The 55,145-nt window shown below is 72.2% G+C and carries 56 protein-coding genes, 2 tRNA genes and 1 pseudogene (1 of these 59 running past the window's edge); 25 read left to right on the forward strand and 34 right to left on the reverse strand.

The genetic code is table 11. The annotated features are described in order from the left end of the window. Positions 1-282 precede the first annotated feature (282 nt). The 10 genes and pseudogenes from AC162C_RS13895 to AC162C_RS13940 form a co-directional block, all read right to left on the reverse strand. The gene (locus AC162C_RS13895) at positions 283-1,254 is read right to left on the reverse strand and encodes a ribose-phosphate diphosphokinase (RefSeq protein ID WP_484098142.1); all 972 of its coding nucleotides are present in this window, start codon (positions 1,252-1,254) and stop codon (positions 283-285) included. Between the two features lie 67 nt (positions 1,255-1,321). Beyond that, positions 1,322-2,641 (reverse strand): bifunctional UDP-N-acetylglucosamine diphosphorylase/glucosamine-1-phosphate N-acetyltransferase GlmU, encoded by a 1,320-nt coding sequence (gene glmU, locus AC162C_RS13900; protein ID WP_484098057.1) that lies wholly within the window; start codon positions 2,639-2,641, stop codon positions 1,322-1,324. Positions 2,642-2,651: 10 nt separating this feature from the next. Beyond that, positions 2,652-2,725, reverse strand: a tRNA-Gln gene (locus AC162C_RS13905). A 62-nt stretch (positions 2,726-2,787) separates the two neighbouring features. Further along, positions 2,788-3,609 (reverse strand): 4-(cytidine 5'-diphospho)-2-C-methyl-D-erythritol kinase, encoded by an 822-nt coding sequence (locus AC162C_RS13910; protein ID WP_484098058.1) that lies wholly within the window; start codon positions 3,607-3,609, stop codon positions 2,788-2,790. Continuing rightward, entirely contained in the window at positions 3,606-4,388 is a 783-nt protein-coding gene (rsmA, locus tag AC162C_RS13915; RefSeq protein ID WP_484098059.1) for a 16S rRNA (adenine(1518)-N(6)/adenine(1519)-N(6))-dimethyltransferase RsmA, read from the reverse strand. Before rsmA ends, AC162C_RS13910 begins: the two co-directional genes overlap by 4 nt. Positions 4,389-4,393: 5 nt before the next feature. Beyond that, the gene (locus AC162C_RS13920) at positions 4,394-5,137 is read right to left on the reverse strand and encodes a TatD family hydrolase (protein WP_462972544.1); all 744 of its coding nucleotides are present in this window, start codon (positions 5,135-5,137) and stop codon (positions 4,394-4,396) included. Further along, positions 5,134-6,660 carry a methionine--tRNA ligase gene (gene metG / locus AC162C_RS13925; protein ID WP_484098060.1) on the reverse strand — a complete coding sequence of 509 codons (1,527 nt, stop codon included), beginning with the start codon at positions 6,658-6,660 and terminating at the stop codon, positions 5,134-5,136. Before metG ends, AC162C_RS13920 begins: the two co-directional genes overlap by 4 nt. Before the next feature lie 847 nt (positions 6,661-7,507). Next, a pseudogene (locus AC162C_RS13930) lies at positions 7,508-7,933 on the reverse strand (murein hydrolase activator EnvC family protein); the annotation flags it as partial. A gap of 53 nt (positions 7,934-7,986) precedes the next feature. After that, the gene (gene rsmI, locus AC162C_RS13935) at positions 7,987-8,796 is read right to left on the reverse strand and encodes a 16S rRNA (cytidine(1402)-2'-O)-methyltransferase (RefSeq protein ID WP_484098061.1); all 810 of its coding nucleotides are present in this window, start codon (positions 8,794-8,796) and stop codon (positions 7,987-7,989) included. A 6-nt stretch (positions 8,797-8,802) separates the two neighbouring features. Continuing rightward, positions 8,803-9,708 (reverse strand): ROK family protein, encoded by a 906-nt coding sequence (locus AC162C_RS13940; protein ID WP_484098062.1) that lies wholly within the window; start codon positions 9,706-9,708, stop codon positions 8,803-8,805. Between the two features lie 24 nt (positions 9,709-9,732). Here AC162C_RS13940 and AC162C_RS13945 point away from each other — a divergent pair, with 24 nt between their 5' ends. After that, positions 9,733-10,908, forward strand: coding sequence for an LCP family protein (locus AC162C_RS13945; RefSeq protein ID WP_484098063.1), 1,176 nt, complete (start codon positions 9,733-9,735; stop codon positions 10,906-10,908). A gap of 21 nt (positions 10,909-10,929) precedes the next feature. Here the strand turns inward: AC162C_RS13945 and AC162C_RS13950 are convergent, their stop codons facing one another. Together AC162C_RS13950 and AC162C_RS13955 are read right to left on the reverse strand one after the other, a co-directional pair. Further along, positions 10,930-11,235, reverse strand: a complete 306-nt coding sequence (locus AC162C_RS13950) for an FmdB family zinc ribbon protein (protein WP_462972549.1) — start codon at positions 11,233-11,235, stop codon at positions 10,930-10,932. A gap of 199 nt (positions 11,236-11,434) precedes the next feature. After that, positions 11,435-11,632: a hypothetical protein gene (locus AC162C_RS13955; RefSeq protein ID WP_462972550.1), complete on the reverse strand. Its 198-nt coding sequence runs from the start codon at positions 11,630-11,632 to the stop codon at positions 11,435-11,437. Positions 11,633-11,650: 18 nt separating this feature from the next. On the opposite strand from AC162C_RS13955, the gene AC162C_RS13960 reads away from it, so the two are divergent. The 3 genes from AC162C_RS13960 to AC162C_RS13970 all read left to right on the forward strand — a co-directional run bounded on the left by AC162C_RS13960 (position 11,651) and on the right by AC162C_RS13970 (position 14,672). After that, positions 11,651-12,475, forward strand: coding sequence for a carbohydrate kinase family protein (locus AC162C_RS13960; RefSeq protein ID WP_462972551.1), 825 nt, complete (start codon positions 11,651-11,653; stop codon positions 12,473-12,475). A gap of 117 nt (positions 12,476-12,592) precedes the next feature. Further along, on the forward strand, positions 12,593-13,480 hold the full coding sequence (locus AC162C_RS13965) for a pseudouridine-5'-phosphate glycosidase (protein WP_484098064.1): 888 nt from the start codon (positions 12,593-12,595) through the stop codon (positions 13,478-13,480). 139 nt (positions 13,481-13,619) lie between these two features. Then, positions 13,620-14,672, forward strand: coding sequence for a hypothetical protein (locus AC162C_RS13970; protein ID WP_484098065.1), 1,053 nt, complete (start codon positions 13,620-13,622; stop codon positions 14,670-14,672). A gap of 2 nt (positions 14,673-14,674) precedes the next feature. Here AC162C_RS13970 and AC162C_RS13975 read toward each other — a convergent pair whose 3' ends face one another. Genes AC162C_RS13975 through AC162C_RS13985 form a run of 3 tightly spaced genes read right to left on the reverse strand, consistent with a single transcriptional unit; the run spans position 14,675 to position 16,276 of the window. Then, positions 14,675-14,959, reverse strand: a complete 285-nt coding sequence (locus tag AC162C_RS13975) for a GYD domain-containing protein (protein WP_462972554.1) — start codon at positions 14,957-14,959, stop codon at positions 14,675-14,677. Positions 14,960-14,995: 36 nt separating this feature from the next. Continuing rightward, positions 14,996-15,718 (reverse strand): hypothetical protein, encoded by a 723-nt coding sequence (locus AC162C_RS13980; protein WP_484098066.1) that lies wholly within the window; start codon positions 15,716-15,718, stop codon positions 14,996-14,998. A 9-nt stretch (positions 15,719-15,727) separates the two neighbouring features. Further along, positions 15,728-16,276: a phosphorylase family protein gene (locus tag AC162C_RS13985; RefSeq protein WP_484098067.1), complete on the reverse strand. Its 549-nt coding sequence runs from the start codon at positions 16,274-16,276 to the stop codon at positions 15,728-15,730. Between the two features lie 54 nt (positions 16,277-16,330). Between AC162C_RS13985 and AC162C_RS13990 the strand changes: the two genes are divergently transcribed. Together AC162C_RS13990 and AC162C_RS13995 are read left to right on the forward strand one after the other, a co-directional pair. Then, the gene (locus AC162C_RS13990; RefSeq protein WP_484098068.1) at positions 16,331-17,356 is read left to right on the forward strand and encodes a zinc-binding dehydrogenase; all 1,026 of its coding nucleotides are present in this window, start codon (positions 16,331-16,333) and stop codon (positions 17,354-17,356) included. Continuing rightward, on the forward strand, positions 17,353-17,760 hold the full coding sequence (locus tag AC162C_RS13995; RefSeq protein WP_484098069.1) for a VOC family protein: 408 nt from the start codon (positions 17,353-17,355) through the stop codon (positions 17,758-17,760). The genes AC162C_RS13990 and AC162C_RS13995 overlap by 4 nt, the downstream gene beginning before the upstream one ends. A gap of 61 nt (positions 17,761-17,821) precedes the next feature. Here AC162C_RS13995 and AC162C_RS14000 read toward each other — a convergent pair whose 3' ends face one another. The 7 genes from AC162C_RS14000 to AC162C_RS14030 form a co-directional block, all read right to left on the reverse strand. Beyond that, positions 17,822-20,308, reverse strand: coding sequence for an ATP-dependent Clp protease ATP-binding subunit (locus AC162C_RS14000; protein WP_484098070.1), 2,487 nt, complete (start codon positions 20,306-20,308; stop codon positions 17,822-17,824). A 49-nt stretch (positions 20,309-20,357) separates the two neighbouring features. Beyond that, positions 20,358-20,726, reverse strand: coding sequence for a heat shock protein transcriptional repressor HspR (locus tag AC162C_RS14005; protein WP_484098071.1), 369 nt, complete (start codon positions 20,724-20,726; stop codon positions 20,358-20,360). Further along, complete coding sequence (gene dnaJ, locus AC162C_RS14010; RefSeq protein WP_484098072.1) at positions 20,723-21,829, reverse strand: molecular chaperone DnaJ; 1,107 nt, start codon at positions 21,827-21,829, stop codon at positions 20,723-20,725. The genes AC162C_RS14005 and dnaJ overlap by 4 nt, the downstream gene beginning before the upstream one ends. A gap of 5 nt (positions 21,830-21,834) precedes the next feature. Further along, entirely contained in the window at positions 21,835-22,374 is a 540-nt protein-coding gene (locus tag AC162C_RS14015; RefSeq protein ID WP_484098073.1) for a nucleotide exchange factor GrpE, read from the reverse strand. Beyond that, positions 22,371-24,290 carry a molecular chaperone DnaK gene (gene dnaK / locus AC162C_RS14020; protein ID WP_484098074.1) on the reverse strand — a complete coding sequence of 640 codons (1,920 nt, stop codon included), beginning with the start codon at positions 24,288-24,290 and terminating at the stop codon, positions 22,371-22,373. The genes AC162C_RS14015 and dnaK overlap by 4 nt, the downstream gene beginning before the upstream one ends. A gap of 119 nt (positions 24,291-24,409) precedes the next feature. After that, entirely contained in the window at positions 24,410-25,255 is an 846-nt protein-coding gene (locus tag AC162C_RS14025; RefSeq protein ID WP_484098075.1) for a DMT family transporter, read from the reverse strand. Then, positions 25,255-26,142, reverse strand: coding sequence for a DMT family transporter (locus AC162C_RS14030; RefSeq protein ID WP_462972565.1), 888 nt, complete (start codon positions 26,140-26,142; stop codon positions 25,255-25,257). The genes AC162C_RS14025 and AC162C_RS14030 overlap by 1 nt, the downstream gene beginning before the upstream one ends. Before the next feature lie 160 nt (positions 26,143-26,302). Here AC162C_RS14030 and moaA point away from each other — a divergent pair, with 160 nt between their 5' ends. Further along, the gene (gene moaA / locus AC162C_RS14035; RefSeq protein ID WP_484098076.1) at positions 26,303-27,304 is read left to right on the forward strand and encodes a GTP 3',8-cyclase MoaA; all 1,002 of its coding nucleotides are present in this window, start codon (positions 26,303-26,305) and stop codon (positions 27,302-27,304) included. 55 nt (positions 27,305-27,359) lie between these two features. Here moaA and AC162C_RS14040 read toward each other — a convergent pair whose 3' ends face one another. Further along, positions 27,360-27,719, reverse strand: coding sequence for a cupin domain-containing protein (locus AC162C_RS14040; protein WP_484098077.1), 360 nt, complete (start codon positions 27,717-27,719; stop codon positions 27,360-27,362). 141 nt (positions 27,720-27,860) lie between these two features. Here AC162C_RS14040 and nifJ point away from each other — a divergent pair, with 141 nt between their 5' ends. From nifJ to AC162C_RS14065, 5 genes are all read left to right on the forward strand, one after another. After that, on the forward strand, positions 27,861-31,412 hold the full coding sequence (gene nifJ / locus AC162C_RS14045; RefSeq protein WP_484098078.1) for a pyruvate:ferredoxin (flavodoxin) oxidoreductase: 3,552 nt from the start codon (positions 27,861-27,863) through the stop codon (positions 31,410-31,412). A gap of 2 nt (positions 31,413-31,414) precedes the next feature. Next, positions 31,415-32,428 carry a dihydroorotate dehydrogenase-like protein gene (locus tag AC162C_RS14050; protein WP_484098079.1) on the forward strand — a complete coding sequence of 338 codons (1,014 nt, stop codon included), beginning with the start codon at positions 31,415-31,417 and terminating at the stop codon, positions 32,426-32,428. 34 nt (positions 32,429-32,462) lie between these two features. Next, positions 32,463-33,218 (forward strand): phosphatase PAP2 family protein, encoded by a 756-nt coding sequence (locus tag AC162C_RS14055; RefSeq protein WP_484098080.1) that lies wholly within the window; start codon positions 32,463-32,465, stop codon positions 33,216-33,218. Beyond that, positions 33,215-33,883, forward strand: coding sequence for a CDP-alcohol phosphatidyltransferase family protein (locus AC162C_RS14060; RefSeq protein ID WP_484098081.1), 669 nt, complete (start codon positions 33,215-33,217; stop codon positions 33,881-33,883). Before AC162C_RS14055 ends, AC162C_RS14060 begins: the two co-directional genes overlap by 4 nt. 540 nt (positions 33,884-34,423) lie before the next feature. Beyond that, entirely contained in the window at positions 34,424-35,566 is a 1,143-nt protein-coding gene (locus AC162C_RS14065; protein WP_462972648.1) for an inositol-3-phosphate synthase, read from the forward strand. A 136-nt stretch (positions 35,567-35,702) separates the two neighbouring features. Here AC162C_RS14065 and AC162C_RS14070 read toward each other — a convergent pair whose 3' ends face one another. Continuing rightward, on the reverse strand, positions 35,703-36,842 hold the full coding sequence (locus tag AC162C_RS14070) for a TIGR04053 family radical SAM/SPASM domain-containing protein (protein WP_484098082.1): 1,140 nt from the start codon (positions 36,840-36,842) through the stop codon (positions 35,703-35,705). A gap of 77 nt (positions 36,843-36,919) precedes the next feature. Then, the gene (locus AC162C_RS14075; RefSeq protein WP_462972573.1) at positions 36,920-37,135 is read right to left on the reverse strand and encodes a CDGSH iron-sulfur domain-containing protein; all 216 of its coding nucleotides are present in this window, start codon (positions 37,133-37,135) and stop codon (positions 36,920-36,922) included. Between the two features lie 26 nt (positions 37,136-37,161). Here AC162C_RS14075 and AC162C_RS14080 point away from each other — a divergent pair, with 26 nt between their 5' ends. From AC162C_RS14080 to AC162C_RS14090, 3 genes are all read left to right on the forward strand, one after another. Further along, positions 37,162-38,886 (forward strand): glycosyltransferase, encoded by a 1,725-nt coding sequence (locus tag AC162C_RS14080; protein WP_484098083.1) that lies wholly within the window; start codon positions 37,162-37,164, stop codon positions 38,884-38,886. A 21-nt stretch (positions 38,887-38,907) separates the two neighbouring features. Next, a complete protein-coding gene (locus AC162C_RS14085) occupies positions 38,908-39,498 on the forward strand; it encodes a uracil-DNA glycosylase family protein (RefSeq protein WP_484098084.1) in 591 nt (196 codons plus the stop codon). A gap of 124 nt (positions 39,499-39,622) precedes the next feature. Further along, positions 39,623-40,393 carry a hypothetical protein gene (locus tag AC162C_RS14090; protein WP_484098085.1) on the forward strand — a complete coding sequence of 257 codons (771 nt, stop codon included), beginning with the start codon at positions 39,623-39,625 and terminating at the stop codon, positions 40,391-40,393. 115 nt (positions 40,394-40,508) lie between these two features. Here the strand turns inward: AC162C_RS14090 and AC162C_RS14095 are convergent, their stop codons facing one another. Further along, a complete protein-coding gene (locus AC162C_RS14095; protein WP_484098086.1) occupies positions 40,509-41,036 on the reverse strand; it encodes a hypothetical protein in 528 nt (175 codons plus the stop codon). 76 nt (positions 41,037-41,112) lie between these two features. Then, positions 41,113-42,483 carry a 23S rRNA (uracil(1939)-C(5))-methyltransferase RlmD gene (gene rlmD / locus AC162C_RS14100; RefSeq protein WP_484098087.1) on the reverse strand — a complete coding sequence of 457 codons (1,371 nt, stop codon included), beginning with the start codon at positions 42,481-42,483 and terminating at the stop codon, positions 41,113-41,115. A gap of 192 nt (positions 42,484-42,675) precedes the next feature. Here rlmD and AC162C_RS14105 point away from each other — a divergent pair, with 192 nt between their 5' ends. After that, positions 42,676-43,581, forward strand: a complete 906-nt coding sequence (locus AC162C_RS14105; RefSeq protein WP_484098088.1) for an ABC transporter ATP-binding protein — start codon at positions 42,676-42,678, stop codon at positions 43,579-43,581. After that, on the forward strand, positions 43,571-44,374 hold the full coding sequence (locus AC162C_RS14110; RefSeq protein WP_484098089.1) for an ABC transporter permease subunit: 804 nt from the start codon (positions 43,571-43,573) through the stop codon (positions 44,372-44,374). Before AC162C_RS14105 ends, AC162C_RS14110 begins: the two co-directional genes overlap by 11 nt. Positions 44,375-44,377: 3 nt before the next feature. Here AC162C_RS14110 and AC162C_RS14115 read toward each other — a convergent pair whose 3' ends face one another. Beyond that, positions 44,378-44,785, reverse strand: coding sequence for a secondary thiamine-phosphate synthase enzyme YjbQ (locus AC162C_RS14115; RefSeq protein WP_484098090.1), 408 nt, complete (start codon positions 44,783-44,785; stop codon positions 44,378-44,380). Between the two features lie 37 nt (positions 44,786-44,822). On the opposite strand from AC162C_RS14115, the gene AC162C_RS14120 reads away from it, so the two are divergent. Then, entirely contained in the window at positions 44,823-46,172 is a 1,350-nt protein-coding gene (locus tag AC162C_RS14120; RefSeq protein WP_484098091.1) for an adenylate/guanylate cyclase domain-containing protein, read from the forward strand. An 18-nt stretch (positions 46,173-46,190) separates the two neighbouring features. Here the strand turns inward: AC162C_RS14120 and AC162C_RS14125 are convergent, their stop codons facing one another. After that, entirely contained in the window at positions 46,191-46,718 is a 528-nt protein-coding gene (locus AC162C_RS14125) for a ferritin (protein WP_484098092.1), read from the reverse strand. A 141-nt stretch (positions 46,719-46,859) separates the two neighbouring features. Next, positions 46,860-47,327 carry an Hsp20/alpha crystallin family protein gene (locus AC162C_RS14130; RefSeq protein WP_484098093.1) on the reverse strand — a complete coding sequence of 156 codons (468 nt, stop codon included), beginning with the start codon at positions 47,325-47,327 and terminating at the stop codon, positions 46,860-46,862. A 109-nt stretch (positions 47,328-47,436) separates the two neighbouring features. On the opposite strand from AC162C_RS14130, the gene argF reads away from it, so the two are divergent. The 5 genes from argF to AC162C_RS14155 all read left to right on the forward strand — a co-directional run bounded on the left by argF (position 47,437) and on the right by AC162C_RS14155 (position 50,070). Further along, on the forward strand, positions 47,437-48,372 hold the full coding sequence (gene argF / locus AC162C_RS14135; protein WP_484098143.1) for an ornithine carbamoyltransferase: 936 nt from the start codon (positions 47,437-47,439) through the stop codon (positions 48,370-48,372). After that, positions 48,369-48,695, forward strand: coding sequence for a metallopeptidase family protein (locus tag AC162C_RS14140; protein WP_462972585.1), 327 nt, complete (start codon positions 48,369-48,371; stop codon positions 48,693-48,695). The genes argF and AC162C_RS14140 overlap by 4 nt, the downstream gene beginning before the upstream one ends. 125 nt (positions 48,696-48,820) lie before the next feature. Next, positions 48,821-49,063 carry a hypothetical protein gene (locus AC162C_RS14145; RefSeq protein ID WP_462972586.1) on the forward strand — a complete coding sequence of 81 codons (243 nt, stop codon included), beginning with the start codon at positions 48,821-48,823 and terminating at the stop codon, positions 49,061-49,063. Between the two features lie 70 nt (positions 49,064-49,133). Next, complete coding sequence (locus tag AC162C_RS14150) at positions 49,134-49,934, forward strand: hypothetical protein (RefSeq protein ID WP_484098094.1); 801 nt, start codon at positions 49,134-49,136, stop codon at positions 49,932-49,934. A 63-nt stretch (positions 49,935-49,997) separates the two neighbouring features. Further along, positions 49,998-50,070 (forward strand) — tRNA-Ala (locus tag AC162C_RS14155). Positions 50,071-50,162: 92 nt separating this feature from the next. Here the strand turns inward: AC162C_RS14155 and AC162C_RS14160 are convergent. Both AC162C_RS14160 and AC162C_RS14165 read right to left on the reverse strand, forming a co-directional pair. Continuing rightward, on the reverse strand, positions 50,163-50,456 hold the full coding sequence (locus AC162C_RS14160; RefSeq protein ID WP_484098095.1) for a GYD domain-containing protein: 294 nt from the start codon (positions 50,454-50,456) through the stop codon (positions 50,163-50,165). Between the two features lie 108 nt (positions 50,457-50,564). Further along, positions 50,565-51,278, reverse strand: coding sequence for an MBL fold metallo-hydrolase (locus AC162C_RS14165; RefSeq protein ID WP_484098096.1), 714 nt, complete (start codon positions 51,276-51,278; stop codon positions 50,565-50,567). Between the two features lie 81 nt (positions 51,279-51,359). Here AC162C_RS14165 and AC162C_RS14170 point away from each other — a divergent pair, with 81 nt between their 5' ends. Further along, positions 51,360-52,544: a M20/M25/M40 family metallo-hydrolase gene (locus tag AC162C_RS14170; RefSeq protein WP_484098097.1), complete on the forward strand. Its 1,185-nt coding sequence runs from the start codon at positions 51,360-51,362 to the stop codon at positions 52,542-52,544. 9 nt (positions 52,545-52,553) lie between these two features. Here AC162C_RS14170 and AC162C_RS14175 read toward each other — a convergent pair whose 3' ends face one another. Further along, on the reverse strand, positions 52,554-52,985 hold the full coding sequence (locus AC162C_RS14175; RefSeq protein WP_462972591.1) for a DUF6941 family protein: 432 nt from the start codon (positions 52,983-52,985) through the stop codon (positions 52,554-52,556). Positions 52,986-53,087: 102 nt separating this feature from the next. Here AC162C_RS14175 and AC162C_RS14180 point away from each other — a divergent pair, with 102 nt between their 5' ends. Next, on the forward strand, positions 53,088-53,870 hold the full coding sequence (locus tag AC162C_RS14180; protein WP_484098098.1) for a hypothetical protein: 783 nt from the start codon (positions 53,088-53,090) through the stop codon (positions 53,868-53,870). A 49-nt stretch (positions 53,871-53,919) separates the two neighbouring features. Here the strand turns inward: AC162C_RS14180 and AC162C_RS14185 are convergent, their stop codons facing one another. Next, positions 53,920-55,145: the 3' portion of a CoA-acylating methylmalonate-semialdehyde dehydrogenase gene (locus AC162C_RS14185; RefSeq protein WP_484098099.1), read on the reverse strand. Its footprint extends 307 nt past the window's final position; 1,226 of the gene's 1,533 nt are visible here — the last part of the coding sequence; its start codon lies off the right edge, out of view; the stop codon is at positions 53,920-53,922.

A 55,145-nucleotide genomic window follows, 5' to 3' on the forward strand; every position in this document is an offset into this window, starting at 1 on the left:
TCCCGCCGAGCCGGAACGCCGTGTGAAGATCTCGCGAGCCATGATCGTGTCCTCCACGCTCTCGCGTCTTCGCGCAGGACGAACAGACTTCGTAGCGCTCCCCGCGCTCGACCCGGGCTTCCCACGAGTGACGTCCCAGAGTGCATGAGAGTTTCTTCGCCGTCGCGCCTCCTCGACCGCTCGGGACACGACTCCCGTGTCAGGAAGCGCACAAGACAACGTTTCGGGGTAGAAGGAACGCGCAGATAGAACCGCCCAACCCTCATGGTTGAGCGGTTCCTGTTAGAAGAGCTGGTTCTCGCCGGCGAAGATCGCCGAGACGGAGTCGTCGGCGAAGACGTTCTGGATCGTCTCGGCGAGGATGCCCGCCACGGAGAGGACCTCGACGTTGTCGGGCTTCGTCAACGGGTCGACGGGCACGGTGTCGGTGACGACGAGCCGGTCGATCTGGCTCTCGGCGATCCGCTCCAGCGCAGGCCCGTTGAAGAGCCCGTGCGTCGCGCAGGCGTACACCTTGAGCGCTCCCGCCTCCTTGAGCGCGGCGGCGCCCGCGACGAGCGTCCCCGCCGTGTCGACGATGTCGTCGCTCATGATCGCGACTCGGCCCTCGACGTCACCGATCACGGTCGTCACCTTGGCCTCGTTGTGACCCGGGCGCACCTTGTTGAGGATCACGAGCTCGCCCCCGATCATCTCCGCGAACTTCCCGGCGAGCTTCGCCCGCCCGGTGTCGGGAGAGACCGCGGCGAGAGGCTCCTCGAGGTTGAGGTCGCCGACGTACTGTGCGAAGAGCGGCACTGCGGTCATGTGGTCGACCGGGATATTGAAGAACCCCTGGGCCTGCCCCGCGTGGAGGTCCATCGTGAGCACGCGGTCGGCGCCCGCCGTCTGCAGGATGTCGGCCACGAGCCGCGCGGCGATCGCCTCCCGCGGCCGCGACTTCTTGTCCTGGCGCGCGTAGAAGTACCAGGGAACGACCGCGGTGATGCGCTTCGCGGACGCGAGACGCGCCGCGTCGATCATGATCAGCAGCTCCATCAGGTGCGTGTCGACGGGGTCGCAGGCGGTCTGCACGATGAACACGTCGTCGCCGCGGATGGACGACTCGTAGCGGCAGTACGTCTCGCCGTTCGCGAACCGCTTGAGCGTCACGCCTCCGAGCTCGCAGCCGAGGTGATCGGCGATCCGCTGCGCGAGCCCGGGGTTCGAGCTCCCCGAGACGAGCGTGAGCCGCTTCTGCGGCGCGAGGCCGATCACGGAGCCGGCCGGCGCCGCCTCGAGCCCGTTCGACGGCTTGCGCTCGAGGCCGGGGAGCGACTGCTCAATCGTCCCGCTTTCCACCCCGCCCCTCCTTGATCTGCTGTCGTGGGGGAAACCCGACGAGCGCGTTGTCGGGGACGTCGTCGGTGACGACGGCCCCCGCAGCCGTCCAAACGTCGTCGCCAAGCGTGACCGGAGCAACGAGCATAGTGTCGACCCCGACCCTGACGTTGCGGCCGATCCGCGTCTGCGCCTTCGGCTTCTCGGGTGCGTGCGGCAGGTTGGCGGTGATCGAGCCCGCGCCCACGTTCGTGCCCTCGCCGATGTAGGCGTCGCCCATGTAGGCGAGGTGCGGGACCTTCGCGCGGTCTCCGACGCGGGTGTTCTTGAGCTCCACGAACGTGCCTGCCTTGGCAGAGGTGCCGAGCACGGTACCCGGCCGAACGTAACAGAACGGGCCGACGATCGCGTCGGGGCCGATCTCGGAGTCGACGACGACGGCGTGAGGCCCGACGACGGCGCCCCGGCGAACGACGGTCGTGCCGCGCAGCACCGTGAACGGCTCGATCGTCGAATCGGGCTCGATCGCGACCCCGGGCTCGATCCACGTCGTCGACGGATCGGTGACCGTGACGCCGGCGAGCATGTGCTCGCCGAGGATGCGGTCGCGGAGCGCGCCTGCGGCCGCCGCGAGCTCGATGCGGGTGTTGACCCCTTCGGTCTCCCGCGGGTCGGACGCGACGTGGACGCCGACGGGCTCGCCGCCGGCGACGAGGTCGCGCACGACATCGGTCAGGTACAGCTCACCCTGCGCGTTCGACGGGGCGAGCCGCTCGAGCGCCGGCCACAACGAGGCACCACGGAACACGTAGATGGACGAGTTCACCTCCCGGATCGCCTGCTGCTCCGGCGTGGCGTCGGCCGCCTCGACGATCTCGAGAAGCGCGCCGTCGTCGGCCCGGACGATCCGCCCGTAGCTCCGCACGTCGTCCGGCACGAACGAGAGCACGGTCGCCACGGCGCCGCTCGCCCGGTGCGCAGCGACGAGGTCCTCGAGCAGCGCGGTCGTGAGGAGCGGCGTGTCGCCCGAGAGCACGAGCACCTCCTCGGCGCTCTCGAGCGCGCGACGGGCCGAGCGCACCGCGTCGCCGGTCCCGAGCGGCCGCTCCTGGACCGCAAGGTCGATCCCCTCGAGCGCGACGGCGGTCTCGGACGACACGACGACGACGAGCGGCTCGGGGCCCAGTGGGCGAGCGGCCTCGATCACCCAGTCGACCATGCGCCGACCGAGCAGCGGATGGAGATGCTTCGGGACGGCCGACCGCATGCGGGTGCCGAGCCCTCCGGCCATCACGACTGCTCCGAGATTGACACGTGTCACGGCTAATCGATGGCTGGGGCGCCAGGATTCGAACCTGGGATCACGGGACCAAAACCCGTTGCCTTACCGCTTGGCCACGCCCCAGTGAACGGAACGCGAGTGTACCCGTGGACGTCCGGGAGAGTCGAGCTATGCCGTCGGCGGGGTCAGGAGGCGTCGAGCGGCCTCGTCACCCAGACTCGTCCCCCGCTGCGGAGCGTCTCGGCCGCGCGAGCTGCAGCGTCGGCGTCCTCGAACAGCCCGTACAGCGCCGGACCTGCGCCGGACACGTCGGCGCGAAACGCGCCGAGGCGCTCGAGCTCGGTTGCGAGGGGCGAGGTCACGAGCTCGTTCGCGGGGAGCACTGCGAGATCCGTTGCGACGGTGATGCGCGCGATCGCCTCGAGGAGCTCGTCACGTTTCGTGGGGAACGCCGTCGCGTCGCCGCGGGCGTCGAACGCTGCGTACACCGCCGCGGTGGACTCCTTCGCCGAGCCGTCCGGAATCCAGAGCACGACGTGGTAGTCGCGCGGCAACGCGAGGGGCGTGAGAGTCGAGCCGTCGCCGGTTCCGAGCTGCGGGCCGGCGTGGAGGAAGAACGGGACGTCGGCCCCGATGCGGGCCGCGATCCCGTGCAGCGCCGCCGCCTCGAGCGGTCGCGGGAGCAGCGCGTTGCCCTGCCGCAGTGCAGCAGCGGCGTCCGAGCTGCCACCCCCCAGTCCGGCGGCCACCGGAATCCGCTTCGCGATCGTGGCCGAGAACGAGGCCTCGACGCCGGCGGTCTCGACGAGGGCCTCGAGCGCCGCGCGGACGATCGAGTCGTCCGGGAAGCCGCCGACTACGACCCCGGTCCCCGCCTCCCCACGCTCCACCACGACCGTGTCTACGAGCCCGACGCGCTCGAGGACGGTCGCGACGTCGTGCTTGCCGTCGGGCCGCCGGGGGCCGACGAGCAGCGCGAGGTTGATCTTCGCGGGCGCTGTCGTCACCGGTCGAGAACCTCCTCGAACGCGACCCACTCCGAGGGATCGAGCGCCTCGGCACGCACCGTGGGCGGGAGGCCGAGGGTTGCGAGCGCGTCGATCACCGCCTCCCGTGACGCAACCCCGCCGAGGACGAGCGCATTGGCGAGCGTCTTGCGTCGGTGCGCGAAGCCCCCGTCGACCAGCCGTCGAACCTCGGTGAGGCGCGACGGGGCGGTGATCCGCTCGAAGGCGACGAGCGCGGAGTCGACGCGGGGCGGTGGACGGAACACGTGGCGCGACACCGGGTGGAAGCCGACGCGACGCGCCGTCAGGCGGACGATCACGGAGACGGCGCCGTACGACTTCGTCGACGGCTCCGCGAAGAGGCGATCGGCGACCTCGCGCTGGACCATGACGCACCACCGCTCGATCGAAGGGGCACCGACGAGTGTCTCGACGATCAGCGGCGTGGCGACGTTGTACGGAAGGTTCGCGACGAGCTTGCGGGGAGCAGGACGCAGCGCGCCGAGGTCGAGACGCATCGCGTCCCCCCAGTGCAGGTGGACGTTCGACATCCCGTCGAGGACGTCGGCGAGCACGGGCTCGAGAGAGCGGTCGAGCTCCACCGCATGGACGAGCTCGACGCGCTCGGCGAGGTACCGCGTGAGCACGCCCAGCCCCGGTCCGATCTCGAGCACGATGTCCGAGGGCGCAAGAGCCGCGAGGCGGCCGATCACACCGAGCGTGTTGCGATCGACCAGGAAGTGCTGCCCGAGTGCCTTCTTGGGAGCGACCGGGACCACGACGCTCAGAGGCCGAACGCCGCCCGTGCGTTCCGGTCGATCGCCTGCGCCAGGTCCTGGACGTCGTCTCCGCGAGCCTCAGCGAGTGCGGCCAGCGTATGGACGACGAACGCCGGTTCGTTGCGGCGGCCACGCACCGGCTGAGGTGCGAGGTACGGGCTGTCGGTCTCGGCGAGGAGGCGGTCGGGACGCACGTGCACGGCGGCGTCCCGAAGTGCGCCGGCGCGCGGATACGTGACGTTCCCTGCGAACGAGACGTACCAGCCGTGCGCGAGCGCAGGCTCGAGGAGGGTCGGCTCCGAGAAGCAGTGGAGGACGACGGGGCCCGCGAAGCCGGCCAACATGCGCGCCGTCTCCTCGGCCGCCTCCCTGCAGTGCACGACGATCGGGAGCCCGAGCTCGTCCGCGAGCCCGAGCTGCTCCTCGAAGAGCGCCCGCTGTTCGGGCAGCGTCGCGGCACCGTGATGGGCGTCCAGCCCGGCCTCACCGACGGCAACGGCGTTCGGGTGTGCGAGCAGCTCGCGAAGCTCGTCGACCCGACCGGCCTCGGGACTGGCCGCCTGGTGAGGGTCGATGCCCAGCGCCGCGACGACGCCGTCCTCGCGCTCCGCGATCGCGAGCGCCGTGCGAGAGGAGTCGATACCGGTTCCGATGGTGACGATCGTGGTCACGCCGGCCTCGCGGGCACGCTGGACGAGCGTGGAGGCTGCCTCGTCGCACGCATCGAGGTGCGCGTGCGCGTCGGTCACGAGCCCTGCAGCTCGATTCGGGGGAAGAGCGGCGGCGCCGGCTCGATTCCCGCCACGGCGTTCGTGTGCCCGTAGGCGACGCCCTCCCATGCGATCTCCGCATCCGTGTGCAGCGCGTCGAGGATGCGCGCGGATGCCTCGGGGAGGTACGAGTGCAGTGCCACCGCGACGGCACGCAGGCCGTCGGCGAGGTCGTAGAGGACCCGGTCGAGCTCGTCGGCGCGCGCGGGGTCCTTCGCGAGCGTCCAGGGCGTCGTCGCCTCCACGTACCGGTTGAGGCCGCGGACCACGTCCCAGATGCGCTCGAGTGCGCCCGTGATGTCGTACGCGTCGAGGCGCTCGGCGACGTCGCTGGCCAGAGGCGCGAGCTGGGCGGCGATCTCCGACGAGGCGTCCGCAGCCTCGCGCAGCGCCCCGCCTCGGTAGCGGGCGATCATGGCCGTGGTGCGGGAGAGGAGGTTGCCGAGATCGTTCCCGAGCTCGCGCTCGTAGCGCTCCGCGAGCCCTTCGATCGACGCGCTGCCGTCCTGCCCGAACGAGACCGACCGGGCGCACCAGAACCGCACGGCGTCGGCGCCGTAGACGCCGATCAGGTCGAGCGGGTCGACGACGTTCCCCAGGGTCTTGGAGATCTTCCGGTCGTCGAGCAGGAGCCAGCCGTGCACGAACAGCTGATGCGGGACGTCGTACCCCGCCGCAAGCAGCATCGCGGGCCAGTAGACGCAGTGGAAGCGCAGGATGTCCTTGGCGAGCAGATGCCGGACCGCGGGCCAGTAGCGCTCGCGCAGGTCCTCGCCCTCACGGGCGTACGTGAGGGCGCTCAGGTAGTTGACGAGCGCATCCGCCCAGACGTACGCGACCTGGTCGGGATCCCAGGGGATCGGGATTCCCCACGGCTGCCCGGCGCGGCTGATCGAGAAGTCCTGGAGACCGCCTTCGATGAAGCTCCGCGCCTCGTTCGCGCGAAACCGCGGCAGCACGAAGTCGGGGCGCTCGTCGTAGAGGCGCAGCAGGGGCTCCTGGTAGGCGGAGAGGCGGAAGAACCAGTTCGTCTCCTCGATCCACTCCGGCTCGCGGTCGTGCTCGGGGCACACCCCGTCGACGAGTTCGGACTCGGCTTTGAACGCCTCGCATCCCACGCAGTAGAGGCCTGCGTAGACGTCCTGGTAGATGTCGTCACGGCCGTTGTCCTTGATCCGCTGCAGGAAGTCCTGCACGAAGCGCTTGTGGCCCTCATCGCTCGTCCGGATGAAGAAGTCGTTGGCGGCGCGTAGTCGCGACGGAAGCTCGCGCCAGACGCCCTGCATGTGGTCGGCGTACGCCTGTGGCTCGAGGCCCTGTTCCGCGGCGACGCGCGCGACCTTCGACGCATGCTCGTCGACTCCGGTGAGGAAGAACGTGTCCTTGCCGCGCTGACGCTGGTGCCGGGCGAGGATGTCGGCAGCGATCGTCGTGTACGCGTGCCCGATGTGCGGGGTCGAGTTCACGTAGTAGATCGGCGTCGTGACGTAGTAGCGCTCCATCCGCGTCGATTCTACGGCGCAGGCGTACGAGGATCGGGAGCGCGACGAGCAGGATGGCGCCGAGGACGACGATCGCGTACGGCACGGCGTCGGTGCGGCCAGCGCGTCCCGGCGCGCCGTCGGCGAGCATCGCCGGCGGATCGGGCACGACCGGGCGCTCTGGCGGTCGCTCGTCGCCGCGCACCGGAGAGCGACCAGGCATCGGCCGACTCGTGCGCTCCGCACGCCGCTCGCGGCGCCAGGGAGCGGCCGGCGGCGCGCCGCTCGACCCGGCGGCGATCGGGCGCCGCGCGGACCGCGTGGTGCGCACCGAACGAGCGGGGACGCTGCCTGCCGAGGGCAGGACATCGGTCGGGGGCGAGGCGCCGATCGCTTCGGGTGCCCGGACACCACCTCCGCGCAGTCGCGTCGGCGGCGTCCGCGTCGATCCCGACGCGGGAACCGGCGGGACGGGAGCCGACGCCGCCTCCTCCGACGGGTGGCCGTCCTGACCGTCTCGCGTACCCGACGCCGCTCGAGCGCCCGACTCGTCGAGCGGATGGTCGGGAACCGTCGCTGCGGCGTCCTCCGACGCCTCCACCTCGTCCCGGCGATCGGGCTCCCGCACCGGCTGGCGCTCGTGGGGAGGCGGAGCCGTCGTGCCCTCCGGCGCCGACGCCTCCGCCTCGGCCGCCGCCGCCGGTGCAGGTACAGGCGCCTGCGCCGGTACCGGTGCCGGCGCCGCAGGCGATCCGGTGACGGCCCCCGGGGCCGCCCCGTCGCCGTCGGAGGCTGCGGGCGCCGGCGTCGCGAGGCGGCCCGGGAGGACGCGCAGCGGGTCGAGGTACCCGTGCTCGTCGCCCGCCACGCGGACACCGAGGTGGACGTACGGCCCCGCCACCTCCGGGTCGCCGCTCGGGCCGACACGCCCGATGGCGGAGCCCTCCGTGACGGTCGCGCCCTTCCGCACGAGCAGCTCTCCGAGGTGTGTGAGGGTGACCACGTAGCCGTCCGACGTCAGCACGGCAAGCGTCCTTCCGTGCCGTGGCACCGTCCCCGAGAACGTCACCGTCCCCGCTGCAGGAGCGCCGACCGTCTCGCCCGCCTCTCCCGCAACGTCGATGCCGCGATGCTGCCCTCCGGCGTAGGGATCGGCACCGAGAGCGAAGGGACGGAGGACGTCCCCGCCGACCGGCCACGACCACGCGAACGCGCCACCTGGCGCGATCAGCGCGAGCGCACTCGCGACGACCGGGAGCGACGCCCAGCGCATCCATCTCCTCCTGTTGCTCATGTCGGCAACACGATGTCGAGGATAACCCGGCGCTTCGGTGTTGTCAATAGTGCCTACAGTGTGACGCGGTAGAGCGCGTTGCGCGACGCGCCGGTCAGCCGTGCGACCACGTCGGCGGCGACTCGACGTGGCACACCGGCGTCGACGAGCTCGGTCACCGCCTCCGCGGCGAGGGGGTCGACAGTCCCTGCGCCGGGTCGCGCCGGGCCGATGACCACGGTCACCTCTCCACGGGCGCCGGTCGCGAACCGTCGCTCCAGCTCGGCGGCAGTTCCACGCACGACGTCCTCGTAGCGCTTCGTCAGCTCCCTGCACACGGCGACGGGGCGGTCGGGGTGCACTGCGGCGAGGCTCGCGAGCGACGCGTGCAGGCGCCGCGGAGACTCGAACGCGACGACGGGTGCGTCGGCGGTGGCGAGCTCGCGCCAGAGGGCGACGCGCTCGGGCTCGCGCCGCGGGAGCCAGCCGACGAATCGGTACCCGTCGCCCGCGAGCCCGCTCGCGACGAGGGCGGTCTCGACCGCGGACGCACCGGGCAGGACCGACACCTCGATGCCCGCCTCGACGGCGGCGCGGACGAGCCGCGCACCGGGGTCGTTGACGACCGGGATCCCGGCGTCGGAGACCAGCGCCACGCGCTCGCCGGCCCGCAGCCTGGTCAGGATCTCCTCGGTGCGACGCGCCTCGTTGTGCCGGTGATGGCTGAGGAGCTGCTGCGCCCGGACGTCGTGACGCGCGAGGAGCGCCTGCGTGTGCCGCGTGTCCTCGCAGAGGACGACGTCGGCGTCGCGAAGCTCCTGGAGGACACGGAGCGTGACGTCGTCGAGATTTCCGATCGGGGTCGCACAGACCGCGAGGGGCACGGCAGGCTACCGCTCCCCGTCGAGCGCCGCGAAACCGACGAGGCCGGCCCCGACGAGCCCGGCGGACGTGCCCAGCTCGGCGGGCACGATCCTGATGCGCGCGTCGGCGGGCTGGATCGCCTCGCGGCGCGCGACCTCACGCGCCGGGCCGAGGACCAGCTCGCCGGCAGCCGCGCCGAAGCCACCGCCGACGACCACGACCTCCGGGTCGAAGACGTTGACGAGGGAGCCGACGGCAGCGCCCAGCATGCACCCCATGTGCGCGAGCGCCTCGACGGCACGCGGCTCTCCGGCGCGTCCCTGCGCGACGAGCACGTGTGCGTCGGCGCCGGGCCCGTAGAGCGCGGCCGCGACGCGATCGGCCGCCTGTCCCGACGCGATGCCCTCGAGGTGGCCCCGACCGTGGCAGTTGCCCTGGCACGGCGGGCCGTCGAAGTCGACGACGAGGTGCCCGAGCTCTGCCCACCCGCGGTACAGCGCGTCGTCGAGCACGATGCCGCCGCCGATCCCCGTGCCGAGCGTGAGCATCACGAGGTCGTGCGTGCCCCGGCCCGCACCGAACCGCCACTCCGCGAGCGCCGCGGCGTTGCCGTCGTTCTCGACGCCGACGGGCCGGCCGAAGCGGGCGGCGAGTGCCGTGCGCAGGTCGACGTCGTCCAGCGGCAGGTTCGTCGCCCGGAGGAGGAGCCCCGTGCGGCGGTCGAGGTTGCCGGGCACGCCGACGCCGAGCGCGTCCGCGGCCGCGGGGTCGAGCCGCTCGACGACGTCGACGAGCGCCGCGAGCACGTCGTCCTCTGAGGACGTCGGTGTCGGCGTCTCGACGGTCCGCCCCACGGCCCCGTCGCGGGCGACGAGACCCGCGAGGATCTTCGTGCCGCCGAGGTCGACGGCGATGACCCGGGAACCGTCCACCGCGCGGCTACCATATCCGCCCGGATGCCCCCGCAGGAGAAGCCGTACCGCCTCTACAAGGGCGGACGGGCCAAGGGTCGGGTTCCACTCGCTCGTCATGCGTCGCAGCGCGCGGCGCCCCGGCCTGCGACGGGGGCCCCGGCGCCGGCCCCGTCCGGGTCGCAGCCCCGCCGATGGCGCCGGCGCCGTTGGCTCCTGCTCGGGCTGGCGGCGGTGGTCGTGGCGCTGGTCGCCTGGGGCGTTGCGGGCTACCTCTCGTTCAGCAGCGGCGTCGCCGAGGCGAACGACCGGGTTCCCGCGAGCGTGCTTCCGCTCCTCGCCCCGCAGGACGGCATGCTCCTCTCGGAGCCGACGACGATCCTCGTCCTCGGGACGGACGGCGGGTTGATCTCCGGCCGAGAGGCGGCGAACCGGTCCGACTCGATCATGCTCCTGCGCACCGACCCGGGGACCGGGCGCCTCGCCTTCCTCTCGATCCCGCGCGACCTCCGGGTCGACGTTCCGGGCATCGGCGCGAGCAAGATCAACGCCGCCTACCAGCGTGGTGGGGCGACGCTCGCGCTGCGCACGGTGAAGGAGCTCACCGGCGTGAAGGTGAACCACGTCGCGTTCGTCGACTTCGACCGCTTCCGGGAGCTGATCGACGCCGTCGGCGGGATCGACGTGAACGTGCCGGAGCCGATCGTCTCGAACCGCTTCGACTGCCCGTACGCAACGTCGGCGCAGTGCGCCGAGTGGCCCGGGTGGCGGTTCGCGAAGGGCGAGCAGCACATGGACGGCCGACGCGCGCTCGTGTACTCCCGGATCCGCGAGAACCGTCTCGATCCGTCGGAGACCGACCTCGATCGCGCCCGACGGCAGCAGCAGGTCGTCCAGGCCACGGCGGACAAGCTGACGAGCGTCGGCATGGCGCTCCGGCTGCCCTTCAGGGGCGACGACATCCTCACGCCGCTCGCCACGGACATGAGCGCGACGGAGCTCCTCCAGCTCGGCTGGGTCTACTTCAGGGCCGACGCCGGGAAGGCGCTCCACTGTCGCCTGGGCGGCGACCCCGCCACGGTCGACGGCGAGTCCGTGCTGCTCCCCTCGGAGGACAACGTCGCCACGCTGGCGATGTTCTCCGGCCGGTCGGCTCCCCTCGCGCCACCCGACGGGCTGCTCTACGCGCCCGGCTGCGTCGTCGGAGACCGCAAGCTCTAGGGCCGCCGCGGCGACCCCGGCTCAGTCGGACGAGTCGGCCGTCTTCGACGTCGAGTCCGAGCCGCTCGACGCCGACTCCTGCTTCTTCTCCGCGGAGTCGCCGGAGCCCGACGTGTCGCCGTCCTTCGACCCCGCCGCCTTGCGCGAGCCGCGGCCGTAGTCCGTCGAGTAGAACCCCGACCCCTTGAAGTGCACCGCCACCGGGAACAGCACCTTCTCCACGGGGCCCGACCCGCACACCTCACAGCGCTCGGCCGGCGGGTCGGCCATGCGCTGGAACAGCTCGAAGGTGTGACCGTGCGGACAGCGGTACTCGTAGATCGGCATCGAGGGCCAATCTAGATGATCGCCCGGTGGTCTGGGACGGCGCGGGGCGCTGCCCCGGGCGGCACCCGTCCGGGGCCGCCACTCGCGCCCGGCCGGACGGGCGCCGCGACGACCGGAGAGGGATCGCGGCGGCCGGTCGCCGCGCCGTGACGGATGGGGCGACGGCCCCGCGCCGGGCGTGCTGCACGGGCGCGCCCGACTAGGCGCGCTCCGCCCCCTCGCGCTCGGCCGACTCCCGGTAGCAGGGTGCGCTCTCGAACGCGGCGAGCCCGCGCACGCGCCGGCCCCGACGCCGCCGGGCGCGCCGCCGCGTCGCCGCCATCGCCGACGCGCCGATCAGCCCGCCGAGCACGAACGGGCGCAGCAGTCGACCTCGTCGTCGCTCCGTGCCGTCCATGCGAGGATCGTAGACGCGATGTTCGTGTGCACCCTCGGCGACCTCGTCCTCGACGTGGTCGTGCGCCTGCGACAGCCGCTCGCCCGCGGCGGCGACGCCGCCTCGCACATCACGCTCGGCGGCGGCGGCCAGGCCGCCAACGTCGCCGCCTGGGTCGCCGCGCTGGGGGGGCGTGCCCGGTTCGTCGGCAAGCGGGCGGACGATGCGGCGACCGCGCTCGCCGAGCAGCAGCTCGCAGGGTACGGGGTCGAGCTCGTCGGCCCCGTCGTGCCGGGCGGCAGGGGCGGTGTCGTCGTGTCGCTCGTCGACGAGACGGGCGAGCGGACGATGTGCCCCGACCGGGGCGTCGCCGTGGAGCTGGAGGCCGCCGAGATCGACCCCGGCTGGTTCCGCGGATGCGACTGGCTCCACGTCTCCGGCTACGCGTTGTTCGTGGATCCCACCCGACAGGCCGCCCTCCACGCCGCAGCCCTCGCGCGCGCCGCCGGGGCCCGGGTGAGCGTCGACCTCGCCTCGTGGAGCGCGATGCGAGAGGCCGGGGTCGACCGCTTCAGAGCCGACATCGAGAGCCTCCTCCCGGACGTCGTGTTCGCGAGCGACGAGGAGGACCGCGCCGTCGGCGGCCCCGTGCCCGGCCCGCGGTGGATCGTGAAGCGTGGCGCAGCGGGGTGCTCGTTCGACGGCGACGAGCGATCCGCACCGATCGTGACGGAGGTCGTCGATTCGACCGGGGCGGGGGACGCGCTCGCCGCCGGCTGGCTCCTCGGAGGCCCCGACCTCGGCCTCGAGGCTGCAGCCCGCTGCGTGCAGCGGATGGGATCGATGCCCCCCGTCGCGGGGTGACGACCGACCTCCACCACGCGGGTCGAGGGTGGTCCGGGGCCACCGGTCCCCGACGCGGCGGGCGCCGTCCCGCCGACGCGCACCCGGCCGACGCGGTGACACCGGTACGCTCGCTCCGTGGACGGCCTGCTGCACGTCTCCGAGCCCGTCGCCACGGCGCTCGAGGAGCGCCGCGCCGTCGTGGCGCTCGAGACGACGCTGGTCGCACACGGCTTCCCGCAGCCCGACGGTGCAGACGTCGGGCTCGCGAGCGAGGCGGCGGTGCGTGAGGCGGGTGCCGTCCCCGCGACCATCGGCGTCCTCGACGGACGGATCCACGTCGGGCTCGCCCCGTCCGAGCTCGAGCGGTTCACTGCGGACGCCCGCAAGCTCGGCCCACGCGACCTCGCCGCGTGCGCCGTGCAGGGCGCGGTCGGAGCGACGACCGTCGGCGGCACGCTCGCCGTCGCGGAGACCGTCGGCATCCGCTTCATGGGCACGGGCGGGCTGGGCGGCGTCCACCGTGGCTTCCCGAGCCCGCCCGACGTGTCGGCCGACCTCGCCGCCCTCGCACGCGCACCGGCGGTCGTCGTCTCGTCGGGCGTGAAGTCGTTGCTCGACGTCGCGGCGACCGCCGAGCTCCTGGAGACGCTCGGTGTCCCGGTGCTCGGGTGGCGCACGGACACGCTCCCGCTCTTCTACGCCTCCCGGGGCGGGCCACCGGTGTCGGCGCGGATCGAGAGCGCCGAGGAGGTCGCCCGGGTCGCTGCCGCGCACTGGGCGCTCGGCGGCGGCGGCGTCCTCGTCGGCCGCCCCCCCGACGAGAGCCTCGACGTGGAGCCGCTGATCGCGGAGGCGGTGCAGGAGGCTGCGGCCGAGGGGATCACCGGGCAGGCGGTGACGCCGTTCGTGCTCGCGACGCTCCACGAGCGCTCCGGCGGGGAGACCCTGCGGGCGAACCGCGCTCTGATCGTGGCGAACGCGCGGCTCGCCGCCGAGGTCGCGGTAGCGTACGCGGCGTCGTGAACCGTCCGCTGTCGACCTCGCCTCGCTCCGCCTCGACCGCTCCTGCGTCGACAGCCGGCCGCGGCAGCGGCCGCTTCGGGGATCGGCGCGAGCGCGGATCCGCTCTCGCAGACCCGCGCTCTGCGGGAGGAACGGGGCCGTGAGCCTCTACGACCACGTCCGCGACCTCCCGCTCGTCGTCGAGCGCTACGAGCTCGCCGGCCTCGAGCAGGTCGTGCGCCCCGACTTCACGCGGAGGACGACCGTCGTCCGCCTCGTCGGACAGGGCGAGGAGGGGCTCGGCGAGGACGTGACGTACGACGGCGAGCTCCAGGAGGCACAGCAGGCGCGCGGGCCCGTGCTGCCCCTCGCCGGATCGTGGACGATCGACACGTTCTCGCAGCTCCTTGCCACGCTGTCCCTCTTCGACACCGAGCCCGAGCGCCACGCCTACGTCGACTACCGACGGTGGGCGTTCGAGAGCGCGGCGCTCGATCTCGCGCTCCGGCAGGCCGGGCGGCCCCTCGGCGACGTCGTCGGGCGCGAGCCGCAGCCCGTCACGTTCGTCGCCTCCGGCGGCCTCGGCGAGCCGCCGACGACCACGCGTCTGCGGGGCTTCCTCGAGCTCTACCCGGACCTGCGCTTCAAGCTCGACGCGCGCCCCGACTGGACGGACGAGATCTTCGCCGAGCTCCGCACCCTGCGCTGCGTGGACTCGATCGACCTCAAGGGCCAGTACTCGGGCACGGTTGTCGACAACCCCCCCGACCCCGGGCTCTACCGACGGGTGATCGAGGCGTTTCCCGATGCGTGGATCGAGGATCCCGCGCTCACCCCGGAGACGGAGGCGCTCCTCGAGCCCGTCGCCGACCGTGTGACGTGGGACGCGCCGATCCACTCCGTGGCGGACATCGAGGCCCTGCGCTGGCCGCCCCGCACGGTCAACGTCAAGCCGTCGCGGTTCGGGTCGATCGAGCGCCTCTTCGCCGCGTACGACCACTGCGCGGCGCGGGGCATCGGCGCGTACGGCGGCGGACAGTTCGAGCTCGGCGTCGGGCGCGGCCAGATCCAGCTGCTCGCCGCGCTCTTCCACCCGGATACGCCGAACGACGTCGCGCCGGGCGGCTTCAACGCCGCCGAGGCCGCACCGGGGCTCCCGTCGAGCCCGCTCGTGGTCGACCCCGAGCCGGCCGGCTTCCGGCTCACGGCCTAGGTCTACTCGAGCGACCGGAGCAGCTCGTCGACGGAGACGAGCGGCAACGACTCGATCTTCACGCTCCCCCGCGCGCTCAGACGCACCGAGAGCTTCGCGAGCGTGAGGTCGTCCGGCGCCTCGACGATGTTCACGAAGTCGTACTCCCCGATCGATGCCCACTGGTGCAGCACCTTCGCACCGAGCTCCTCGACGTCGTGGTTCACCTCTCGCAGTCGCGCCGGGTTGGAGTTGATGGTCTGGACGCCCTTCTCCGTGAGCGACGTGAGCATCAGGTACAGCGGCATGCTGGCCTCCCGGATGGTTCCTGGTGTCGGTAGAGACTACTGCGCCCCGTTCTCCGACGGTGTCCGCCGCGACCGACGACGGCTCTCCCGATCGGTGCCGACGCGCGCGGCGAGGTTCAGGTAGAGCAGCGCCCCGCCGAGGAAGAGGATCGGCGCGAGCACGACGTCGGCGAGGAAGACCGAGACGCGAATCGTGTTGTCCGCCTGCTCGCGCAGGAGCAGCCCGAGGAGAAGCCGCGTCAGCCCGAACACGAGCACGAGCGCGGCGAGCCCGCCGACGGCGTGGACGTAGTCGGCACGAGCGACCTCGCGCGAGCGGCGGAACGCGTCGACGAAGCCGACGCCTTCGCGGATCGACGCGGGCACGACGTGGCCGGCCATCGCCAGCCACGCGACGGACACGAGCGCGAACCAGGGGAAGAAGGCGGCGGCGGGAAGGAACGCGAGCGTTCCGGCCGCGACTGCGACGACCCACGCGCGCATGACCGGCCGGACGTCGAAGACGGTGGCGCACGCGATCGCATACGTGATCGCGAAGAACGGCGCGGCCGCGACGAGCACGAGGATGCGCCCGGTCACGGAGAGGTCGAGAGCGACCTCGTCGGCGACCGCCAGCGGGATGCCCAGCGGGAGCATCGCGAGGAAGCGGCTGCCGTAGAAGCGGAGCGTCTCCGCGACGAGCTGGCCGACGGTCTGCGTCGCCGGCGGGAGGGCAGGCGGGCGCGGCTCGTCCGCCTTCGGATACCGGGGTCGGCGCACGCCGGGACGCTACCGGGCGAGCGCCACGAGGACGCGGGGTAGTGCCCCGGTGAGCGCGGCGAGCGCCCCGTCGACGTCCCAGCGAGCCCGATCGGGCTCGCCGAGCGCATTCGAGATCGCCCGCACCTCGACCGCCGCGACGCCCGCGAGCCCGCACGCCCGCAGGACGCCGAAGCCCTCCATCGCCTCGACCGCGGTGCCGCCGCGCCCGCGCGCCGACGGCCCGGAGACGGCCGCGCTCGTCCGGATCGGGACGAGCGGCGCATCGGGGAGGGCGGAGCGGACGTCGGCGAGCAACGCGGGATCGGGGAGGCTCGTCGCGACGACGGGGATCTCCGCGCGGAGGTCGACGTAGACCGCCTCGGACCCGACGACGAGCGCCCCGGGGGCGATCCCGGTCGCCCCGGCGACGCCGACGTGGAGGACGGCGTCGGGACGCCGCTCGACGAGGGCGCGCGCCGTGGCCGCGGCGGCGTCGACCGGCCCGACGCCGCAGACGAGACCGTCACGGCCGCACAGCTCCCGCTCGGTGGCGGCGACGATCAGAATCTCCCGCATGGCGATCGATCCTACGTGCGGCCGCGTGTCGCGGCCCGCGCCGGGCGGCGGGCGATGATCGCGGCCCGTCTCGTGCGCTTCGGCGACCCGCCGGGCTTCGCGCTCGAGCACGTCGACGACCCCGTCCCGGGGCCCGGGGAGGTCGTCGTCGCGCTCCGCACGGCCGCCCTCAACCGACGCGACTGGTGGATCTGGACCGATCCGGACAGCTGCACGCTCCCCGTCACCATGGGCTCCGACGGCGCCGGCGTGGTGAGCGCGGTCGGCCAGGAGGTCGACGGCGTCGCGGTCGGCGACGAGGTCGTGGTCGACGCGACGCTCGGCTGGGGCGAGCGGGAGGACGAGCCCGGCGAGGCGTTCGACATCCTCGGCGTGCCGCTCGACGGCACGTTCGCGGAGCAGGTCGTCGTCCCGGCGACGAACGTCGCGCCGCGGCCGGCCCGCCTCACGTGGGAGGAGGCCGCCGCGTTGAGCCTCGCAGGCCTCACCGCGTGGCGCGCCGTGGTCACCTGCGCCGGCGCACGCCCCGGGGCGACCATGCTCGTCACCGGCGCGGGCAGTGGTGTCTCGACGTTCGCCGTGCAGATCGCGGTCGCGCTGGGCGCGCGGGTGTTCGTCACGACGTCGACGGACGCGAAGCTCGCGCGCGCGCTCGAGCTCGGTGCGACCGCCGGGTGCAGCTATCGCGATCCGGCATGGCCGGAGCGGATCGTCGAGCTCGCGGGCGGGGAGCTCGACGCGGCGGTCGACAGCTATGGCGGCCCGTCGTGGGCCGGGGCGCTCCGCACGCTCCGCCGGGGCGGAACGCTCGTCTCCTTCGGCGACACGGGGGGCACCCGGGCGACGGTCGAGGTCGCCGACGTGTACTGGCAGTGGCGGCGCGTGCTCGGGACGACGATGGGCAGCCCCCGCGAGTACCGCGCGCTGCTGGCACACGTCGAGACGGCGTCGTGGCGCCCGGTCGTGGACAGCGTGTACACGCTCGCGGAGATCGCCGCCGGCGCGCGGCGCCTCGACGACCCGGAGCGCTTCGGCAAGATCGTGCTCTCTCTCGACACGCCGCCCAGGCCGCCATCGTGACGGCGCGCGCGATCACGGCCGTCTACGAGACCGTGCTCTATGCGGACGACGTCCCCGCGGCGGCGCGCTTCTTCTCCGATGTCCCCGGCCTCAGGCTCGTCGAGGGCCCCGACGAGCTGTCCGCCGCCTTCCGCCTTCCCGACGGCGGCGTACTGCTCGTGTTCGACCCGGCCCGCTCCGGAGCGCCCGGCCGCGCCGTCCCGTCACACGGCTCCCGGGGCCCGGGGCACGTTGCCTTCCGCATCCCGGCGGGGTCGCTCGACGAGTGGCAACGCGCGCTCGAACGGCACGGGATCCCCGTCGAGCAGATCGTCGCCTGGGCGGGCGGCGGTCACTCGCTCTACGTGCGGGATCCCGCCGGGAACTCCGTCGAGCTGACCGCCGACGAGCTCTGGCCGCCGTAGATCGGCGCTCGTCCACGCCGGCGACCGCTCCGCCCGACGGTGCGTCTCGCCGGCGGGGGCGCTACGCGGCCGTGGTCGCCGCGGTCTCGGCCCTCTCGAACACGAGCTCCCCGCGATCGGCGTGCACGCGGATCGCGTCGCCCTCGCCGTAGCGCCCCTCGAGCAGCTCGAGTGCGAGCGGGTTCTCGATCAGCCGCTGCAGCGCCCGCTTCAGCGGCCGTGCCCCGAACTGCGGGTCCCACCCCGCCTCGGCGACGAGCTCCTTCGCGTTCTCGGTCAGCTCCAGCGTCAGCTTCCGCTCCACCAGCCGCTCGCGCAGCCGCTCGAGCTGCAGCTCGACGATCTCCGCCAGCTGGTCGCGTGTGAGGCTCTCGAAGACGACGATCTCGTCCACCCGGTTCACGAACTCCGGGCGGAAGTGCTCGAGCATCGCATCGGCGGTGCGGATGTTCGAGGTCATGATCACGACGGTGTTGCGGAAGTCGACGGTGCGGCCGTGGCCGTCGGTCAGCCGGCCGTCGTCGAGCCGCTGCAGCAGGACGTTGAAGACGTCGGGGTGGGCCTTCTCGATCTCGTCGAGGAGGATCACGCAGTACGGCCGCCGCCGCACCGCCTCGGTGAGCTGGCCCCCTTCCTCGTAGCCGACGTAGCCGGGCGGCGCCCCGACGAGCCGCGACACCGTGTGCTTCTCCATGTACTCCGACATGTCGAGCCGCACCATCGCGCGCTCGTCGTCGAACATGAACTCGGCGAGCGCGCGGGCGAGCTCCGTCTTGCCGACGCCGGTCGGGCCGAGGAAGACGAAGGAGCCGATCGGTCGGTTCGGGTCCTGCAGCCCGGAGCGCGCACGCCGGAGCGCGTTCGCGACGGCGTCGATCGCAGCGTCCTGCCCGACGACGCGCCCGTGCAGCCGCTCCTCCATGTGCACGAGCTTCTCCACCTCGCCCTCGAGCAGCCGGTCGACCGGGACCCCCGTCCAGCTCGCGACGACCGAGGCGACGTCGTCCTCGTCGACCTCCTCCTTGACCATCGGCGCAGCCGCCGCGGCCGCCTCGCCGCGCTCCGCGAGCTCCTGCTCGAGCGCGGGCAGCTCCCCGTAGCGGATCTCGGCCACGCGCTGCAGGTTCCCGAGGCGCTCCTCGCGCTCGGCCTCCATGCGCAGCTCGTCGATCAGCCGTGTGATCTCCTTCACGCGGTCGAGCACGTCCTTCTCCTGCGCCCAGCGGGCGGCGAGCTCGTCGCGACGGGCCTTCGCCTCGGCGAGCTCGCGCTCCACGGGCTCGCGCACCGCCTCGGCCTCCTTGGCCATCGCCGTCAGCTCGATCTCGAGCTGCCGCACCCTGCGCTCGGCCTCGTCCAGCTCGACCGGCGAGGAGTCGATCTCCATGCGCAGCCGACTGGCCGCCTCGTCCACGAGATCGATCGCCTTGTCGGGGAGGAAGCGGTCGGAGATGTAGCGCTCCGAGAGCAGCGCGGCGGCGACGAGCGCCGCGTCGCGGATGCGCACGCCGTGGTGCGCCTCGTAGCGCTCCTTGAGGCCGCGCAGGATCGCGATCGTGTCCGCGGCCGACGGCTCGCCGACGAGCACCGGCTGGAAGCGCCGCTCGAGCGCCGCGTCCTTCTCGATGTGCGTGCGGTACTCGTCGAGGGTCGTCGCCCCCACGGCGCGCAACTCCCCCCGCGCCAGCATCGGCTTGAGCAGGTTTCCCGCGGAGACGGCGCCCTCGGCCGCCCCTGCGCCCACGATCGTGTGCAGCTCGTCGATGAAGAGCACGATCTCGCCCTCGGAGGCGGTGATCTCCGCGAGCACGGCCTTCAGGCGCTCCTCGAACTCGCCGCGGTACTTCGAGCCGGCGACGAGCGCGCCCACGTCGAGCGCCCACACCCGCTTGCCCTTCAGGCCCTCCGGCACGTCGCCGGCGACGATGCGCTGTGCGAGGCCCTCGGCGATCGCGGTCTTGCCGACTCCGGGCTCGCCGATCAGCACCGGGTTGTTCTTCGTGCGCCGGGAGAGGACCTGGATCACACGCCGGATCTCGTCGTCCCGACCGATCACCGGGTCGAGCTTCCCCTGCTCGGCGAGCGCCGTCAGGTCGCGGCCGTACTTCTCGAGCGCCTGGTAGGAGCCCTCGGGGTCCTGGCTCGTCACCCGCTGCCCGCCGCGGACGTCCTTCAGCGCCGCGAGCAGCGCGTCGCGGTCGACGAGCCCGAGCGCGAGCACGAGGTGCTCGACGGAGACGAACTCGTCGTCGAGCGATCGCATCTCGTCGAAGGCGCGGTCGAGCGCGCGGCGAAAGGACGGCCCCGCCTGCGGCTGGGCGCCGCCGCCCGAGACGGAGGGCTGCTGCCGGAGCCGCGCCTCGGCCTCCGCGCGCAGCGAGGCGGGGTCGGCTCCGGCTCGCTGCACGAGCGTCCGCGGCAGCTCCTGCTCGAGGAGCGCGACGGCGAGGTGGTCGGAGGTCAACTCCGGGTTCCCGAGCCTCCGGGCGAGCTCCTGCGCACCCGCGACCGCCTCCCCGCTCTTGATCGTCAACTTCGTGAAGTCCATCCGCTGTGGTTCCTCGCTCTCGAAGGTGTGTGATGCCTCGGCGCGGTGATCAGGCCCTCGGTGCCGGCGGCTGCGGCGGCCGGTAGAGCACGATCTCGCGGCGGTACTGCCGATGGGTGGCGCGGATCTCGTCGCGCAGCTGGCGCTCGAGCCGGTTCATGCGCCCGCGCAGTCGGCGGAGCTCGTCCTCGAGACGGAGCACGTGCTCGACTCCGGCGTGGTTCAGGCCGAGCTCGGTCGTCAGCCGTTGCACGAGCCGGAGCCGCTCGACGTCGGCGTCCGAGTAGAGGCGCGTCCCGCCGGGCGTCCGTGCCGGCCGGACGAGCCCCTTGGACTCGTACAGGCGCAGCGTCTGGGGGTGCATCCCGACGAGCTCCGCGGCCACCGAGATCATGTACCTGGGCGTCGCGTCGCTCATGCGCCGAACGCCTTCTCGCGCGGACGCTCGCGCGAGGCCTTGTCGTACGCCTCGAGCGCCTCGCGCTCCGCCTTCGTCAGCTTCGTGGGCACGGTCACCTTGATGCGGGCGAGCAGGTCGCCGCGGCCGCCGCCCTTCAGCTTCGGCGCTCCGTGCCCCTTGACGCGCAGCAGCTTCTCGCTCGGCGTGCCGCCGGGGACCTTCAGGGCGACCGGGCCGTCGGGGGTCGGGATCTCCACCGTCGCGCCGAGCGTCGCCTCGGCGTAGGTCACCGGGACCTCGAGCACGAGGTCGGCGCCGCGACGCTCGTAGAGCGGCGACGACTCGACCTGGACGCGCACCCAGAGGTCGCCGGGCGGCCCGCCGTAGGCTCCCGGCTCGCCCTTGCCGCGCAGCCTGATCCGGGTCCCGTCGCGGGCGCCGGCGGGGACCTTCACGCGGTAGCGCTTCGTCACCCGCTCGTGCCCGGCGCCGGCGCAGCGCGCGCAGGGGGTGTCGACGACGACCCCGTTGCCGCGACACCGCGCACACGGGTGGGAGAGGGCGAACAGGCCCTGGTTGTCGGAGACGACGCCCGAGCCGCCGCAGTCGGGGCACTGGCGGGGCGCGGTGCCCGGCTCGGCGCCGGTCCCTCCGCACGCGCCGCACGGAGCCTCGGTCTCGACGGGGACGCGGATCTCGACGCCGCCGAGCGCGTCGTCGAAGGAGACGCGCACGCGTGTCTCGAGATCGGCGCCCCGCTGGGCACGCGGTCGGCCCTGACGTGCTCCGCGGCCGCCGAAGAAGCCGCCGAGGCCCCCGAAGAGGTCGGACAGGTCGCCGACGTCGACGTTCTCGAAGCGGACGTCCTGGAAGCCGTCACCGGCGAACGCGCCGGGCCCCGCCGCCCCGAAGCGGTCGTACTGCTCGCGGCGCTGGGGGTCGGACAGGAGGTCGTAGGCGTCCTGGACCTCCTTGAAGCGCTCCTCGGCGGCGCCGTCCCCCGGGTTCCGATCCGGGTGGTTCTCGCGCGCGAGCTTCCGGTACGCCTTCTTGATCTCGTCGGCGCTCGCCGTCTTCGGGACGCCGAGCACCTCGTACGGGTTCCTGGCCCGGGTCGCCACGACGCCTACTCCGCGACGATCACGCGCGCCGGCCGGAGCACGACGTCCCCGAGCCGGAACCCCCGCTGCACGATCTCCACGACGTCACCGCTCGGGACGTCGTCCGCCGGCGTCGTCATCAGCGCCTCGTGCGCGTGCGGGTCGAACGCGCCGTCCGCCTCGATCTCCACGAGCCCCTCCCCCGCGAGCACGCCCTGGAGGGCGTCGCGGGTCATGCGCACGCCGTCGAGCACCGTCGCCTCCTCGTGCCTCTCGGCGGCGTCGAGCGCACGCTCGAGATCGTCGAGCACCGGCAGGAGCCGCTCGACGAGGTTGGCGCTCGCCCGGGCGACGAGCGCCTGCTGGTCGCGCGCGACGCGCTTCCGGTAGTTGTCGAACTCCGCCGCGACCCGCTGCAGGTCGGCCAGGTACTCGTCGCGCGCCGCCTCCGCCTCGGCGAGCCGCGCGGCGAGCCCGTCGTCGGCGTCGCCGGCGACCGCGTCGGGGGAGGCGCCCGACTCCGGCGCTTCTCCCTCGACGACGTCGGTGAGCTCCGGCTCGGTCACGCCTTCGCCGCCTCGTCCTCGTCGATCACCTCGTAGTCGGCGTCCTCGATCACCTCGTCCTCCGACCCGGCGGACGCGCCGCCGTTCCCGTCCGAGGACTGCGCCGCCGAGGCCTGCGCCTCCGCGTAGATCGCCTGGGCGAGCGGCTGGGCCGCCTGCTGGAGGGCGTTCGTCTTCTCGCGGATCGCCGCCACGTCGGTGCCCTCGATCGCGGTGTGGAGCTCCGCGAGCGCCGCGTCGACGACGCGCGCCTGCTCGGCGTCGACCTTGTCGCGGTGCTCGGCGAGCGTCTTCTCGGTCGAGTACGCGAGCGTCTCCGCCGCGTTCCGGGCGTCGGCGAGCTCGCGCAGGGCGTGCGCCTCCTCGGCGTGGCCCTCGGCCTCCTTGACCATCCGCTGCACCTCGTCCTCGGACAGGCCCGAGCCGCCCTCGATGCGGATCTGCTGCTCGTTGCCCGTCCCCATGTCCTTCGCGGAGACGTGGATGATCCCGTTCGCGTCGATGTCGAACGTGACCTGCACCTGCGGCATGCCGCGGGGGGCCGGTGGGATGCCGACGAGCTGGAACTTGCCGAGTGTCTTGTTGAACGCGGCCATCTCCGACTCGCCCTGGAGCACGTGGATCTCGACCGACGGCTGGTTGTCCTCGGCGGTCGTGAACGTCTCCGACGCCTTCTTCGGGATCGTCGTGTTCCGCTCGATCAGCTTCGTGAACACGCCGCCCTTCGTCTCGATGCCGAGCGAGAGCGGGGTCACGTCGAGCAGGAGCACGTCCTTCACCTCGCCCTTGAGCACGCCGCCCTGGATCGCGGCGCCGAGCGCGACCACCTCGTCGGGGTTGACGCCCTTGTGCGGCTCCTTGCCGACGAGCTCCTTCACCCTCTCGACGACCGCGGGCATGCGGGTCATGCCGCCGACGAGGATCACGTGATCGATGTCCGACGCGGACAGCTCGGCGTCGGCGAGCGCCTGCTTCGTCGGCCCGACGAGGCGCTCGAGCAGCGAGCTCGCGAGCTCGTTGAGCTTCGCCCGCGTGAGCTGGAGGTCGAGGTGCTTCGGCCCCTCGGCGGTCGCGGTGATGAACGGCAGGTTGATCTGCGTCGACATCGCCGAGGAGAGCTCGATCTTCGCCTTCTCGGCGGCCTCGTACAGGCGCTGCAGCGCCATCTTGTCGACGGAGAGGTCGATCCCCTGCTCGCGCTTGAACTCGGCCACCATCCAGTCGACGATCGCCTTGTCGAAGTTGTCGCCGCCGAGGTGGTTGTCGCCGTTCGTCGACTTGACCTCGAAGACGCCCTCGCCGAGCTCCAGCACCGACACGTCGAACGTGCCGCCGCCGAGGTCGAACACGAGCAGGAGCTGATCCGCGCCCTCCTTGTCGAGGCCGTAGGCGAGGGCGGCCGCGGTCGGCTCGTTGATGATGCGGACGACGTTGAGGCCCGCGATCCGGCCCGCGTCCTTCGTCGCCTCCCGCTGCGCGTTGTTGAAGTAGGCCGGGACGGTGATCACGGCGTCCGTGACCGACTCGCCGAGATACGCCTCGGCGTCGGTCTTGATCTTCTGCAGGATCATCGCGCTGATCTCCGGCGGCGCGAACCCGCGCTCGTCCGCCGTCACACGCGCATCCCCGTTCTCGCCCTCGACGACCTCGTAGGGCACGATCGTCATCTCCTCGGAGACCTCGTCCCACTTGCGCCCCATGAAGCGCTTGATCGAGAAGATCGTGTTCTGGGGGTTCGTCACCTGCTGGCGCCGCGCGGGCGCCCCGACGAGCCGCTGACCGTCCTTCGTGAACGCGACGACGGACGGCGTCGTCCGCCCACCCTCCGCGTTCGGGATCACGGTCGGCTCGCCGCCCTCGAGCACCGCCATGCAGCTGTTCGTGGTGCCGAGGTCGATTCCGATCGTCTTCGCCATGATGTGTCGTCGTCTCCTCGTCCGGGGTCTGGCAGGTTGAGTCGAAGCGACTCATGAAAATATGAGTCGCATCGTAGCAGATCACCAAGCGAGGCCTCGGCCCTCCTCGTGACGGGCACTCAGCGCGAGAGCCCGATCAGCACGCCACCGGCGACCACGAGCACCGCCCCCGCGACGAGACGCGGCCCGACGCGCTCCTGTCGCCGGAGGAGGAGGGCGGCGAGCCCCACGCCCCACAGCGACTCGGTCGCGATCATCGGCGACACCACCGTCACCGGCCCCCGGTAGTAGGCCTCGAAGACGCAGACGTACGACAGGCCGAAGAGGACACCCGCGGGGACGAACGCGGGGAGCCTGTGCACGCCCAGCGGGCGGCGGGCGACGATCACCCACGCGAGGATCGTCGCCGTGCCGCCGACGACCGTCGCGAGGGCCGCGAGCTCCGGGCTGACGTCGGTGTCGAGCGAGAGCCACCGCACGAGGTTGTCCCGGGTCGCGAACGCGAGGGTCGCCCCGAGCGCGAAGACGAGGCCGATCCAGAGGAACGACTCGGGCCGCGTGCGCTCCCCGACGAGGAGCACGCCCCCGACGACGATCAGCACCGCGCCCGCGGCGAGGCCGGCGACGAGCGTCTCGTCGAGGAAGACCAGCGCGATCACCGTCGAGAACAGCGGCGCGGTGCCGGCGACGACGGACGTCCGCGACGCGCCCGCGTGACGAACGCCGAGCAGGAACAGCGTCATGCAGCCCGGCCAGAGGAGCCCGGCGAGCAGGAAGGGCCAGGTCCCGTCGACCGCCGCGACGCCGCGCAGCGCCGCCGCGAGGCCGACCACGCCGAGCGCCGGGACGATCGTGAGGAGCGCGCCCGACTCGGCCGCGCCTCCGAGCCGCAGAGGCGGACGGAGCGCGACGGTCATCGCTCCGAAGAGGAAGGCGGCAGCGGCGCCGAGCAGGACGGCGTCCATCAGCGCCCTCGACGCGGCGCCAGGCGTTGCAGCGCCCGCGCCGCCGACGGCTCGGCAAGGACGATGCCGGCGAGCATCACGGCGCAGCCGAGGGCGCCGAGCCAGCCGAGCACCTCGCCCGCCAGCAGGACGCCGAACAGTGCCGCGAACGGCGCCTCGAGGGTGAAGACGAGCGCAGCTCGCGCCGCGGTCGTGCGCGCCTGCACCCACGTCGCGACGAGGTAGCCGAGCGCACCCGCGAACACGCCAGTGACGAGGAGCGCGCCCCAGACCGTGATCCCCCTCGGCACCTCGAGCTGACCGACGGCGAGCGCGATCACCGTGAACCCGACGAACGACGTCGCCATCTGCAGGAACGTCAGCGCACGCGGGTCGTACCGGGGCGCGAACCGCTCCATCGCGGCGATCTGGAGCGCCTGCACCAGCGCGTTGGCGAGCACGAGGGCATTGCCCACGGTCGAGCCGCCCGGGACGCCGTTCAGGAGCAGGAGACCGACGAGGGCGAGCGCGATCCCGGCCCACAGCGCCGGCGGCACCCGGGTGCGGAACAACGCGAGGGCGATGAGGGGGGTGAAGACGACGTACAGCCCGGTGATGAAGCCCGTGCTCGCCACCGTCGTCAGCTCGAGCCCGGCCGTCTGGAGGGCGTAGGCGGAGGCGAGCAACACCCCGACCCCGGCCCCTGCGAGGAGGCCCGCCCGCGGCGTCTCCCGGAGGGGACGCCACGCGAACGGCGCGAGGACGGCGGTCGAGATCGCGAAGCGGACGGCGAGGAACGCGAACAGCGGATAGAGGACGAGCGCGTCCTGGACCTGGACGAACGTGACCCCCCACACGGCGGTGACGGCGACGAGCGCGAACAGTGGCCCAGACGTGCGCAGATGCACCGGCGCAGGCTACTGCCGAACGAGCCCGAAGGCATCTGCCGCCGCGATCGTGGACGGCCCGGCCGGTGCGGTCGGGGCCGCCCGGGGCACGCCGGCCCGCGGACGCCGGCAACCCGCCGCTGGACACGAGGACGTGGCAGTCGGGCTACGCTCTCGGCGGATGACCGTGGTCGACACCCTGGGTCGCCCCGTGCGCGACCTGCGCATCTCGGTCACCGACCGCTGCAACTTCCGGTGCACCTACTGCATGCCGAAGAGCGTGTTCGGGCGCGACTACCGGTTCATGCCGCGGCGCGAGCTGCTCACCTTCGAGGAGATCGAGCGCGTCGCCCGAACGTTCGTCACGTTCGGGCTCCGGAAGATCCGCCTCACCGGGGGTGAGCCCCTGCTGCGCGCCGACATCGAGGTGCTCGTCGGCATGCTCGCACGGATCGACGGCCTCGAGCTGACACTCACCACGAACGGTGCGCTGCTCTCCCGGATGGCATCAGCGCTGCGGGACGCCGGCCTCGATCGGGTGACCGTCTCTCTCGACTCGCTCGACGAGGACACCTTCCGCGCGATGAACGACGTCGACTTCCCCGTCGCACGTGTCCTCGAGGGGATCGACGACGCGGCCGCCGCCGGGCTCCCCGTGAAGGTGAACGCCGTCGTCAGGCGGGGCGTGAACGACGGCGGGATCGTCGACCTGGCGCGCCACTTCCGGGGGTCGGGGCACACGATGCGGTTCATCGAGTACATGGACGTCGGGGCCACGAACGGCTGGCGACTCGACGACGTCGTGCCGGCCGCCGAGATCGTCCGTCGCATCGACGAGGTGTTCCCGCTCGAGCCCGTCGAGCCGGCGTACACGGGCGAGGTCGCACGGCGGTGGCGGTACCGGGACGGCGCGGGCGAGATCGGGGTCATCGCCTCCGTCACGCAGCCGTTCTGCGGCGGGTGCACGCGCGCACGGGTGTCGGCCGAGGGGAAGCTCTACACGTGCCTGTTCGCCGTCGGCGGCACCGACCTCCGGGCGCTGTTGCGCTCGGGTACGGGCGACGGCGAGCTCGCGTCGGCGATCGCCGCCGTCTGGGCCGCCCGCACCGACCGCTACTCGGAGCGACGCACCGAGGCGACCGCCGCGTTGCCGAAGGTCGAGATGTCGTACATCGGCGGCTGAGCGCCGCCCCCCGCACGCGCCGTCGACCCGGGGCGCACCGAGGGGCCGGGGGCCGCTAGGCCCAGTCCATCGGCACGTAGCCCGAGGTGGTGGGCGCGGACGCGATCAGCACACGCGCGACGACGTCGCCGTCGTTCCGCACCGTCCGCGTCCGCTCCGGGTCGAGACGGGCGAACGACCCTTCCCGCAGCGGATGGTCGACACCGTCGACGACGAGCGTGGGCGCGCCGGAGACCACGTAGAAGACCTCCTCCTGCGACCTGCCGAGCTCGTCGTGCTCGGGGATCGAGTCCCCCGGCCGCAGGTCGACCATGTTCATCCCGAACGCCTGCAGCCCGAGCGAGCGCCGCACCAGCACCCACTTCCCGTAGGCGCGTTCGAGGCCCTCGTCGTGCACGATCGCGAAGCCGCTCACCACTGCCTCCTCCTCTTCCTCGCTAGCACCGTGGGCGCGATCGTGACACGGGAACGGCCCGCACGCACGTGCGGGAAACCCCGAAGGCGGATCGGCGCCCGCACCGATGCCCGGGCACCTGCGCGCCGGGAACCTGTCCACGTGGGCCCCCGGATCACGGTCGATGGCAACGAGGCTGCCGCCCGCGTGGCGTACGCGCTCAGCGAGGTGATCGCGATCTACCCGATCACCCCGGCGTCACCGATGGGCGAGCTCGCGGACGGCTGGTCGGCGGCCGACCGGCCGAACGCCTGGGGGGCGGTGCCCAGGATCGTGGAGATGCAGAGCGAGGGGGGAGCGGCCGGCGCCGTGCACGGCGCGTTGCAGGCGGGAGCGCTCGCGACGACGTTCACCGCGTCGCAGGGCCTCCTCCTGATGCTGCCGAACATGTTCAAGATCGCCGGCGAGCTGACGCCGGCGGTGATCCACGTCGCCGCGCGAACGCTGGCGACCCACGCGCTCTCGATCTTCGGCGACCACTCCGACGTGATGGCCGCGCGCACGACGGGATGGGCGATGCTGTGCTCCTCGTCACCGCAGGAGGCGCAGGACTTCGCGCTCGTCGCGCACGCGGCGACACTCTCGTCCCGGGTCCCGTTCCTCCACTTCTTCGACGGCTTCCGGACCTCGCACGAGCTCAACACGATCGACGCCCTCGGCGACGCCGAGATCAGGGGCTTCGTCGACGAGCGGCTCGTGGCGGCCCACCGTGCCCGGGCGCTGTCCCCCGAGCACCCGGTGCTCCGTGGCTCCGCCCAGAACCCCGACGTCTTCTTCCAGGCGCGCGAGGCGGCGAATCCGTTCTACGACGAGCTCGCGGGCACGGTGCAGCACGAGCTCGACCGCCTGGCCGAGCTCACCGGCCGCCGGTACCGCCTCTTCGACTACAGCGGCCACCCGGAGGCGGAGCGCGTCCTCGTGATCATGGGGTCCGGGTGCGGAGCGGCCGAGGAGGCCGTCGAGGCGCTCGCAGAGCAGGGCGAGAAGGTCGGCCTCGTGAAGGTGCGTCTCTTCCGTCCGTTCGACGCCGAGGCACTCGTCGCAGCCCTCCCGCCGACGGTGGCCGCGATCGCCGTGCTCGACCGCACGAAGGAGCCGGGAGCTCTCGGCGAGCCCCTCCACCAGGACGTCATCGCCGCACTCGCGACGCGACCCGGCGGCCCGATGCCCCGGGTGATCGGCGGGCGCTACGGCCTGGCGTCGAAGGAGTTCACGCCGGCGATGGCGAAGGCCGCCCTCGACGAGCTCGACCGGGACGCACCCCGCCCCCGGTTCACGGTCGGGATCGCCGACGACGTCACGGGCCTCTCGCTCGACGTCGACAGGTCATTCCAGACCGAGCCCGCCGATGTCGTCCGCGCGGTGTTCTTCGGGCTGGGAGCGGACGGCACGGTCGGCGCGAACCACAACTCGATCCGCATCATCGGCGAGGAGGCCGGCCTCCACGCACAGGGCTACTTCGTCTACGACTCGAAGAAGTCGGGCTCGACGACGGTCTCCCACCTCCGCTTCGGGCCGCGGCCGATCCGCTCCACCTACCTCGTGCAGCGGGCGAGCTTCGTCGCCTGCCACCACTTCGGGCTGCTCGAGACGCAGGACGTGCTCCAGATCGCCGACGACGGCGCGACCGTGCTGCTCAACAGCCCGTTCGGGCGGAGGGGAACGTGGGACCGCCTACCCCGCGAGGCGCAGCAGCACATCGTCGATCGGGGCCTCCGGGTGTTCGTCGTCGACGCGACGCGCGTCGCGCGCGAAGCCGGGCTCGGCCGCCGCGTGAACACGGTGCTCCAGACGTGCTTCTTCGCGCTCGCGGACGTCCTCCCCCGGGAACACGCGATCGCCGCGATCAAGGCCGCGATCGAGCGGACCTACGGGAAGCGGGGCGAGGCGGTCGTGGCGCGGAACGTCGCCGCCGTCGACAGCGCGCTCGACGGGCTCCGTGCGCTCGACGTCCCCGCCGAGGTCACGTCCGACTTCCGGCTCCGCGCCCCCGTCCCGGACACCGCACCCGACTTCGTGCAGCGCGTGACGGCGGCGATGATCGCGGGCCACGGCGACCTCCTGCCGGTGAGCGCGCTCCCCGTCGACGGCACGTTCCCCACGGGCACGGCGCGGTTCGAGAAGCGCTCGATCGCCCTCGAGATCCCGATCTGGGACGAGTCGATCTGCATCGACTGCGCCAAGTGCGCACTCGTGTGCCCGCACGCGGCGATCCGGATGAAGGTCTTCCCGCCCGACGCGCTCGCCGGCGCGCCCGAGGGGTTCCTCTCGAAGGAGTGGCGCGACCGGCACCGACCGGGCATGCGGATGACGATCCAGGTCGCGCCCGACGACTGCACGGGCTGCAGGATCTGCGTCGACACCTGCCCCGCCCACCGCAAGGAGGAGGTCGGGCACCGCTCGATCAACATGCAGCCGAAGGGCGAGCACCTCGACCGCGAGCGCGAGCGCTACGAGTTCTTCCTCACGGTCCCCGAGATCGACCGCACGACGGTCGACGTCGCGACGGTCAAGGGCTCGCAGATGCTCGAGCCGCTGTTCGAGTACTCGGGCGCCTGCGAAGGCTGCGGCGAGACGCCGTACCTCAAGCTGCTGACACAGCTCTTCGGGGATCGCCTGCTCGTGGCCAACGCGACCGGCTGCTCGTCGATCTACGGGGGCAACCTGCCGACCACGCCGTGGTCGAGGAACCGCGCGGGACGCGGGCCCGCGTGGTCGACCTCCCTCTTCGAGGACAACGCCGAGTTCGGGCTCGGCATGCGGCTCGCGCTCGATCACAAGGGACGAGCCGCGCGACAGCTCGTGGCGGAGGTCGCCCCGGACCTCGCCCCCGCGCTGCTCGAGGCCGACCAGACGACAGAGGACGGCGTCGCCCGTCAGCGCGAGCGCGTCGCCGAGCTGAAGGACCGCCTCCGCGGCTCCGACGACGCGGCGGCGGCCCGCCTGCTCGCGCTCGCCGACGCTCTCGTGCACACGACGGTGTGGATCGTCGGGGGCGACGGGTGGGCCTACGACATCGGTTTCGGCGGGCTCGACCACGTGCTCGCGTCCGGAGCGGACGTCAACGTGCTCGTGCTCGACACGGAGGTGTACTCGAACACCGGCGGGCAGGCCTCGAAGGCGACGCCGCGCGGCGCCGTCGCGAAGTACGCAGCCGGGGGCAAGCAGACGCGGAAGAAGGACCTCGGGCAGATCGCCACCGCCTACGGCAACGTGTACGTCGCGCAGATCGCCCTGGGGGCCGACAACCCCCAGACCGTGAAGGCGCTCGCCGAGGCCGACGCCTGGAACGGGCCGTCGCTCGTGATCGCGTACAGCCACTGCATCGCGCACGGCATCGAGATGGCCGAGGGGATGCGACAGCAGAAGCTCGCCGTCGACTCCGGCTACTGGCCGCTCTGGCGCTACGACCCCCGGCATGCAGGCGCCGGCGAGCACCCGTTCACGCTCGACTCGCGCGCACCGAAGGTGCCGGTCGCCGACTTCATGCAGCGGGAGGCCCGCTTTGCCATGCTTCGGCGGACGCGACCGGAGGAGTACGAGCGCCTCGGGATGGAGGCGCAGCGTGACGTGGACGAGCGGCGCCTCGTGTACGAGCAGCTGGCAGAGGTCGAGCACGAGACCGTGCAGGCGGAGCAACCGGAGGAGGGATGAGCATGGATCTACGTTCGACGTACCTCGGGATCGAGCTCGCGAGCCCACTCGTCGCCTCGGCCTCCCCGCTCACGGCCGACCTCGACACGCTCCGCAGGCTCGAGGAGGCCGGTGCCGCGGCCGTCGTGCTGCCGTCCCTCTTCGAGGAGCAGATCGAGCACGAGGAGGTCGAGCTGCACGACACGCTCGAGCTCGGCGCGCACAGCTTCGGAGAGGCCCTCACGTACTTCCCCGAGATGGACGACTACAACACCGGCCCGCGGCGCTACGTCGAGCACGTCGCCGCAGCCAAGGAGGCGCTGTCGATCCCGGTGATCGCCAGCATCAACGGCGTCACCCCCGGTGGGTGGATCCGCTACGCGGAGCTGCTCCAGGCGGCGGGCGCCGACGCGATCGAGCTCAACGTCTACGCCGTCGAGACCGACGCCTACGCCTCGGCGGCGAGCGTCGAGGACCGCACGCTGCGTCTCGTCAGCCGTGTTCGGGCCGCAGTCACGGTGCCCCTTGCCGTGAAGGTCGGCCCCTACTACACGGCGTTCGCGAACGTGGCGCAGCGGCTCGCGGATGCCCGGGCCGACGGGATCGTGCTGTTCAACCGGTTCCTGCAGCCCGACATCGACCTCGAGACACTGACGGTGACGCCCGAGCTCCGACTCTCGAGCCGGGACGAGCTCCGTCTCCCGCTGCGCTGGATCGCGATCCTCACGGGTCGCGTCCCGATCAGCCTCGCGGCGACGAGCGGGGCGCAGACCGCCGAGGACGTCGTGAAGCTCGTGCTCGCCGGCGCGGACGCCGTGATGATCGCCTCGCAGCTCCTGCGCAGCGGGCCCGACCTGCTTCGTGAGCTCACCACCGGCCTCGGCGAGTGGCTCGAGACACGCGAGTACGCGTCGCTCGCACAGGCGAAGGGGAGCATGAGCCAGGCCGCGTGCGGCAACCCCCACGCGTTCGAACGTGCGCAGTACGTGCGGACGCTCGTCGAGTACCAGACCGGGGCGCGGGGCACGCCGGAGTAGAGCCCGCGGCATCGACCGTTAGGATGGTCGTGGCATGTCCGGCAAGGGAGCGGGTATCGGGACGCGGCTTCCTCGTGGGTGGGGCCACTTCGGGCTCCAGTTCGCGATCTGGATGGGCTTCTACGTCGTGTACCAGGTCGCTCGCGGGGCGGCCGACCGAAGCGTCTCGGCGGCCTTCGAGAACGGCCGGGAGATCATCGAGTTCCAGCACCAGACCGGCTCGCTGATCGAGCTTCCCCTGCAGCACGTCGTCGAGGGATCGGCCTTCCTGATCGCCGCGACGTCGTACACGTACTGGCTCTCGCAGTTCGCCGTGGTCGGCGTGACCCTGCTCTGGGTCTACTTCCGCCACCACGAGCGGTTCGCGGACTTCCGGAACTGGCTGATCGCCGCCAACCTCGTCGGGCTGATCGGCTACGTGCTGCTCCCGACCGCGCCGCCGCGGATGTTCCCCGAGTGGGGATTCACCGACGTGCTCGCCGAGCACGCCTCCCTGACCCACGACAGCGGGCTGATCGCGTTCTCCGCGAACCCCTACGCGGCGATGCCGAGCCTGCATGCGATGGACGCGCTGATCGTCTCGATCGTCATGGTCGGGCTCGTGCGGAACACCGTCGCGAGGCTCATGTGGGCGCTCTGGGCGCCGTGGGTGTGGTTCACGGTGATGTCGACCGGCAACCACTACTGGCTGGACGTCGCCGCCGGCGTGATGATCGCGCTCGTGACCGCCGGGGTGCTCTTCCGCGAGCGCGTCCGACACCTGGTCGACCGCGCCACGTGGACGACATGAGGGAGCAGGGCGCGCGACCGCAGCGCGTCTCGCAACTCGATCGCGTCAAGCAGGAGTACACGGCGGCGGCGCGCGAGATCCTGCGCCGGTCGATGGCGGGCGTCGCGAAGACGAAGCTGACGCCGGACATGCTGTCGATCGCGGGGCTCGCGCTCTGTGTCGCGGGGGCCGTCCTCGTCGGGTTCGAGGAGCGCAACGAGTACCTCTTCTACTGGCTCGGTGGCGCCTTCTTCATCGCGGGCTCGATCGCGGACATCCTCGACGGCGCGCTCGCGCGCGCGGCCAGCAAGGGCACCATCTTCGGCGCCTTCCTCGACTCGACGTTCGACCGCCTCGGAGAGGCGGCGATGCTGACGGCGATCGGCCTCGCCTTCATGCGCGACGGGAACGAGATCGCGCTCGTCGCCGCGTTCGCGGCGGTGATCGGATCGTTCCTCGTCTCCTACACGCGCGCGAAGGCGGAGGCGCTCGGGCTCAAGGGCGACGTCGGGTTCGGCTCGCGCCTCGAGCGCGTGGTCATCGTCTCGGTCGGTCTCGGCCTCGCGCCGTGGGGCTGGCTCCAGTGGCCCATCTACGTGCTCGCGGCGATGGCCTGGGTCACCGTCGTGCAGCGCATGCTGTACGTGCGCAGCCAGCTCCGCGAGCTCGCAGAGCAGGCGTCCTGACCGCGGGCCGGCGAGCCGCGGCCCTGTGGTGCGCGACGCGTCGGCCGTGATCGCCCGCCACCGTGACGGCGGGCCCGACGCCCGGGATCCCGCCCTTCTCCGGAGCTTCACACATCGCGCCGGATCTTCGGATACAGTGCTAGCACTTTGTCTGCTAGCACTTCACGCAAGGGCATCCTCGTGCGGATGCCGGAGCACGTCAAGAAGGCGCTCGTCCGCGAGACGGCGCGCCGCGGCCGCAGTCTGAACGACGTCGCGACCGGCCTCGTCGCAGACGACCTCGGGGTCGGGTACGCCCCGACCGGGAGGCGGAGCCCGCTCCCGGGCGCCAGCCCCGTCGTCCTCCTCCGCGTGCCGGAGGGCCTCAAGCACGAGATCGAGGCAGAGGCGGCGCGCGAAGGCCGCAGCGTCAACGACGTCATCGTCCGCGCGATCGCGGACGGGCTCGACGTCCCCTACACCGGAAACCAGAGACGCAAGCGGGGGACGGTCCCCGTTCGGGGGTCGTCCCCGGGCAGCACCTCCCGCGGAAAGGAAGTCATGGCAACGAGCAACGGCAAGAACGGCAAGACGCCGAAGAAGGACAAGGTCCGTGTCGCGATCGTCGGGGTCGGCAACTGCGCCAACTCCCTGCTCCAGGGCGTCGAGTACTACAAGGACGCCGACCCGTCCGACACCGTGCCCGGGCTGATGCACGTCGACCTCGGCGGCTACCACATCTCGGACATCGAGTTCGTGGCGGCGTTCGACGTCGTCAAGGGAAAGGTCGGCGTCGATCTCGCGGACGCGATCTGGGCCCATCCGAACGACACGATCAAGTTCGCCACCGTGAAGAAGACGGGGGTCACCGTCTCGCGCGGGATGACGCACGACGGCATCGGCAAGTACCTCTCGCAGGTCGTCGAGAAGGCGCCGGGAGAGACCGACGACGTCGTCGGGATCCTGAAGGAGACGGGCGCCGACGTCGTCGTCAACTACCTCCCGGTCGGATCGGAGATGGCGACCAAGTGGTACACGGAGCAGATCCTCGAGGCCGGAGTGGCGATGGTGAACTGCATGCCGGTGTTCATCGCGCGTGAGCACTACTGGCAGAAGCGGTTCGAGCAGGCAGGGGTGCCGATCATCGGCGACGACATCAAGTCGCAGGTGGGCGCGACGATCACGCACCGCGTGCTGACGACGCTGTTCGGCGACCGCGGCGTCCACCTCGACCGCACGATGCAGCTCAACGTCGGCGGCAACTCGGACTTCCTGAACATGCTCGAGCGTGAGCGCCTCGAGTCGAAGAAGATCTCGAAGACGAACGCCGTCACGTCGATGCTCGACTACGACATCGGAGCCGACAACGTGCACGTCGGGCCGTCCGACTACGTGCCGTGGCTGACGGACCGCAAGTGGGCGTACATCCGGATGGAGGGCTCCTCGTTCGGCGACGTGCCGCTGAACTGCGAGCTGAAGCTCGAGGTCTGGGACTCGCCGAACTCCGCCGGGATCGTGATCGATGCGGTCCGCCTGGCGAAGCTCGCGCTCAACAACGGCATCGCCGGGGCACTCGAGGCTCCGTCGAGCTACCTCATGAAGTCGCCCCCGAAGCAGATCCGCGACGACGAGGCGCACGAGCTGATCGAGCGCTTCATCACGAAGAACGCGCGCGCGAAGACGAAGAGCGCGACGACTGCCTGACCGGCACCCGCCCGCAGGGCGGGTGCCCCGACTCGAGCGCCTCCGTGCCCGGCCCCGTGCCGGGCCCGGAGGCGCTCATACCCCTAGCCGTGGTCGCACCGGGGTACGCGTGGCGTGGCGTCCGTCCCGAGGTCGGTCAGGACGCGGCCGGCACGTACGCACACGCGGGGTCGGCTGCGAGCGGGTTCCCGGAGGCGGCGAACGCGCGTGCGCGCGAGCCGCCGCACAGCTGCCGGTACTCGCACTCCCCGCAGCGCCCGGAGAAGCGGGCGGCCCGGATGTCGCGGAGGAGCGGGTGCTCGCGATAGACGTCGGCGAGCCGGCTCGTCCGGACGTTCCCGAGCGCCACGGGCAGGAAGCCCGCCGGCGTGATCTCCCCGGTCGCGGAGACGAACACGATCCCCTTCCCGTCGCGCGTCCCCTTCGTGTGCGCCCTGGACGCACGGCTGGGCCGTCCGAGCGAGCGCTCGAGCGACGATGCGAGCGTCCGGTACAGCGGGCCCGGCGTGAACGGACGCCCCTCCTCGCGCCACACGACGACCCGTCTGAACATCGGGCACTCGACGGTGCGCACGACGAAGCCGTAGCGTGACGCGTCGTAGAGGAACTGGCACACGTCCTCGTTCTCGCCCGGGTCGAGCTCGGTCATGCCCGACCCCCGCCCGACGCGAACGAGGAAGAAGACCTCCCAGATCGACGCACCGGTCTCGCGGACGATGCGTGCGACGGCAGGGAGCTCGGTCACGTTCTCGCGCATCACGGCCGTGTTGACCTGCACGACGAAGCCGTGGCGACGCAGGCGCTCGATCGCATCGATCGTCCGCGCGAAGTGGCCGCTCACCCCGCGGATCCCCTCGTGGGTCGCTGCCGTCGCCCCGTCGAGCGAGATCGACGCGACCCTGACGCCGAGCTCGTACAGCTCGGCCATGCGCTCGTCGGTCAGGAGTGACGTCACGCTCGGCGCGAGCGCGACCGGAACGCCCGCCGCTCGGGCCCGCCCGATCACGTCGTCGAGGCCTGGGCGCATCAGCGCGTCGCCGCCGGTGACGACCAGGATCGGAGGTGGATGCCCGAAGTCGACCAGGGAATCGACGAACTCCAGAGCCTCGGCGTGGGTGAGCTCACCCGGTCCCGCGACGGTCTGCGCGTCGGCCCGGCAGTGCCGGCACGCGAGCAGGCACGCGCGGGTCGTCTCCCAGAACACGAGGATCGGCCTCCGGTCGAGATCGACGCGGGATGACCGCCCCTGGAGTAGAGCGCCGGCTCGGCTTGCCACGGAAGGAGTGTCGCCCGGATCGGCCCGCGCCGTATCCGGAGGATGCCCGATCATGCTGCGGCTTATCCCGGGTCGGCCTAGACCGCCCGAGGTGCCGAGTCGTCCGCCGTGAAGCCGACGCGCCGGTGCGACGTGTCGCAGAACGGCTTGTTCTGCGAGTGCCCACACCGGCAGAGGGCGATGGCAGTGCCCTCCGGCAACGCGAACTCGCGCCCGTCGGCGTCGACGACGGTGACGGCGCCGGTGACCTTGAGAGAGCCGTTCTCGCGTACCTGGATGACGACCTCGCTCATGGCGGAGAGCCTACACTCGCGGAGCCGTGTCGCTTCGCATCGCACTCGTCACGCCGTTCTCCTGGTCACAGCCGCACGACGTGAACGACCACGTCGCAGGCGCCGCGGCGGCTCTGCGCGGGCGGGGTCACCACGTGACCGTGATCGCGCCGTCGAACCGGCGGTCGGAGCTCCTCGCCGGCCGCCAGGCCCTCGCAGCCGGGGAGCCGGCGGAGCTGATCGCCGTCACCGGGGCGGTTCCGGTGTCGCGTCGCAGCCAGGTCGGCGTGAGCATGGGGACGCGTGCCAGCCTCCGGCACGCACTCGGTCTCGGCTTCGACATCGTGCACGGCTTCGAGCCGGGAGTGGCCAGCATCTCCAGGCTGGCGCTCGCGGAGGCGGAGACACTGACCGTGGCGACGTTCCTCTCGCCGGAGCGTGTCGGCCTCGCGACGAAGCAACGGCGTGACCGGATGCGGATCCGGGTCGACGCACTCCTCGCCACGTCCGAGGCGGCGGCGACCGCCGCGGCGACCCGCCTCCCGGGCGAGTACAGGATCGTCCCCGCCGGCGTCGACGTCGGGCTGTTCCAGCCGGCCGAGAAGGGCCAGCTGATCGGCGTCCAGCTCGAGGTTGGCGCCCGGCCCCTCGTCCGGGCCGCGATCCGGGCCCTCGACGAGCTCCCCGGGTGGGAGCTCCTCGGCATCCACACCAAGCCGTTGTCGTTCCGGCCCGCCGCTCCCGCGAGGCTCAGGGGACGCGTGCACGTCCGCTCGGCGCGCCGCGAGTCCGTGCGTGCGGAGCTGCTCGCGAACGTCGCCGTCTTCGTGCCCGTGCCGGGGGGACACACCCGGCTTCGCCTCGAGGCCGAGGCCGCCGGCTGCGCGATCGTCGACCCACCCGCGGCGGAGGCCCAGCCGGAGCTCGTCACCGCCGCGCTCGCCCGGCTCGGCGAGGACGAGGCCCTCCGCGCGCGCGAAGGCGCGCGTTCCCGAGCGGCGGCCGCGGGCCAGAGCTTCGACGCCCTCGCACGGGACCTCGAGGACGTCTACGCGCAGGCGCGGGCGAAGCGACGCCCCCGGCCGGAGTCGGACCCGCTCGCGGACCGCGAATGGATCGTGGCCGACCTGCACATGCACACCTCCTGGTCGCACGACTGCTCGATCGGCCCGTCCGAGCTCGTCGCGCACGCCGAAGCGATCGGCCTCGGCGCGATCGCCATCACCGACCACAACGTGTTCGACGGCGCCCGCGAGGGGGTCGAGCTCGCCCGTGGCGGCGATCTCGTCGTGATCCCCGGCGAGGAGATCAAGACCGACTCCCAGGGCGAGGTGATCGGCCTGTTCCTGGAGGAGGAGATCCCGCGTGGCATGTCCTTCGGCGACACCCTGGCGGCGATCCGCGAGCAGGGCGGGATCGTGTACCTGCCACACCCGTTCGATCGCATGCACGCGATCCCCGACCCTTCGACGCTGCACCGGCATCTGGCCGAGATCGACGTCTTCGAGGTGTACAACGCACGGCTGCTCCGGGAGTCCTTCAACGACGAGGCCGTGCGCTTCGCGCGGAAGTACCGGCTGCTGCAGGGAGCCGGATCGGACGCACACGTGCTCCAGGGCGTGGGGACCGGGGCGCTCCGCATGCGTCGGTTCGAGGGGCCGGAGGAGTTCCTGCTCTCGCTGCGCACCGCGGAGGTGCTGCGACGGCCGAAGTCCCTCGCCTACCTCCAGGGGCTGAAGTGGGTGGCCCAGGTCAAGGAGAAGGTCCGCTAGCAGCGAAGGGATCTGAGCCCCGTGTCTGCCGCCCCGACCGACGACATCCAGGAGCGTTACCTGCGCAAGGCGATCGCCGAGATCAACGAGCTCGGGGATCAGCTGCTGGCCGTCGGCGACGAGCTCCACGTGCCGGTCCTCGGCTCGGGCCATCCGCTCGCAGACGTGTTCCTCCTCAAGTGGGCTCCGCAGTCGTCCGAGATCCACGAAGGTGTCGCGTTCTTCGGACGGTCGGGCCAGGCCCTGCTCAAGTCGTTGCAGCGGCTCGGCGTCGACCCGCTCGCCGTCTACGGCACGAACTGCCTGAAGTTCGGGACCGAGCTCCCCGACGAGGCGATGGACTGGCTGCGGCGCGAGCTGCACATCGTGCAGCCCAAGCTCCTCGTCGTGATGGGCGAGCCGACGGTGGGCTTCGTCAACGCACTCGAGTTCCCGCTCTCCGACCGACTGGACCCGGCGCGTGGCGGCGAGCTGCAGCGGTTCACGCCCACGGTCGAGGCGCTGGTCACGCCGGACATCGACGCGTCGCTCGACGAGCAAGGGGCGAAGACGGCCTTCTGGAACGCGTTCAAGCCCCTCGGCCGCTGGTGGGCGGAGCTCCCCCCGTACTGAGCGCGCGCACCGGAGCCACGGCGTCGCTCTCCGGGGATGGCCGGGCGCTCGGCCCGGACGCGTCCGAGACGCCACCCTGCCCGCCGACGGGTGACGACCGTCTCCCGGAGAGGCCACGCACGTCATGTCCCGCCGGCCACGCGACACGCTGACGCCGCGGCGAGCCGCCGCGCTGGGCGTGCTCCTCGTCGGCCTCGCCGTCTGGGACGAGACGGCTGCGTCGCTCGACCCCGTCGGCGAGGACTGGGACGTCGCCCTCGTCGGCGTCGTCCTGCTGCCGGCGACGTTCGCCGTCGTCTGGCTCCTCCTGCCGCTCGCCTACGCCCGGGGGCTGCTTCCCGTGGCCGCGGTGTTCGCCGCGGCCGCGGTCGTGCTCGACGTCACGGGGCTCGACGGCGCCTTCAACGTCGTCAAGCTGCTGGCGCTCACGCTCTTCGGCTTCTGGTTCCTGGGGCTCTTCTACGAGCTGTGGTGGGTCGTGCTCGTGGCGGCGGTCATTCCGGTCGTCGACTCGCTCTCCGTCTGGCGTGGGCCGACGAAGGTCGTCGTCGAGGAGCAGCCGGGGCTCTTCGAACGGATCGCGATCGCCTTCCAGCTCCCCGGGGGCGACGGCTCGGCCCACCTCGGCCCTCCCGATGTCGTCTTCTTCGCGCTCTTCCTCGCGGCAGCCGACCGCTTCGCGCTCCGTGTCGGCCGGACGTGGATCACGATGACCGCGCTCGTCTCCGCCACGCTCCTCGCAACCGTCCTCTTCGACGTCGACGGACTGCCTGCGCTCCCCGCGGTGGCGCTGGGGTTCCTCCTCGCGAACGCCGACCTCCTGTGGCGCCGCTGGCGGCGACGAGGAGCGGCCGACGCCCCGCGCGGAGAGCACGAGAGCCGACCCCCGGCCTGAGCGAGCGCCGCCGCGCTCGGGCCGGCGACACGGCGTCGGGCGGCCGGCGGCACGCAGCCGCCCCGCGCCGGGCGGGGCACGACGTGCGCCGCCCGGCGCGGCGGCAGATCCCTTCTCAGCCCCCGATCCCGCAGTTCTCCTCGGCCCACGCCGAGAGGTTGTCGGCCGCCTCCTGTACCTCGGCGTCGGCGCTCTGGGCGAGCTCCTCCAGCTTCGCCAGGTCATCCGGCGAGGGCAACTCGCCGCTGGTCAGGTCGACGCCCTCGAGCGCAGCCGCGACCTCGGCGAGGTAGCCCGCGAAGACCTCGATGTCGTCGCGGATCTCCTCCGGCGCCTTCGCGGCCAGCTCGTCGTAGAACGCCGCTGCTTCGTCCGCATCGAACGACCCCGACGGATCGACCGCCTGCGCGATCTTCGCCCCGATCGATGCCAGCTCGAGACAGTCCTCGTCGGCGAAGACGCCGGCGGCGGACGTCGAGTCGTCGTCCGACGTCGCCTCGTCGGTCGTCTCGACCGTGGTCTCGACCGTCGTCTCGTCGCTCGTCGCCTCCTCTGACGAGTCGCTCCCGCCGCAGCCGGCGGCGACGAGCAGTAGTGCCGTCAGTACCGAGACGAGCACCACGATCCTGCGCTGGGTGTTCATGCTCGCTCCCTCCAATTCGATTGCGCGGGTACCGCCCACGGACGGGCGCCCTGCTGACGGATCCTATGCAGTGAGCTCAGGTCACGGCGAGCCGTAGGAGCGACACGGACTCGATGTGCGGCGTGTGCGGGAACATGTCGACGGGGGTGCACTGCACGAGCTCGTAGCCGAACTCCTCGCTCAGCACTTTCACGTCGCCGGCGAGCGTGGTCGGGTTGCACGACACGTAGACGATCCGTGACGCCCGGAGGCCGCCGGCCCGCCGCAGGGCCTTGCCCGCCAGCCCCGCACGCGGCGGGTCGACGACGACGACGTCGGGCGGCCCGGCGCGTTCCTGGAGCTCCTCGAGCGACTGGCCGACGTTGCCGGCGAAGAAGGACGCGTTCCCGACGCCGTTCAGCGCCGCGTTCTCGATCGCGCAGGCAACGGCCTCCTCCGAGATCTCGACGCCCCACACGTGCGCGGCGCCGCTCGCGAGCGCAAGGCCGATCGTTCCCGTGCCGCAGTAGAGGTCGTACACCGTCTCCACGCCCGAGAGGTCGGCCGCATCCCGGGCGAGCTCGTACAGGCGCGCGGCCATCTCCGTGTTCGTCTGCAGGAACGCATTCGGCCGGATGCGAAAGCGCAGGCCGAGGACCTCCTCCTCGATCCACTCCGTTCCCCAGAGCAGCCGGGTGGGGAGGCTCGTGACCTCGGCGGGCGAGTCGTTCACTGCCCAGTTGATCGATCGCACCTCGGGGACGGCGCGCAGCCGCTCGATCAGGTAGTCCGTGTCGAAGCGCTCGCCCGCCGCGGTCACGAGCACCACCAGGGCCTGGCCCGTGTTCCGCCCCTCACGGACGACGAGGTGCCGTAGGTACCCCTCCTGCGTCGCCTGGTCGTATGCCGGCAGCCCCTCCTCGCGCGCCCAGTCGCGCACCACGTCCCGGACGCGGTTGCCGACCTCGGTCGTGAGCAGGCACTCGTCGAGCGGGAGCACCTCGTCCCAGCGCCCCGCGCGATGGAAGCCGAGGGCCGGCCCGTCCGGGGTCGTCGTGAACGAGTACTCGACCTTGTTGCGGTAGTGGAGCTGCGAGGCGGCGGGCACGATCGGCTCGAGCGGCGGCTCGACGATCCGTGCGATGCGGGTGAGCGCGTCTCGCACCTGCCCGTGCTTGGCCTCGAGCTGTCGCCCGTACGCGTAGTCCTGAAACCTGCACCCACCGCACGCCCCGAAGTGCTGGCACGGAGCCGGCACGCGATCCACGCTCGGGTCGAGAACGCGCTCCACGACCGCCTCGGCGAATCCGCGCTTCACCTTGGTCACACGCGCGAGCACGGTGTCGCCGGGAAGGCCGCGACGGACGAAGACGACGAAGCCGTCCGACCGCGCGACGCCGGAGCCGCCGTAGGCGAGCGCGTCGACGTGCAACTCGAGGAGCTCTCCCTTGCGGACCGGCGCAGCCATCGACGTCCCAGCCTAGACGCTCGTCGAGGGCTCGGCGGTCATCCCTGCAGCCGGGCACACGGTGGCGATCGCCGATCGACCGCCCGGAGAGCGCGTGCGGATCGGCGAGGGGCAGCGAGGGCGAAAGCACGGAGACACCTCCGTAGAAACGTCCGACGCGCGGCCGGCGGTCGAGGGCCTACGCTCGGGTCGATGTCCGGTCCGGTGATCCGCGTCGAGGGGCTCACGAAGCACTACGGCCGCGTCGTCGGTGTCCGCGACCTCACCTTCACGGTCGAGCCGGGCGAGGTGTTCGGATACCTCGGACCGAACGGCGCCGGCAAGACGACGACGATCCGCCTGCTGCTCGACCTCATCCGACCGACGGCCGGCCGCGTGGAGCTGTTCGGGGCGGACGCGCGAGGAAACGCCGTCGCCGTGCATCGGCGGGTCGGCTACGTCCCCGGCGACCTGGCGCTGTACGACCGCCTCACCGGCCGCGAGCTGCTGCGCTACTTCGCGGCCCTGCGCGGGCTCGACGGCATCGCCGAGGGCGAGGCCGTCGCGCGCCGCCTCGACCTCGACCTCGACACGCGGATCCGGTCGCTCTCGAAGGGCAACCGGCAGAAGGTCGGGCTCGTGCAGGCGCTGCTCTCCCGGCCCGACCTGCTCGTCCTCGACGAGCCGACGAGCAGCCTCGACCCGCTCGTCCAGCAGGAGGTCTACGGGCTGATCGACGAGGCGATCGACGAGGGACGGACGGTGTTCCTCTCGTCGCACGTGCTCTCCGAGGTGCAGCGGATCGCGCATCGAGTCGGCGTGATCCGCGAGGGCGCCCTCGTGCTCGTCGAGGGCGTCGCCGAGCTTCGTGCGCGCGCATTCACACGCGTCGAGGCACGGTTCGCGTCCGAGCCACCGGTCGGGGCGTTCGACGGCATCCCCGGCGTCCGCGAGCTCGCGCGGAGCAACACGACGATCCGGTTCGCGCTCGAGGGGACACCGGACCCGCTCGTGAAGGCACTCGCCGGCTACACGACGACGGGCCTCGACGTGGAAGAGGCCGACCTCGAGGACATCTTCCTCGACCTCTATCGACGGGGGGCGGCGGATGCTGCGTAGCGTGCTCGTGAAGACGCTGCGCGACGGCCGCCGCGCATTCGCCTGGTGGACGATCGGGATCGCGGGCCTCGTGGCGCTGATGGTCGCCGTCTTCCCCACCGTGCGCGACAACGAGGAGCTCAACAAGCTCGTGCAGGAGTACCCGGAGGCGCTCAAGGGCTTCATCGCCTTCGGCGGGGAGGTCGACTACCTGTCCGGCGCCGGCTATCTCGGCTCCGAGCTCTTCTCCTTCATGGTGCCGCTGCTCTTCCTGATCGCCGCGGTCGGCGCCGGCGCCGGCGCGATCGCAGGCGAGGAAGAGCGCGGGACGCTCGACCTCCTCCTCGCGATGCCGGTCTCCCGCCTGCGCGTCGCACTCGAGAAGCTCGCCGGCATGGCCTTCGAGGTCGCCGGGCTCGGAGCCGTGCTGCTCGCGTGCCTGGCCGTCGGAGATCCCATCGTGAGCATGGACGTCGGTATCGCGAACCTCGCCGCAGCGTGCACCAGTGCCGTCGCGCTCACCCTGGTGTTCGGCGGCCTGGCCTTCGGGATCGGCGCCGCCACGGGGCACCGCGTGCTCGCGATCGGCGTCGCCGTCGCGGTCGCGGTCGCGAGCTACGTGATCAACGGCCTCGCACCGCTCGTGCCCGCGTTCGAGGCGGTGCAGGAGCTCACGCCCTTCTACCACTACGCGATCGGAGACCCGCTGCGGTCGGGCCTCGACGCGCTTCGGACGCTTCTCATGCTGGGGATCGGCGCGGTGTTCGGCCTCGCCGGTGTGGCCGCGTTCGTTCGGCGCGACATCGCGACCTGACGGCTACCCCAGCACGGTGACGTAGACCGAGCGCCGGCGCGGGCCGTCGAACTCGCAGAAGAAGATCCCCTGCCAGGTGCCGAGTGCGAGCGAGCCGTCCTCCCGGAGCGGGATCGTCACCGACGGCCCCATGAACGCCGCACGGATGTGCGTCGGGGCGTTCTCCTCTCCCTCCTCCACGTGCTGCCACGGCCAGTCCTCGGGGACGATCTTCTCGAGCGCGGCCTCGAAGTCGCGGGCGACGGCCGGGTCGGCGTGCTCGTTGATCGTCACGCCCGCCGTCGTGTGAGGGACGTAGACGAGGACGGCGGTCCCGCTCTCACCCGCGACGGCATCCCTCACCTCGCGCGTGATGTCGACGAGTTGGCTCTTCCGCTCGGTCTGCAGCTGGAGCTCGTGCACGAGGCGCATGCTAGTCACTCCACCGCCCGGGCCGTACGCTTGTCACGTGGAGGTCCCGGAGACACGCTGGGCCCGGAGCGGCGACGTCAACATCGCCTACCAGGTGTTCGGCGACGGCCCCGTCGACCTCGTCTTCTGCCCGCCGTTCGCGTCGAACGTCGAGCTCGCCTGGGAGTTCGCACCACGCCGCGCCCTGAACGAGGGCCTCGCATCGGTCGCCCGGGTGATCACCTTCGACAAGCGGGGCACAGGGCTCTCCGATCGCGAGGTCGGCGCCGCGCCGCTCGAGGAGCGGATGGACGACGTGCGCGCCGTGATGGACGCCGCCGGCTCCGAGCGTGCGGCGCTGCTCGGAATCATGGACGGAGGCCCGCTCGCGATCCTCTTCGCGGCGACGTACCCCGATCGCTGTACGGGCCTCGTTCTCTTCGGCACGACGCCGCGCACTCTCTGGGCACCGGACTTCCCCTCGGGCGAGCCACGCGCCGACGCGGAGCGTCAGGTCGTGGAGATCGAGCAGAGCTGGGGCAGGATCGACGAAGCACGACGCCGGATCGACCGGCTGTTCCCCGACGACCCTGACCGCGAGAGCCTCGCCGCCGCGTTGGCCCGACTCGAGCGCAACAGCGCGAGCCCGAGGGAGAGCGCAAACCTGTGGCGGATGATGCTCGACATCGACGTCAGACCGCTCCTGGAGACGCTCCACGTCCCGGTGCTCGTGCTCTCGCGCGACGGGATGGACGCGCGGGTTCGCGCCGGAGCGCACGTGGTCGCAGGAGGCATCCCCGGAGCACGACTGTTCGAGGTGGCGGGAGCCACGACCGGCCTCGTGGGCGACGGGTGGCCCGAGCTGCTCGGCGAGATGCGGCGCTTCCTCCAGGCCGAGGCTCAGCGAACCCCGCCGGAGCCCGACCGCGTCCTCGCCAGTGTCCTCTTCACGGACATCGTCGACTCGACGGCGAAGGCCGTCGAGCTCGGTGACCGCCGCTGGCGCGAGCTCGTCGCCGAGCATCACACGCTGGTGCGAAGGGAGCTCCAGCGCTTCCGCGGGCGGGAGCTCGACACGGCGGGCGACGGGTTCTTCGCGAGCTTCGACGGGCCGGCACGGGCGATCCGCTGCGCGTGCGCCGTGCGCGACGCCGTCGCCCCCCTCGGCCTCGAGGTCCGTGCAGGGGTGCACACCGGCGAGTGCGAGCAGGTCGACGGCAAGATCGTGGGCATCGCCGTCGTCACGGGCGCGCGCATCGCCGCACTCGCGTCCGCCGGCGAGGTGCTCGTCTCGTCGACCGTCCGCGACCTCGTCGCCGGATCGGAGATCAGCTTCGAGGACCGCGGGGCCCACGCCCTCAAGGGCCTCCCCGAGGAACGGCACGTCTACGCCGTCACCGGCGTCTGACGAGAGCGGCCGAGGCGCCTAGAGCTCGCCGCCGGCGGCCGGCGGCGCACCGGCCTCGAGCGGGTTCTCCCCACCGGACTCGCGAGCGAGGTACTCCTCGACGTGGAGCGCGTTGTCGCGGGAGCGCTCGACGACGTCGAGCAGGCTCGACATCGACGCCACCTCCTCCCGCTGCTCCTGCAGGAACCAGTGGAGGAACTGCTCGCCGACGAGGTCGCCCTCGTCCCGCGCCAGCCGGACGAGGTCGGCGATCTGCTCGGTGACCCGCTTCTCCTGCTGCAACGCGAGCGCGACCGGAGCCACGATGTCCGGGAACGTCGTCTGGGGTGCCGCGACCGCCGGGATCACGACCTCCTCGTCCGCGTCCAGGAGGTACTGCACCATCATCATCGCGTGGTTCCGCTCCTCGACCGCCTGACGGTAGAAGTGGGCGGCGAGCTGGGGCAGCGTCTGCGCGTCGTAGTGGGCGGCGATCGCCACGTACTGCTGGGAGGCGCCGAACTCGTAGGCGATCTGCCCGTTGAGCGCATCGGAGAACTGAGACATGGCTCGATCCTACTTCCCGTGAGTCGGTGCGCGCGGCACTTGCGCTCCCCTACCCCGGCAGGCGGGCGAGCGCCTCGTGACCGACCGGAGGACGACCCGTGTGGGCCGCCATCCGGTCGTCATCGAGTGTGGGGCACGCTCCTAGGCGGCGGACGCGGTGCCCTCGACGTCCTTCAGCCGACCGAGCACGATCTTGCGCGGCTTCGCCTCCTCCGGCTTCGGGACGCGGATCTCGAGCACGCCGTCCGCGTACGACGCGACGATCTTCGACTCGTCTGCGCCCTGCGGCAGGCCGACGGCCCGCGAGAAGGTGCCGTAGCGTCGCTCAAACCGGTAGAAGCGGTCACCGGACTCCTCCGCGACCTTCTCGCGCTCCGCGCTCACGGTGAGCGTGTCGTCGGCGACCTCGATCTCGATCTTCTCCTCCGGGATCCCCGGGAGGTCGAACGCGTAGACGAGCTCGGTGTCGGTCTCCCAGACGTCGAGCGCGGGCACCCAGCTCTGCGTCACCCGGGACGGGCCCTCGAAGAGGCCGTTCATCAGGCGGCCCATCTCGCTCTGGAGCGCGGCGACGTCACGAAACGGCTCCCAGCGAACCAGCGTGGTCATGAGTGTGAACCTCCTTGGTTACTTCGAATCTAATGCATATCGGAGAATATGATCTGAGTGTGTTGTTGTCAAGTGTCTCCCTCGGCTAGGCTCCGTGGCGATGGCAGGGATTCCCGAGACGCTCAAGGGACGGAGCTTCACGCGCGTCGCCGACTGGTCGCGCGGCGAGCTCGAGCTGGCGCTCGACCTCGCCGACGAGCTGAAGGTGGAGCGGTCACGGCGCAAGGAGCTCCGCATCCTCCCCGGGCGGACGTTGGCGCTCATCTTCCGCAAGCCCTCGACCCGCACGCGGATCAGCTCGGAGGTGGCGATCGCCGAGCTCGGCGGCATGGCGCTGTACGTGCCGGCGGCCGACCTGCAACTCGCGCGCGGCGAGTCGACGCGCGACACGGCACTCGTCCTCTCCCGCTTCGTGAGTGCGCTCCTCATCCGCACCTTCGAGCAGGCCGAGGTCGACGCGTACGCGGAGCATGCATCGATCCCCGTCGTGAACGGGCTCACCGAGGAGGCCCACCCACTCCAGGCCCTCGCCGACGCAATGACGATCCGGGAGCGGTTCGGGACACTCACCGGGGTGCGGATCGCATACCTCGGGGACGGGAACAACGTCTGTCTCTCCCTGCTGCAGATCGGGGCGCGGTTCGGCGCGCACGTGGTCGCCGCCACCCCGCCCGGATACCAGCCCGATGCTCGAGTCGTCGCGCAGGCGGCGGCCGACGCGGCCCGGAACGGTGGCAGCGTGAGCGTCACGAACGACGCTCCATCGGCTGCGGCCGGCGCCCACGTGCTCTACACCGACGTCTGGACGAGCATGGGGCACGAGGACGAGCGCGAGCGGCGGATCCGCGATCTCCGCCCCTTCCGCCTGGACGCCGACGTGCTCTCGGCCGCCGATCCGGAGGCGGTCGTGATGCACTGCCTGCCGGCGCACGTCGGTGAGGAGATCACCGAGGAGCTCCTCTACGGCCCGCAGTCGCTCGTGTGGGACCAGGCCGAGAATCGACTGCACACGCAGAAGGCCGTCCTCGCACTCGTCGTCCGATGACCTTCGAGGATCACGTTCGCGCCGCGCTCGACCAGCTCCCACCGGAGATCGCGGCGGCGCTGGACAACGTCGCCGTCGTCGTCGAGCGTGAGCACTCCGATGACCCCGACCTCTACGGCCTCTTCGACGGCGTGCCGCTGACCGAGGGCGGCCCTGTCTCCGGCCAGCTCCCGAACCGGGTGACCATCTACCGGAGGCCGCTCGAGGAGGACTTCTCCGACCCGTCCGACCTCGAGCGCGAGATCCGTCTCACCGTCCTCCACGAGCTCGGGCACTACTTCGGCCTCGACGAGCAGCGCCTGTCCGAGCTCGGGTACGAGTGATCGCGCACACGCGGCTCCCGCCGCGACCTCCTCGTCTTTGCGGACGGTGAGGGATCGGTTGCAACTCGGTTAAGGACACCCCTGCGCGTGGAATCTCTCGCCGCGGATGTGCGTTAGTTCCGAGTATGAACGTGCTGACCGGGATTCACACCGAAATCGACCAACTGAGCGCACGCCGGGTGGAGTTGTGGCACGCCCTCTCCGCAGGCCGTGACTCGGCGACCGCGGACGAGATCAAGCAGATCGACGAGAAGCTCACCGAGCTGTGGGAGGCCCACCGGGCCGAACGGGCTCGGATCCGCTTCGGCGAGCGCGACGAGATCGTCAGGCGCGCGCGGGCCGAGGAACGGCTCGAGCGCGCCGCGTAGCGCGGCGGACGCCACCCGAGACGACCGACGGTGCGGCGAAGTCGCCGCACCGTCTCCGTAAGATCAGGTCGTGCAGCTGCGCCGGAACGACGAGCAACGCTCGACCGAGGACGAGCGCGCCCTGCTCCGCGAGCAGCGTGAGGCTCTCGAGGGCCTTCGCCGACAGTTGGCGGAGCGTGTCGCGGCCGTCGAGGCACGGGAGCGCGAGCTCCGGTCGGCCATCGCCGAGGCCCGGGCGGGAACCCTCCCCGCCGCCGCAGCCGGAGCGTCCGCCGCGCCGGGCACCGACGACGCGCTGCGCGCCCGACTCACCGACGTCGAACGCCGTGAGCGCGCCGTCGCGGAGCGCGAGCGGGCGCTCGCTGCCGCCGGCGATTCGACCGCGGAGGCCCCGGGAGACGGATCCGCGGCCGCCGCCCTCGCGGCGCGCGAGCAGGCGCTCGCAGCGCGGGAGGACGAGATCGCCCGCCGCGAAGAGCGCCTGCTGGGACGCGAGGCCGAGGCTTCCCCGGGAGCGACGCTGCCGGAGGCGCCGTCCGACCAGCTCGAGGAGATCGAGGCACGACTCGCCGAGCTCCGACATGCGGAGTCGCTGTTCATGCGTACGCGCCAGGAGCTCGCCGACCGCAGCGAGGCCGTCGCAGCGAGGGAGCGGCTCGTCGCGCAGCGTGAGCGCGAGCTCGACGAGCGCGACGACGCGGCGTGGGGCCGTCCGGAGGTCGCCGAGCTCGAGGCTCGCCTGCGGCGACTCGAACAGCACGAGCGCCGCGCGCCGAGCCTCGAGGACACGCAGGGCTTCAGCGGAGGCTTCCGGCGTCTCCAGGAGGAGGGCGCCCGCCGGTCGACGCGAGGCGGCAGCACCGGGCACTGATCCGGCCGCCTCGCGGCAGGACGGCCGTCGCCGGCACGGACGGGCTCTACACTACTGCTGCCTGGGGCGTTAGCTCAGTTGGGAGAGCGTCGGCTTTGCAAGCCGAAGGTCACCGGTTCGAGCCCGGTACGCTCCATCGCCGCGAGCGACTGCGTCGAGCGCGCTCGACGCCTGGATCGACGCGTGAGGAGGCGGTCGCTGCTCCGCCCCCCCACGCGTCCGTCTCCGCTAGGGCATCTTCGCGATCACGCCCGCCATCTCGTCTTCGGTGAAGCCGCGCATCGTGACGGAGCGCAGGTTCCCCGTCGACGCGAGCGCCATGCTGACGGCTGCGACGGTCTCGTCGTCCGGGGCGTCGACGACGACGACGATGTCGTACGGGCCGGCGGTCCACAGGATCGACTCGATCGTCCCCCCCATGCTCTCGACGAGAGCCTTCGCCCCTTGATAGCGATCGACGGTCGACTTGGCGCTGGCAGCGCCCTGGTCCGTCCAGCTGTAGAGGCCGACGTACTTCGGCATGCGCTCCTCCTCACTCCGGCCCCGCATCCCGTCGCCCCGGCTGGGCGAGGGGACCGACGGGCGACGTCGTGATCACCCTATCGCGCGACCCGCCCATGGGCCGGGTCGTCAGACGTCGATCGTCTCGCCGTCGGCCGGGACGATCGCCTCGGGGACGGCCGCCCGCACCTCCGCCCGCGTCTCCAGGCAGTGGTTGATCGCCTCCAGGTGCGTGACGACGACGGTGGGCACCCGCGCCGCGACCTCCCGGATGTCGTCGCGCGTCATCACGATCGGGTCGCCCTCGAGGAACCGGGCGGCTCCGCCGTTCACGACCGCAACGCGGGGCGCATGCTCCGCGATCGCCTCCTCGACGAGGTCGCACCAGACCGTGTCGCCGGCGAGGTAGAGGTCGTCGATCACGAACCCGCTGACCGGTGCCAGCAACTGCTCGATCTCGCCCGTCCCGTGCCGTCCGCCGGTGCGGACGAGGTGGAGCCCACCCCACTCCAGGCTGTGCTCGACCGGCCATGTGTCGAGCCCGAGCTCGCGGAGCCTGCGGTCGTCCTCCGGCTGGCAGAACACGGGGACATCGCGAGGCAGCAGGCGCGCCGCCGTCGCGTCGAAGTGATCCTGGTGCAGGTGCGTGACGACGACCGCGTCGATCTCGCGAACGATCTCGAGCGCCGGCACGGGCAGGGCAACGAGCGGGTTCCGGCGAGGGTTCGGCGTGCTCTCGACCGGAGGCCGACGGCCGACGTCGTCGAGCATCGGATCGACGAGCAGGCGCCGGCCGCCGATCTCGACCCGGAGCGTGGCATGGCGATAGAGCGTCAGCAGCACGCGCGCATCGTAGGCGGAGCGCGTGCAGGTGTCGGCGACGGGCACGCGATGCAGCGACCGCCCGCGCCGTAGGATCCTCCCGTGACTCATCCGGTGCACCGAGACGACGTGATCGGCGAGGCCCGGCGCGTCGCGGCGGCGACGGACGCAGACCTCGAATCGGTCGTCGCGGACCTCGAGACCTGGGTGAACGCCGACACGCCGGGCGGCGACGTGAGCGCTCTCGACCGGTTCGCCGCGGAGCTCGCCCACACGCTCGAGCGCTACGGTCTCCACCCCGAGCTCGTGCCCGCAGGCGAGCGCGGGCTGTACCTCCACGCCGTCCTCGAAGGCGAGGGCACCGCGCGCGTCGCGCTGCTCTCCCACCACGACACGGTCTTCACGCACGGCACGGCGCTGGCACGCCCGTTCCGTCGCGACGCCGCTCGCTGCTACGGGCCCGGCGTCGCGGACATGAAGGGCGGGCTCGCGGTCGCGGTGCATACGGCACGGCTGCTCGCCCGCGGGCCGCGGCCGTTCGCCCGCCTGGAGGTCGTGTCGGTCCCCGACGAGGAGTCCCGCCCGCACGCGCCGGAGACGATCGACCGACTCGAGGGATTCGACGCCGTGCTCTGCCTCGAGTGCGGCCGCCCGAACGGCGAGGTCGTGTCCGCCCGGAAGGGCGCGACGTGGTTCCGGATCGAGGCTCGCGGGCACGCCGCCCACGCCGGTGTCGAGCCCGACGTGGGGCGCAATGCGATCCACGCGCTCGCACGGGAGGCGATCCGCCTCCTCGACCTGCACCACTCCAGGGTCGGCGTCACCCTCCAGCTGACGAGCGTCGTCGGGGGCGAGGGCCTCAACACGGTCGCGAGCCACGCGTCGCTGACGGGCGACCTGCGAGCGATCACCGAGGACGACCTCGGGTGGGCGGTCGGCGAGGTCGCAGCGTTCGGGGAGCACGACGGAATCCAGTTCACCCTCGAGAACCTCGGCGGACCGCCCGCGTTCGAGCGCACGCCCGCCGTCGCCTCGCTCGCCGAGGCGGCGATCCTGCTCGGCGCCGACCTCGGCCACGTCTTCGGCGAAGCGCTCACGGGCGGCGTGTCCGACGGGTCGTGGACGGCGCACCGCGGGATCCCGACGCTCGACGGGCTCGGCCCGGTCGGCGGGCTCGACCACGGCCCCGACGAGTACATCGAGACGGCCACGATCCCGATCCGCTGCGGCGTCGTCGCGGGGCTCGTCGCGGCCGTCGACGCCGGGCTGCTCGGCGATGTCTGGTGAGACCCGTCGTCACGTGTCGTCCGCCTCGCGGACGGTGAAGGCGAGGCGCCAGTCCGGGTCGCTCACCCCGTCGATCGTGAGCTTCCAGACGTACCTCCCCGGCTCGAGCGGGATGGGCGCCGAGTTGAGCGCGATCAGGAAGTCGAGGTCGGTTCCCGGCTTGAGGCCGGCAGGCCTCCCCACCTCGAACGGCGCGTCGTCGAACACGACGACGGGCTCTTCGCCGTCGTCGCTGTCGACCAGGACCGGCGCGCCGTCCGCGTCGAGCAGCTCGAGCCGCATGCGATGCCGTTCGTTCGCCCGGTCCCACGGAACCTGCACGAGCAGCGCGATCGAGAACGGGACGGGCTCCGGCCCGGTCAGCGACCAGCCGCCGCCGACGATCGTGAGCTTGCCGTCGGCGACCTGCGCGAAGTCCGCGAGCAACATCGTCACCTTCACGTGCGCGAGTCTCGCACATGCCGCCGTGGCGACGAGGGCGGCCCGCCACCCGGGAGCCTGGCACACGCTGGCCCCCGTGAGTTGCCGGTACGCTCAACCGCAATGAGGGCGCGCCTGCCGCTCGTGCTGGTCGCCGTGGCGCTCGCCGCCGCGCTCGCGCTGGCCGCCCGGGGGAACGCGACGGCAGCGGAGTCCGACCTGGGAGTCGGCGCCCGGTTCGACCGTGGCTCGGTCGAGCCCGGCCAGATCGCCGTGGCCGACGTCGTCGTGCAGAACCGCGGGCCCGACGCGGGCGGCGCGGCGACGCTCACGGTGGCCGTGTCCGGTGGCACGATCGTCCGCACCGGGGCGGTCGGCGGACGCTGCGGTCGGCCGGACGCGGGGCGGAGCGTGCGATGCACGGTCGGCGTGTCGTCGTTCGGCGAGGTCGCCCGCGTGGTGCTCCACGTCTCGGCCTCGCCGCGAGCGGGCGCCGTGCGCCTCCAGGCACGCCTCTCGTCGAGCGCGGATCCGCGCGCGGCGAACGACCGGTCGGGGGCGCGCATCCCGATCTCGCCGGCAGGAGCCCCCGGGCCGCCCGAGGTCTCCTACGTCTTCGAGGCACCCGCGCAGGCCGTCGTGGGGCGTCCGTTCGCCGTGCGTATCCGAGTCCTCAACCGGGGCCCGGGTGCGGCTCTCGTCGGCGCGATCGCCCTCGAGACACGACCGGCGTCCAAGGTGCAGATGCCGCGCGTGCCGCTCCGGCTCGCCCCGGGGGCCGAGCGAGCCCTCGTCGCCCGCGTGACGCCGCTCCGCGCAGGGAGACTCGCGCTCGAACTCCGGGTCGGGCGCGGCGGACGGGCCCGACTCGTCGTCACCGTCCGACGAGAGGGCGCGGCCGCGTAGGTGGGGGGCGGAGCCGCAGGTCCGCCCCCACCCACGTGATTCTGACGGGCTACCGGGTCTGTGGGAAGCCGAGGTCGACCTTGCTCGTCGCCGGGTCGGGCCACCGGCTCGTCACGACCTTGCCCCGCGTGTAGAAGTGCACGCTCTCCGGGCCATAGGCATGGGAGTCTCCGAAGAGCGACGCCTTCCACCCCCCGAACGAGTAGTAGGCGACCGGCACGGGGATCGGGACGTTGATCCCGACCATGCCCGCCTCGACCTCGAACTGGAACTGGCGGGCGACACCGCCGTCGCGCGTGAAGATCGCGGCGCCGTTCCCGTACGGGTTCTCGTGGATCAGCCGTATCGCCTCGTCGTACGTGGGGACGCGCACGACGGAGAGCACCGGGCCGAAGATCTCGTCGCGGTAGCAGTCCATCTCCGGCGTGACGTTGTCGAGGAGCGTGACGCCGAGGAAGAAGCCGTCGTTCTCCGGCGCCGTCTCGCGCCCGTCCGTCACGACGGTCGCACCCTGGGCGGCACCGCTCTCGATGTAGCCGGCGACCTTGTCGCGATGCTCCGCGGTGACGAGCGGGCCCATCTCCGATGCCGGATCCATGCCGTCGCCCACGACGACCGCCGGCAGCCGCTCCTTGATCGCGTCCACGAGGGCGTCTGCCACGTCGCCGACCGCGACCACGACCGAGACCGCCATGCACCGCTCGCCTGCCGACCCGTAGCCGGCGCTGACCGCGGCGTCGGCCGCCATGTCCACGTCCGCGTCGGGGAGCACGATCATGTGGTTCTTGGCGCCGCCGAGCGCCTTGACGCGCTTGCCGTGCTTGGTCCCCGTCTCGTAGATGTACCGCGCGATCGGCGTGGAGCCGACGAACGACACGGCGGAGACCCCGGGATGCTCGAGGATCGCGTCGACCGCGACCTTGTCGCCCTGGACGACGTTGAAGACGCCGTCCGGCACGCCGGCCTCCTTGAGCAGCTCCGCGGTGAGCAGCGACGCGCTCGGATCCTTCTCGGACGGCTTGAGGACGAAGCAGTTGCCGCACGCGAGCGCCGGGGCCCACATCCACATCGGGACCATCGCCGGGAAGTTGAAGGGCGTGATCCCCGCGACGACGCCGAGCGGCTGCCGGATCGAGTACACGTCGATCCCCGTCGAGGCCTGCTCCGAGAAGCCACCCTTGAGCAGCGTCGGGATCCCGCAGGCGTACTCCACGACCTCGAGGCCCCTCGCGACCTCGCCCTTCGCGTCGGTGAAGACCTTGCCGTGCTCGGAGA

The sequence above is a fragment of the Gaiella sp. genome, assembly GCF_057140465.1.

What these genes read in the sequence shown, in the direction of transcription:
- AC162C_RS14095 (WP_484098086.1), bottom strand. Translation starts at nt 41,036, where the DNA reads ATGAACACCCAGCGCAGGATCGTGGTGCTCGTCTCGGTACTGACGGCA.
- AC162C_RS14075 (WP_462972573.1), bottom strand. Translation starts at nt 37,135, where the DNA reads ATGAGCGAGGTCGTCATCCAGGTACGCGAGAACGGCTCTCTCAAGGTC.
- AC162C_RS13960 (WP_462972551.1), top strand. Translation starts at nt 11,651, where the DNA reads ATGTTCGTGTGCACCCTCGGCGACCTCGTCCTCGACGTGGTCGTGCGC.
- AC162C_RS13985 (WP_484098067.1), bottom strand. Translation starts at nt 16,276, where the DNA reads ATGCGGGAGATTCTGATCGTCGCCGCCACCGAGCGGGAGCTGTGCGGC.
- AC162C_RS14060 (WP_484098081.1), top strand. Translation starts at nt 33,215, where the DNA reads ATGAGGGAGCAGGGCGCGCGACCGCAGCGCGTCTCGCAACTCGATCGC.
- AC162C_RS14090 (WP_484098085.1), top strand. Translation starts at nt 39,623, where the DNA reads ATGTCCCGCCGGCCACGCGACACGCTGACGCCGCGGCGAGCCGCCGCG.
- AC162C_RS14105 (WP_484098088.1), top strand. Translation starts at nt 42,676, where the DNA reads ATGTCCGGTCCGGTGATCCGCGTCGAGGGGCTCACGAAGCACTACGGC.
- AC162C_RS14050 (WP_484098079.1), top strand. Translation starts at nt 31,415, where the DNA reads ATGGATCTACGTTCGACGTACCTCGGGATCGAGCTCGCGAGCCCACTC.
- AC162C_RS14160 (WP_484098095.1), bottom strand. Translation starts at nt 50,456, where the DNA reads ATGCCGAAGTACGTCGGCCTCTACAGCTGGACGGACCAGGGCGCTGCC.
- AC162C_RS14125 (WP_484098092.1), bottom strand. Translation starts at nt 46,718, where the DNA reads ATGTCTCAGTTCTCCGATGCGCTCAACGGGCAGATCGCCTACGAGTTC.
- AC162C_RS13975 (WP_462972554.1), bottom strand. Translation starts at nt 14,959, where the DNA reads ATGCCGCTGTACCTGATGCTCACGTCGCTCACGGAGAAGGGCGTCCAG.
- metG (WP_484098060.1), bottom strand. Translation starts at nt 6,660, where the DNA reads ATGGAGCGCTACTACGTCACGACGCCGATCTACTACGTGAACTCGACC.
- AC162C_RS14005 (WP_484098071.1), bottom strand. Translation starts at nt 20,726, where the DNA reads ATGAGCGACGCGACGCCCAGGTACATGATCTCGGTGGCCGCGGAGCTC.
- AC162C_RS14130 (WP_484098093.1), bottom strand. Translation starts at nt 47,327, where the DNA reads ATGACCACGCTGGTTCGCTGGGAGCCGTTTCGTGACGTCGCCGCGCTC.
- AC162C_RS14110 (WP_484098089.1), top strand. Translation starts at nt 43,571, where the DNA reads ATGCTGCGTAGCGTGCTCGTGAAGACGCTGCGCGACGGCCGCCGCGCA.
- AC162C_RS14115 (WP_484098090.1), bottom strand. Translation starts at nt 44,785, where the DNA reads ATGCGCCTCGTGCACGAGCTCCAGCTGCAGACCGAGCGGAAGAGCCAA.
- AC162C_RS14000 (WP_484098070.1), bottom strand. Translation starts at nt 20,308, where the DNA reads ATGGACTTCACGAAGTTGACGATCAAGAGCGGGGAGGCGGTCGCGGGT.
- AC162C_RS13955 (WP_462972550.1), bottom strand. Translation starts at nt 11,632, where the DNA reads ATGGACGGCACGGAGCGACGACGAGGTCGACTGCTGCGCCCGTTCGTG.
- AC162C_RS14180 (WP_484098098.1), top strand. Translation starts at nt 53,088, where the DNA reads ATGAGGGCGCGCCTGCCGCTCGTGCTGGTCGCCGTGGCGCTCGCCGCC.
- rlmD (WP_484098087.1), bottom strand. Translation starts at nt 42,483, where the DNA reads ATGGCTGCGCCGGTCCGCAAGGGAGAGCTCCTCGAGTTGCACGTCGAC.
- AC162C_RS14055 (WP_484098080.1), top strand. Translation starts at nt 32,463, where the DNA reads ATGTCCGGCAAGGGAGCGGGTATCGGGACGCGGCTTCCTCGTGGGTGG.
- AC162C_RS13950 (WP_462972549.1), bottom strand. Translation starts at nt 11,235, where the DNA reads ATGCCGATCTACGAGTACCGCTGTCCGCACGGTCACACCTTCGAGCTG.
- dnaK (WP_484098074.1), bottom strand. Translation starts at nt 24,290, where the DNA reads ATGGCGAAGACGATCGGAATCGACCTCGGCACCACGAACAGCTGCATG.
- AC162C_RS14145 (WP_462972586.1), top strand. Translation starts at nt 48,821, where the DNA reads ATGAACGTGCTGACCGGGATTCACACCGAAATCGACCAACTGAGCGCA.
- AC162C_RS14065 (WP_462972648.1), top strand. Translation starts at nt 34,424, where the DNA reads ATGGCAACGAGCAACGGCAAGAACGGCAAGACGCCGAAGAAGGACAAG.
- AC162C_RS13945 (WP_484098063.1), top strand. Translation starts at nt 9,733, where the DNA reads ATGCCCCCGCAGGAGAAGCCGTACCGCCTCTACAAGGGCGGACGGGCC.
- moaA (WP_484098076.1), top strand. Translation starts at nt 26,303, where the DNA reads ATGACCGTGGTCGACACCCTGGGTCGCCCCGTGCGCGACCTGCGCATC.
- AC162C_RS14025 (WP_484098075.1), bottom strand. Translation starts at nt 25,255, where the DNA reads ATGGACGCCGTCCTGCTCGGCGCCGCTGCCGCCTTCCTCTTCGGAGCG.
- AC162C_RS13990 (WP_484098068.1), top strand. Translation starts at nt 16,331, where the DNA reads ATGATCGCGGCCCGTCTCGTGCGCTTCGGCGACCCGCCGGGCTTCGCG.
- AC162C_RS14140 (WP_462972585.1), top strand. Translation starts at nt 48,369, where the DNA reads ATGACCTTCGAGGATCACGTTCGCGCCGCGCTCGACCAGCTCCCACCG.